This is a genomic window from Streptomyces sp. NPDC006197, assembly GCF_040613865.1.
In the GTDB taxonomy this organism is placed as follows: domain Bacteria; phylum Actinomycetota; class Actinomycetes; order Streptomycetales; family Streptomycetaceae; genus Streptomyces.
On the sequence record NZ_JBEXSZ010000038.1, the window covers coordinates 1 to 56,154 of the forward strand.

49 protein-coding genes and 7 pseudogenes are annotated in these 56,154 nt (G+C 71.3%); 29 read left to right on the forward strand and 27 right to left on the reverse strand.

Features of this window, described 5'->3' with window-relative positions; all coding sequences use genetic code 11:
* The first annotated feature begins 255 nt into the window (after positions 1-255).
* The 10 genes from ABZ318_RS14740 (at position 256) to ABZ318_RS14785 (ending at position 13,382) form a co-directional block, all read left to right on the forward strand.
* Positions 256-513: a MerR family transcriptional regulator gene (locus ABZ318_RS14740; protein ID WP_356902882.1), complete on the forward strand. Its 258-nt coding sequence runs from the start codon at positions 256-258 to the stop codon at positions 511-513.
* Positions 514-745: 232 nt separating this feature from the next.
* Positions 746-949, forward strand: a complete 204-nt coding sequence (locus tag ABZ318_RS14745; protein WP_048475199.1) for a cold-shock protein — start codon at positions 746-748, stop codon at positions 947-949.
* A 1,147-nt stretch (positions 950-2,096) separates the two neighbouring features.
* Positions 2,097-3,662, forward strand: coding sequence for a S8 family peptidase (locus ABZ318_RS14750; RefSeq protein WP_356902837.1), 1,566 nt, complete (start codon positions 2,097-2,099; stop codon positions 3,660-3,662).
* A 273-nt stretch (positions 3,663-3,935) separates the two neighbouring features.
* Entirely contained in the window at positions 3,936-5,594 is a 1,659-nt protein-coding gene (locus ABZ318_RS14755; protein WP_356902838.1) for a hypothetical protein, read from the forward strand.
* An 87-nt stretch (positions 5,595-5,681) separates the two neighbouring features.
* Positions 5,682-8,540 (forward strand): AAA family ATPase, encoded by a 2,859-nt coding sequence (locus ABZ318_RS14760; RefSeq protein ID WP_356902839.1) that lies wholly within the window; start codon positions 5,682-5,684, stop codon positions 8,538-8,540.
* Positions 8,541-8,596: 56 nt separating this feature from the next.
* Entirely contained in the window at positions 8,597-8,845 is a 249-nt protein-coding gene (locus ABZ318_RS14765; protein ID WP_356902840.1) for a hypothetical protein, read from the forward strand.
* On the forward strand, positions 8,842-8,931 hold the full coding sequence (gene kdpF / locus ABZ318_RS14770) for a K(+)-transporting ATPase subunit F (RefSeq protein ID WP_356902841.1): 90 nt from the start codon (positions 8,842-8,844) through the stop codon (positions 8,929-8,931). The genes ABZ318_RS14765 and kdpF overlap by 4 nt, the downstream gene beginning before the upstream one ends.
* Positions 8,932-8,939: 8 nt before the next feature.
* Positions 8,940-10,604 carry a potassium-transporting ATPase subunit KdpA gene (gene kdpA, locus ABZ318_RS14775; RefSeq protein ID WP_356902842.1) on the forward strand — a complete coding sequence of 555 codons (1,665 nt, stop codon included), beginning with the start codon at positions 8,940-8,942 and terminating at the stop codon, positions 10,602-10,604.
* A complete protein-coding gene (kdpB, locus tag ABZ318_RS14780; RefSeq protein WP_356902843.1) occupies positions 10,601-12,709 on the forward strand; it encodes a potassium-transporting ATPase subunit KdpB in 2,109 nt (702 codons plus the stop codon). Before kdpA ends, kdpB begins: the two co-directional genes overlap by 4 nt.
* Positions 12,710-12,731: 22 nt before the next feature.
* Positions 12,732-13,382, forward strand: coding sequence for a potassium-transporting ATPase subunit C (locus ABZ318_RS14785; protein WP_356902844.1), 651 nt, complete (start codon positions 12,732-12,734; stop codon positions 13,380-13,382).
* A 96-nt stretch (positions 13,383-13,478) separates the two neighbouring features.
* Here ABZ318_RS14785 and ABZ318_RS14790 read toward each other — a convergent pair whose 3' ends face one another.
* Positions 13,479-14,096 (reverse strand): TetR/AcrR family transcriptional regulator, encoded by a 618-nt coding sequence (locus tag ABZ318_RS14790; protein ID WP_356902845.1) that lies wholly within the window; start codon positions 14,094-14,096, stop codon positions 13,479-13,481.
* A 99-nt stretch (positions 14,097-14,195) separates the two neighbouring features.
* On the opposite strand from ABZ318_RS14790, the gene ABZ318_RS14795 reads away from it, so the two are divergent.
* Both ABZ318_RS14795 and ABZ318_RS14800 read left to right on the forward strand, forming a co-directional pair.
* Positions 14,196-14,495 carry a hypothetical protein gene (locus tag ABZ318_RS14795; protein ID WP_356902846.1) on the forward strand — a complete coding sequence of 100 codons (300 nt, stop codon included), beginning with the start codon at positions 14,196-14,198 and terminating at the stop codon, positions 14,493-14,495.
* Positions 14,496-14,547: 52 nt separating this feature from the next.
* Positions 14,548-14,718 carry a hypothetical protein gene (locus ABZ318_RS14800; protein ID WP_356902847.1) on the forward strand — a complete coding sequence of 57 codons (171 nt, stop codon included), beginning with the start codon at positions 14,548-14,550 and terminating at the stop codon, positions 14,716-14,718.
* A gap of 202 nt (positions 14,719-14,920) precedes the next feature.
* Here the strand turns inward: ABZ318_RS14800 and ABZ318_RS14805 are convergent, their stop codons facing one another.
* From ABZ318_RS14805 to ABZ318_RS14825, 5 genes and pseudogenes are all read right to left on the reverse strand, one after another.
* Positions 14,921-19,111 carry a WD40 repeat domain-containing protein gene (locus tag ABZ318_RS14805; protein ID WP_356902848.1) on the reverse strand — a complete coding sequence of 1,397 codons (4,191 nt, stop codon included), beginning with the start codon at positions 19,109-19,111 and terminating at the stop codon, positions 14,921-14,923.
* Positions 19,112-19,148: 37 nt separating this feature from the next.
* Positions 19,149-20,024: a hypothetical protein gene (locus ABZ318_RS14810; protein ID WP_356902849.1), complete on the reverse strand. Its 876-nt coding sequence runs from the start codon at positions 20,022-20,024 to the stop codon at positions 19,149-19,151.
* A gap of 355 nt (positions 20,025-20,379) precedes the next feature.
* A complete protein-coding gene (locus ABZ318_RS14815) occupies positions 20,380-22,287 on the reverse strand; it encodes a calcium-binding protein (protein WP_356902850.1) in 1,908 nt (635 codons plus the stop codon).
* Between the two features lie 296 nt (positions 22,288-22,583).
* On the reverse strand, positions 22,584-22,757 hold the full coding sequence (locus ABZ318_RS14820) for a hypothetical protein (RefSeq protein WP_356902851.1): 174 nt from the start codon (positions 22,755-22,757) through the stop codon (positions 22,584-22,586).
* Between the two features lie 105 nt (positions 22,758-22,862).
* Positions 22,863-23,066 (reverse strand): annotated as a pseudogene (locus tag ABZ318_RS14825) (IS5/IS1182 family transposase); the annotation flags it as partial.
* Here ABZ318_RS14825 and ABZ318_RS14830 point away from each other — a divergent pair.
* A pseudogene (locus ABZ318_RS14830) lies at positions 23,039-23,191 on the forward strand (IS110 family transposase); the annotation flags it as partial. The pseudogenes ABZ318_RS14825 and ABZ318_RS14830 overlap by 28 nt on opposite strands.
* A gap of 48 nt (positions 23,192-23,239) precedes the next feature.
* Here ABZ318_RS14830 and ABZ318_RS14835 read toward each other — a convergent pair.
* From ABZ318_RS14835 to ABZ318_RS14845, 3 genes and pseudogenes are all read right to left on the reverse strand, one after another.
* Positions 23,240-23,359: pseudogene (locus ABZ318_RS14835) on the reverse strand (IS5/IS1182 family transposase); the annotation flags it as partial.
* Positions 23,360-23,425: 66 nt separating this feature from the next.
* On the reverse strand, positions 23,426-24,100 hold the full coding sequence (locus ABZ318_RS14840) for a hypothetical protein (protein ID WP_356902852.1): 675 nt from the start codon (positions 24,098-24,100) through the stop codon (positions 23,426-23,428).
* 123 nt (positions 24,101-24,223) lie between these two features.
* Positions 24,224-25,006, reverse strand: a pseudogene (locus tag ABZ318_RS14845) (transposase); the annotation flags it as partial.
* Positions 25,007-25,524: 518 nt separating this feature from the next.
* On the opposite strand from ABZ318_RS14845, the pseudogene ABZ318_RS14850 reads away from it, so the two are divergent.
* Positions 25,525-25,632, forward strand: a pseudogene (locus ABZ318_RS14850) (IS5/IS1182 family transposase); the annotation flags it as partial.
* Between the two features lie 139 nt (positions 25,633-25,771).
* The gene (locus ABZ318_RS14855) at positions 25,772-26,224 is read left to right on the forward strand and encodes a peptidoglycan-binding domain-containing protein (RefSeq protein WP_356902853.1); all 453 of its coding nucleotides are present in this window, start codon (positions 25,772-25,774) and stop codon (positions 26,222-26,224) included.
* Between the two features lie 470 nt (positions 26,225-26,694).
* Here ABZ318_RS14855 and ABZ318_RS14860 read toward each other — a convergent pair whose 3' ends face one another.
* Positions 26,695-27,123, reverse strand: coding sequence for a TetR/AcrR family transcriptional regulator (locus ABZ318_RS14860; RefSeq protein ID WP_356902883.1), 429 nt, complete (start codon positions 27,121-27,123; stop codon positions 26,695-26,697).
* Positions 27,109-27,417, reverse strand: a pseudogene (locus ABZ318_RS14865) (MFS transporter); the annotation flags it as partial. The gene ABZ318_RS14860 and the pseudogene ABZ318_RS14865, both read right to left, overlap by 15 nt.
* A gap of 385 nt (positions 27,418-27,802) precedes the next feature.
* On the opposite strand from ABZ318_RS14865, the gene ABZ318_RS14870 reads away from it, so the two are divergent.
* The gene (locus tag ABZ318_RS14870; protein ID WP_356902854.1) at positions 27,803-29,524 is read left to right on the forward strand and encodes a PP2C family protein-serine/threonine phosphatase; all 1,722 of its coding nucleotides are present in this window, start codon (positions 27,803-27,805) and stop codon (positions 29,522-29,524) included.
* Between the two features lie 127 nt (positions 29,525-29,651).
* Positions 29,652-30,185 (forward strand): hypothetical protein, encoded by a 534-nt coding sequence (locus ABZ318_RS14875; protein WP_356902855.1) that lies wholly within the window; start codon positions 29,652-29,654, stop codon positions 30,183-30,185.
* Positions 30,186-30,217: 32 nt separating this feature from the next.
* Here the strand turns inward: ABZ318_RS14875 and ABZ318_RS14880 are convergent, their stop codons facing one another.
* A complete protein-coding gene (locus tag ABZ318_RS14880; protein WP_356902856.1) occupies positions 30,218-30,892 on the reverse strand; it encodes a hypothetical protein in 675 nt (224 codons plus the stop codon).
* Positions 30,893-30,897: 5 nt separating this feature from the next.
* Complete coding sequence (htpX, locus tag ABZ318_RS14885) at positions 30,898-31,815, reverse strand: zinc metalloprotease HtpX (RefSeq protein WP_356902857.1); 918 nt, start codon at positions 31,813-31,815, stop codon at positions 30,898-30,900.
* Positions 31,816-31,965: 150 nt separating this feature from the next.
* Between htpX and ABZ318_RS14890 the strand changes: the two genes are divergently transcribed.
* A complete protein-coding gene (locus ABZ318_RS14890; protein WP_356902858.1) occupies positions 31,966-32,289 on the forward strand; it encodes a GNAT family N-acetyltransferase in 324 nt (107 codons plus the stop codon).
* 15 nt (positions 32,290-32,304) lie between these two features.
* Here ABZ318_RS14890 and ABZ318_RS14895 read toward each other — a convergent pair whose 3' ends face one another.
* Complete coding sequence (locus ABZ318_RS14895; RefSeq protein ID WP_356902859.1) at positions 32,305-33,132, reverse strand: dienelactone hydrolase family protein; 828 nt, start codon at positions 33,130-33,132, stop codon at positions 32,305-32,307.
* Positions 33,133-33,230: 98 nt separating this feature from the next.
* Here ABZ318_RS14895 and ABZ318_RS14900 point away from each other — a divergent pair, with 98 nt between their 5' ends.
* Together ABZ318_RS14900 and ABZ318_RS14905 are read left to right on the forward strand one after the other, a co-directional pair.
* On the forward strand, positions 33,231-34,211 hold the full coding sequence (locus ABZ318_RS14900) for a helix-turn-helix domain-containing protein (RefSeq protein ID WP_356902860.1): 981 nt from the start codon (positions 33,231-33,233) through the stop codon (positions 34,209-34,211).
* Between the two features lie 64 nt (positions 34,212-34,275).
* On the forward strand, positions 34,276-35,061 hold the full coding sequence (locus ABZ318_RS14905) for an SAM-dependent methyltransferase (protein ID WP_356902861.1): 786 nt from the start codon (positions 34,276-34,278) through the stop codon (positions 35,059-35,061).
* 10 nt (positions 35,062-35,071) lie between these two features.
* On the opposite strand, the gene ABZ318_RS14910 is transcribed toward ABZ318_RS14905, so the two are convergent.
* The gene (locus tag ABZ318_RS14910; protein WP_356902862.1) at positions 35,072-35,644 is read right to left on the reverse strand and encodes an antibiotic biosynthesis monooxygenase; all 573 of its coding nucleotides are present in this window, start codon (positions 35,642-35,644) and stop codon (positions 35,072-35,074) included.
* A 255-nt stretch (positions 35,645-35,899) separates the two neighbouring features.
* On the opposite strand from ABZ318_RS14910, the gene ABZ318_RS14915 reads away from it, so the two are divergent.
* Positions 35,900-36,385: a VOC family protein gene (locus tag ABZ318_RS14915; protein ID WP_356902863.1), complete on the forward strand. Its 486-nt coding sequence runs from the start codon at positions 35,900-35,902 to the stop codon at positions 36,383-36,385.
* 28 nt (positions 36,386-36,413) lie between these two features.
* Here ABZ318_RS14915 and ABZ318_RS14920 read toward each other — a convergent pair whose 3' ends face one another.
* Entirely contained in the window at positions 36,414-37,883 is a 1,470-nt protein-coding gene (locus ABZ318_RS14920; RefSeq protein ID WP_356902864.1) for a multicopper oxidase domain-containing protein, read from the reverse strand.
* 665 nt (positions 37,884-38,548) lie between these two features.
* Between ABZ318_RS14920 and ABZ318_RS14925 the strand changes: the two genes are divergently transcribed.
* Complete coding sequence (locus ABZ318_RS14925) at positions 38,549-39,088, forward strand: response regulator transcription factor (RefSeq protein WP_356902865.1); 540 nt, start codon at positions 38,549-38,551, stop codon at positions 39,086-39,088.
* A 45-nt stretch (positions 39,089-39,133) separates the two neighbouring features.
* Here the strand turns inward: ABZ318_RS14925 and ABZ318_RS14930 are convergent, their stop codons facing one another.
* The 3 genes from ABZ318_RS14930 to ABZ318_RS14940 are packed head-to-tail and all read right to left on the reverse strand — an operon-like array spanning position 39,134 to position 41,182.
* Complete coding sequence (locus tag ABZ318_RS14930) at positions 39,134-39,493, reverse strand: DUF952 domain-containing protein (protein WP_356902866.1); 360 nt, start codon at positions 39,491-39,493, stop codon at positions 39,134-39,136.
* Between the two features lie 40 nt (positions 39,494-39,533).
* Positions 39,534-40,427 carry a LysR family transcriptional regulator gene (locus ABZ318_RS14935; protein ID WP_356902867.1) on the reverse strand — a complete coding sequence of 298 codons (894 nt, stop codon included), beginning with the start codon at positions 40,425-40,427 and terminating at the stop codon, positions 39,534-39,536.
* Between the two features lie 32 nt (positions 40,428-40,459).
* Positions 40,460-41,182, reverse strand: a complete 723-nt coding sequence (locus ABZ318_RS14940; RefSeq protein WP_356902884.1) for a helix-turn-helix domain-containing protein — start codon at positions 41,180-41,182, stop codon at positions 40,460-40,462.
* A gap of 36 nt (positions 41,183-41,218) precedes the next feature.
* On the opposite strand from ABZ318_RS14940, the pseudogene ABZ318_RS14945 reads away from it, so the two are divergent.
* From ABZ318_RS14945 to ABZ318_RS14955, 3 genes and pseudogenes are all read left to right on the forward strand, one after another.
* Positions 41,219-41,395 (forward strand): annotated as a pseudogene (locus ABZ318_RS14945) (MerR family transcriptional regulator); the annotation flags it as partial.
* A gap of 157 nt (positions 41,396-41,552) precedes the next feature.
* Positions 41,553-42,380 (forward strand): maleylpyruvate isomerase family mycothiol-dependent enzyme, encoded by an 828-nt coding sequence (locus tag ABZ318_RS14950; RefSeq protein WP_356902868.1) that lies wholly within the window; start codon positions 41,553-41,555, stop codon positions 42,378-42,380.
* 100 nt (positions 42,381-42,480) lie between these two features.
* A complete protein-coding gene (locus ABZ318_RS14955) occupies positions 42,481-42,780 on the forward strand; it encodes a DUF1876 domain-containing protein (protein ID WP_356902869.1) in 300 nt (99 codons plus the stop codon).
* 256 nt (positions 42,781-43,036) lie between these two features.
* Here the strand turns inward: ABZ318_RS14955 and ABZ318_RS14960 are convergent, their stop codons facing one another.
* The gene (locus ABZ318_RS14960) at positions 43,037-43,639 is read right to left on the reverse strand and encodes a CBS domain-containing protein (protein WP_356902870.1); all 603 of its coding nucleotides are present in this window, start codon (positions 43,637-43,639) and stop codon (positions 43,037-43,039) included.
* A gap of 185 nt (positions 43,640-43,824) precedes the next feature.
* Between ABZ318_RS14960 and ABZ318_RS14965 the strand changes: the two genes are divergently transcribed.
* Positions 43,825-45,096: a YncE family protein gene (locus ABZ318_RS14965; RefSeq protein ID WP_356902871.1), complete on the forward strand. Its 1,272-nt coding sequence runs from the start codon at positions 43,825-43,827 to the stop codon at positions 45,094-45,096.
* A 356-nt stretch (positions 45,097-45,452) separates the two neighbouring features.
* Here the strand turns inward: ABZ318_RS14965 and ABZ318_RS14970 are convergent, their stop codons facing one another.
* The 3 genes from ABZ318_RS14970 to ABZ318_RS14980 form a co-directional block, all read right to left on the reverse strand.
* Positions 45,453-47,522 (reverse strand): discoidin domain-containing protein, encoded by a 2,070-nt coding sequence (locus tag ABZ318_RS14970; RefSeq protein WP_356902872.1) that lies wholly within the window; start codon positions 47,520-47,522, stop codon positions 45,453-45,455.
* A gap of 123 nt (positions 47,523-47,645) precedes the next feature.
* Positions 47,646-48,236, reverse strand: coding sequence for a TetR/AcrR family transcriptional regulator (locus ABZ318_RS14975; RefSeq protein WP_356902873.1), 591 nt, complete (start codon positions 48,234-48,236; stop codon positions 47,646-47,648).
* Positions 48,173-48,742, reverse strand: a complete 570-nt coding sequence (locus tag ABZ318_RS14980) for an LLM class flavin-dependent oxidoreductase (protein ID WP_356902874.1) — start codon at positions 48,740-48,742, stop codon at positions 48,173-48,175. Before ABZ318_RS14980 ends, ABZ318_RS14975 begins: the two co-directional genes overlap by 64 nt.
* Before the next feature lie 2 nt (positions 48,743-48,744).
* Here ABZ318_RS14980 and ABZ318_RS14985 point away from each other — a divergent pair, with 2 nt between their 5' ends.
* The gene (locus ABZ318_RS14985; protein WP_356902875.1) at positions 48,745-50,181 is read left to right on the forward strand and encodes a hypothetical protein; all 1,437 of its coding nucleotides are present in this window, start codon (positions 48,745-48,747) and stop codon (positions 50,179-50,181) included.
* Positions 50,182-50,246: 65 nt separating this feature from the next.
* Here the strand turns inward: ABZ318_RS14985 and ABZ318_RS14990 are convergent, their stop codons facing one another.
* Together ABZ318_RS14990 and ABZ318_RS14995 are read right to left on the reverse strand one after the other, a co-directional pair.
* A complete protein-coding gene (locus tag ABZ318_RS14990) occupies positions 50,247-50,927 on the reverse strand; it encodes a GntR family transcriptional regulator (protein ID WP_356902876.1) in 681 nt (226 codons plus the stop codon).
* Positions 50,928-50,993: 66 nt separating this feature from the next.
* A complete protein-coding gene (locus tag ABZ318_RS14995) occupies positions 50,994-52,202 on the reverse strand; it encodes a CoA transferase (RefSeq protein WP_356902877.1) in 1,209 nt (402 codons plus the stop codon).
* 240 nt (positions 52,203-52,442) lie between these two features.
* Between ABZ318_RS14995 and ABZ318_RS15000 the strand changes: the two genes are divergently transcribed.
* Complete coding sequence (locus ABZ318_RS15000) at positions 52,443-53,624, forward strand: acyl-CoA dehydrogenase family protein (protein WP_356902878.1); 1,182 nt, start codon at positions 52,443-52,445, stop codon at positions 53,622-53,624.
* Between the two features lie 25 nt (positions 53,625-53,649).
* Here the strand turns inward: ABZ318_RS15000 and ABZ318_RS15005 are convergent, their stop codons facing one another.
* Both ABZ318_RS15005 and ABZ318_RS15010 read right to left on the reverse strand, forming a co-directional pair.
* The gene (locus ABZ318_RS15005) at positions 53,650-54,153 is read right to left on the reverse strand and encodes an FBP domain-containing protein (RefSeq protein WP_356902879.1); all 504 of its coding nucleotides are present in this window, start codon (positions 54,151-54,153) and stop codon (positions 53,650-53,652) included.
* Positions 54,154-54,253: 100 nt separating this feature from the next.
* Positions 54,254-55,723, reverse strand: coding sequence for a PLP-dependent aminotransferase family protein (locus ABZ318_RS15010; protein ID WP_356902880.1), 1,470 nt, complete (start codon positions 55,721-55,723; stop codon positions 54,254-54,256).
* Positions 55,724-55,812: 89 nt separating this feature from the next.
* Between ABZ318_RS15010 and ABZ318_RS15015 the strand changes: the two genes are divergently transcribed.
* A complete protein-coding gene (locus ABZ318_RS15015; RefSeq protein ID WP_356902881.1) occupies positions 55,813-55,941 on the forward strand; it encodes a hypothetical protein in 129 nt (42 codons plus the stop codon).
* The last annotated feature ends 213 nt before the right edge of the window (positions 55,942-56,154 follow it).

The following is a 56,154-nucleotide window of genomic DNA, read 5'->3' on the forward strand; positions in this document are numbered from 1 at the left end:
CGTGTGCCGGGTCGCCGCCGGGCTCGCGCCCCCGTCGACGACGAGCACGCGCGCGTGGACCGCCCGGAGGAGCCCGTCCGCGAGCGGCGCCTCGCAGGACGGTGCGGCGGCGGAGTTTCGAAGCCAGGGTTGTTGCAGGACGGCGACGGGGCCGGCGGCCGGACCGGGTGGCCCGCAGTGATCAGGGGCCGCCGATACGGGACCGCGGTCACGGCAGGTGCGGTTCCCGTGAGTGCAGTACGGCAGTGCTCCGCAGTGAAGTCAGCGCGCAGTACCCCTGGTGAAGGTGTCGGCTGCGGAATCGCCCCGCTGCGCTCCGAGGGCGGCCACCGCCGCTACTCCCGCTACCAGCTGCGCATCGCCGCCCGCGCCCGGGAACTTGTCGACCAGGGAACCCCCATCGAGGCCGCCTGCCGCATCATCGTCCTGGAAGACCAGCTCGAAGAAGCCCAGCGCATCAACGCCGAGTACCGCCGCGCAGCCGAGACGGCCGGGCCGTCGGCAGCAGCCTGATCCGATGCGTGCCCGTCGGACACCGGCGGGCCTCGCGCACGGATGTAGGCGTTTCCTGTGGTGACGGCGTGTGCGGACGTGTACCGTCCCCGTTAGCTGTCGTGGTTCGGAAGTTCCCCTTGCCCATGCCTTCGGCGTGGGCTTTTTGCTGTGCTGTGCCGCAGGGACCAGGGCGATCACCTCCGTCTTCCGCAGGGTGCGGGAGGCGTTCATCGACTGGAAGGCATGAGACATGGCTACGGGAACTGTGAAGTGGTTCAACGCGGAGAAGGGCTTCGGCTTCATCGCCCAGGACGGCGGCGGCCCCGACGTCTTCGCCCACTACTCGGCGATCAACTCCTCGGGCTTCCGTGAGCTCCAGGAGGGCCAGACCGTGACGTTCGACGTCACCCAGGGCCAGAAGGGCCCCCAGGCGGAGAACATCACCCCCGCCTGACCTCTCCCCACCCCGCCGGCGGAACCGGGGGCACCGAACTCAAGGCGTACTGCTGCTTCGCGCGCGCCGACCGAGTGCCCCCGGTTACGCGGCAGACGAGCGCTGTGTCGCCCCCTCGGCGACATGAGCAAGTCGTGCCGCCGTCGGGGCAGGGCATCGCGGCCCGGATCGAGGAGCCGTTCCCTGTGGCCCGCCGACCCGGCGGCGGATTCCGACGTCGGTGACGAGAACTGGGGTGTCGCCGGAGTAGGAGCCGGTCACGGGTTCGGTGTCCTCCACGCCGTCTTCAACGGCGCTCGCCCGGGCCGGGGCACGAGCCGGGCGATGCGGGCCGTCCCCATACGCGGGTCAGGCGCTCCGGCCACCTGCAACCGCCCTCGTGGGTCCGGCTCTTCACCGGGCGCGTTGCGCCGTTGATGGTGGCGGTCAGGGTGAGGACGGTGCCGGGCTGTTCATGCGCCCGAGCCACTCCAGGAACTTCTCGCCGGCCGCCTCGGGCGTGGACCACACGCCGAGGATGGTCGGTGCCGGCGCGGCTCTAACTCCACGAAGCCCACCGCCCCGACACTCCGGGCGCAGCACCGCACCGTCATCGCCGACCCCGGTCCGCCACCGACGGGCCCGCGTCGGCGGTACCGGGCACGAACGCCGTGCCGAAGCCCGTCGAGGCCCACCGTCGAGAACCATCCTGCTGATGGCCGGTCACCGCCCGTCCACAACACGGCTTCGCGTCCGAGGCGGTCGCATGTCTCAGCGGTCCGACCATCAGCAGCCGCTGTCCAGAGCCGCGAAACCTATAGGTGCTGTCACGCATTGCCGTGTTCCGCTTGTGGAGCCGATGCTCTGTGCAGTGCACGGGCGGTTTCAGCCCCACCAGCGATGCCTCCCCAGGCGTGGCAGGGGCTGCGGGCTTCCCCCAGAGCGAACCGTCCCGCACGAACGCCGCTGCGAAGTCCCTTCGCAGCGGTTTCACCCCCCATCCGCGGGGCGCGTCGCACAAGCGTGCGGTGCGCCTGCAGGTACCCGGCACAGGCAGCGAGGCGAAGGAGCCCCGTCTGCCTGTGTCAGGGCGCTTGCCCGCTTGCGGAGGGGTGCTCCATGGCCGCCGGGCCGGAGCGGTCCGGTCAGTTACCAAGGAGGAATCTGCATGGTGTCCCAAGCTGTGGCGTTACGGAGCCTTGCCGCCGCGTGCGCCGGCGTCGCCCTGCTGGGCGGGGCCGGAGCAGCCGTGAACGCGGCTCCCGCTTCCGCCGCCGAGTCGGTGGTCGTCGGCGCGGACCGCGCCGACGCGATCACGGGGTCGTACATCGTCACGCTGAACAAGTCCGTGGCACGCGCCGATGTCCCGCGCGTCGCTCGTGATCTGGCCGGCCGGCACGGCGGCACCCTGGGCCACACGTACACCTCGGCGCTGCGTGGGTTCTCCGTGCACATGCCGGAAGCCGCGGCCAGGCGCCTGGCAGCGGACCCGGCGGTGGCGCGGGTGGAAGCGGACGGCATCGCGCACGTCACCGGCACGCAGCCCAGTCCGACCTGGGGCCTGGACCGCGTCGACCAGCGGGACCTGCCGCTGGACAAGAACTACACCTACCCGAACACGGCCTCGAACGTCACCGCGTACGTGGTCGACACCGGGATCCGCACCAGTCACCAGGACTTCGGCGGCAGGGCGGTCAGCGGCTACGACTTCGTCGACGACGACTCCAACGCCGCCGACTGCCACGGACACGGCACGCACGTGTCGGGAACGATCGGCGGCAGCGCCTACGGGGTGGCCAAAGGGGCCAAGCTCGTGGCCGTGCGGGTCCTGAACTGCGGCGGTACCGCCCCGTGGTCGACCGTGATCAGCGGCATCGACTGGGTGACGCGGAACGCGGTGAAGCCGGCGGTCGCCAACATGAGCATCGGCGGGGACAAGAACCAGTCCCTCAACGAGGCCGTGGCCAACTCCATCGGCTCCGGCGTGACGTGGGCCGTGGCGGCCGGGAACAACGGCGGCGACGCCTGTTCCTACTCGCCCGGATCCGTGCCCGCCGCCATCACCGCGGGAGCGACCGACGGCAACGACACCCGTGCCTCCTTCTCCAACTACGGTTCCTGCCTGGACCTGTTCGCTCCGGGAGTCAACATCACGTCGGCGTCCCACTCCAGCGACACCGGCAGTGCCGTCATGAGCGGCACGTCGATGGCTTCCCCGCACGTGGCGGGAGCCGCCGCACTCGTGCTGTCGGCGAACCCGTCGTTCTCGCCCGCGCAGGTCCGCGACAAGCTGGTGGCCGACTCCACGCCGGGCAAGGTCGGCGACGCCAGGACCGGCTCGCCGAACCGGCTGCTGTACGTGGGCACCGGAAGCACCACGCCGCCGGACGGGCCGAAGTTCGAGAACACCACCGACCACCCGATCAACGACAACACGACCACCGACTCGCCGATCACGGTCAGCGGCGTGTCGGGCAACGCTCCCGCCGAGCTGCAGGTCGCCGTGGACATCCGCCACACCTACCGCGGTGACCTGCGGATCGACCTGATCGCCCCCGACGGCAGCGCCTACCGGCTGAAGAACTACGACGGCAACGACAGCGGGCAGAACGTCCAGGGCACCTTCACCGTCAACGCCTCCGCCGAGGTCGCCAACGGAACCTGGAAGTTGCGCGTCAGCGACAACGCCGACCAGGACACCGGCTACATCAACAGCTGGTCCCTGCAGTTCTGACCCGCTGCCGACGGGCAGAACGCACGTTCCGGCAGCGGGAGGTCAGCAGCCCCGAGTGGGACTCCGCGAACGGCGTCCCACTCTCCGTCGCCGGTACTTTTCGGACACACTCCGGCCGATGGACTGGCTATGCCCCTACAGACGAATGATCCGCACAATCAATGGCTGATTGATTGTGCAACCGAAGATTCAACGGCTATTAATAGTCAACCAAGCAGAATTTCCGGCCACGGTGTGGTCGGGTGATCCTGGTAACTGCTGAGGAGAAGCGCGATGGGCACCAGGCGGCGTAACCAGGAGCCGACACTGGACCGGCCGGTCAAGGGCCGGCACGGCAGAAAGCTCACCCGGGGGCGTCTGGCCGTCGGCTCGGCGGCGGGGCTCGTCGCGGTGGGCGCCGTCGTGTGGATGCAGAGCGGGGAACAGGCGGCGCAGGCCACGGCCCCGGCAGCGCAGGCGGCGTCGGTGTCCTTCACCGCCGGCCGTCTCACCTACACGCCGGACAAGCTGGGCAACAAGATCCCCGACTTCTCCTCCGCGGGCTACCGGGGCGGGCAGGCATCCATCCCGAACGCGCCGGTCGCCCTCCGGCTCGAGGCGCGGGCGAGCGGCGACGACACCGCCCGGATCCAGGCGGCCCTCGATCAGGCGGCGGCGCTCAAACCGACCGGCGGTGTCCGGGGCGCGGTACTGCTCGGGCCGGGCAGCTTCCGCGTCAAGGCATCGCTGAAGATCGCCGGCGGCGTCGTCCTGCGCGGCTCCGGCACGGCGGGCGACGGCACACTCCTGGTGGCCCAGGGCACGCCCGGTTCCCTCATCACCATGGGCTCCGACGCCTCCTACACCCGCGTCGGCCGACGCGCGGCCATCACCGACGCCTATGTGCCGGTCGGCGCGACGAAACTCACCGTGGATGACGCCTCCGCCTTCAGGGCCGGCGAGACGATCGTCGTGCAGAGGCCCACCACCCGGGCCTGGATCACCGCGATCGGCATGGACAAGATCCCCGGCGGCGAAGGGTGGCAGCCCAACTCCGGCATGCTCTCGGTGCGCACCGTCACCGCCGTCACCGGCAAGACCCTCACCCTCGACGCTCCGGTCACCACCGCGATCGAGAGCAGGTACGGCGGCGGCACCGCGTGGCATTACCGGCTCGACGGTCAGGTCGCCCACGCGGGCGTGGAGAACCTGGCCGCGGATGCCACCGCCTTCACCAAGGACCCGGACTACGGCCGCCCCGACGGCGGCAAGAACCGTGAGGCCGGCGCGTTCGCGTCCCGCCTGCTGACCGTGAACGCCGCACGCGACGTGTGGGCCAAGGACGTGAAGCTGACCCGCTTCGGCTCCGGCTTCTACGTCAACGACAACGCCAGCCGCGTCACCATCGAGCGGGCCGCCGACCTGAACATGGCCGTACCCGACGGCTTGGCCCCGCCGCCGGCCTTCATGATCGGCGGCCAGCAGGTCCTGGTCCGCGACACCACGGTCACCGGCGACCACGTCCACGCCTGGACCACCCGGGCCTTCGCCGCCGGCCCCAACGTCTTCACCCGCTCCACCGCCACCTCCCTCTCCGGCACCGGCCAGGTCGACGCCGGACCGCACATGCGCTGGGGCTCGGGCACGCTGTACGACCAGCTGACGATCAAGAGCAGCGACGGCGCGTTCATCGCCGCGAACGCCTTCGACGGCGGCACCGGCCACGGCTGGCAGGGCGCCAACAACGTCTTCTGGAACACCAAGGCCGCCACCTACACCATCCTGGCCCCGCCGACCGCGAACAACTGGGGTTTCGGCATCACCGGCAAGCAGGTACCCGGCAAGCACGACGCCGAGCTGCCCGCCAAGCCGTCCGTAGGCACCGTCGTCAGTCCGAACGTGCCGGTCGAGCCGGCCGGTCTCTTCGAGCAGCAAGTCCGCGAACGGCGCTGACCCCACTCGTCCGGGCAGGCTCTACGAGGGGGAGCCTGCCCGGACCCCTTCCGTGCGCACCACCACAACCGAGGGAGTCCACCCACCGTGCCCGCCCCACGGCTGACACCGCCCCCTTTCGTCGGCCGCAGCGTCGAACTCGAACAGCTCGTCCGGGCCGCAGCCGCCCCGCCGTCATGGAACGTCATCACCGGGGAGGCAGGCGTCGGCAAGACCCGCCTGGTCAGCGAGGTCCTTGACGCCGGCGCCCTGCAGCAGCCTGTCCGCCTGGTGGGCCGGTGCTTCCCGTCCGCCGAGCCGCAACCCCTTGCTCCGCTCATCGAAGCACTCGCCGGCCTGCCGCCCAGCGCGCTGACCAGCCTCCCCCCGCTCGCCGGTGCCCTCACGCCACTGCTGCCGGAACTGTCAGGTCTGCTCCCGCCACCCCTGCCGCCCCTGGGCGATGCCCGCGCCGAGCGGCACCGCCAGCTCCGCGCCGCGCTCGGCCTGCTCACCCACCTACGACAGGCCGTGCTCGTCCTGGAGGACCTGCACTGGGCGGACTCCGCGACCCGCGACTTCATCCGCCTGCTCACCGCCCGCCCTCCCCGGCACCTCAGCGTCATCCTCACTCACCGAGGGGACGGCGCAGCCTCGCTTCTGCCCGCCCAAACCGGTCTTCGCGTACGTGAGACACATCTGGAACCGCTGAACCCCGCCGAGACCGGCCGACTCGCCGCCCACCTCATCGGTGCGGAAGAGGTATCGGTGGACTTCGCCGAACGGCTTCACCAGCGCACCGCCGGCCTGCCGTTCGCCATCGAGGAGCTCCTGCGGCTGATCACCACCGACGACACCTCCCTGGAGAAGACGGCGATCGAGCAGACGAGCCTGCCCGCCCCCGTGCGACAGGTGATCAACCACCGCCTCGCACAACTGCCCGAAAGTGCGCGGTCCGTGGTCTTTGCCGCCGCCGTCGCCGGCCGCCCCGTCACGATCGACCTGATCAGCGACATCGCCGCGCTGCCCGAGCCCGACACGCGCCGCGCCCTCACCCTTGCCCTCGAACACGCCGTCCTGCAGCCCACGGCAACAGGCATGTTCGACTTCCGGCACACCCTCGCCCGCCAGGCCGCCTACGAGGCCATCTGCCTGCCCGAGCGGCGCACCCTGCACCTGCGCTGCGCCCGGGCCCTGCTTTCCCACACCGCACCGCTGCCCCTCGCGGACATCGCCCGCCACTACCAGCAGGCCGGACACACCGAGCAGTACCTGCGCTACAGGGAAGCCGCTGGGAACCGGGCGGAGGCGCAAGGCGACGCCGAAGCAGCGACCGAGCACTTCCGCACCGCCTTGCGCGACCACCCCTCCCCACGCGCCCGCATCCGCCTCGGCCTCAAACTCGGCCGCTCGGCGATCGCCGCCATGCCGCACGACGACACCGTCGAAGAACTGCGCGCCCTGCTCCAACAGGACGCCCTGACGCCGGTGGAACGCGGCGAACTACGCCTCTACCTGGGAACACTGCTGCGCAACCAGGCCGGCAACGGCCTGGAAGGATTGGAGGAAATCGCCCGCGCCGCCAACGAACTGACAGCCACCGCACCCCACCTCGCGGCACGGGCTCTGTCCGCCATCGCCATCCCCTCCCTCCAAGGATGGCCACTCCCACACCACCTCCAACACCTCCAACAGGCCGCCGCCCTCGCCCCCTACGTCGACGATCCGGTCCAGCGCACAGCCATCACCGTCAACCGGGCCACCGCGCTCATGTTCACCGCTGCCCCCGACGCCTGGAACGCCGTACGCGACCTCCCCGTCACCACGGCCAACCCCGCGGAGGAAGTACAGATCGCCCGGGGCTGGGCCAACCTCGCCCATGCCACCACCGCCCTGGGACACCACAAGGCGGCCACCCGGTACCTCGACCGAGCCGACGCGATCCTCGACCACAACGGCATCCCCTACCTGGAAGGACTCGCCGCAACCGCCCGCCTCCTGCACGCCTGGACCACCGGCCGCTGGGCAGGACTGGCCGAAGCGACCGAGCAGGCGGCCTCCCTCTACGCCGACATCCCCGACCTCGCCGCCGAAGCCCTCCTCGTCCGCGGCCTGCTCCACCTCCACGCCCTCGGCGACACCCATGAGGCCCGGCACGCCCTCGTGCGCGCCGCCCGCACCACCCAGCTGGACACCGGCATGGTGCTCACCGGCTCGGCGGCCGGCATCGCCCGCATCCACCTGGCCGCCGACCGCCCCGACCACGCCGGCGCAGCCGCCGAGCAAGCCCTTCAGCACATCAGGCGCACCGGCGGATGGATCTGGGCCACCGACATCGCCCCCACAGCCGTCGAAGCACTCCTCCGGTGCGGCCGCCGTGACGAAGCCCTCCACCTCGCCGAGGACCTCGCCCAAGGCGTCGCCGGCCTCGACGCCCCCGCCGCCACAGCGGCGGCGACCACCTGCCAGGCCCTTCTCACCCCGGCACACGATGCTCAAGCCACACAGCACGCCTACGAAGCGGTCGTGGCCGCCTGGCAGCGAGCCGGTCGGCCCTACGAAGAAGCCAGCGCCCGGGAAACCCACGCACGGCGCATCCTGGCCGACGCACCCGAAAAGGCCGAGACGCACCTGAAAGAAGCAGCCGCGATCTACCACCGCATCGGAGCCGCCTGGGACGTCAGCCGCTGCCACAAGCAGCTACGCCGCATCGGCGTCGTCATCACTCGACGCCGCGGCCCCATCGGATACGGCGATCAGCTCTCGCCCCGCGAGAAGGAGGTGACCGCACTCGTCGCCCAAGGCCACTCCAACCGCGAGATCGCCCACCGACTCAGCGTCTCCCACCGCACCGTCGAGCACCACATCAGCAAAGCCATGCGCAAGCTGGGCGTATCCCGCCGCATCGAACTCATCGCCGGAGCACACTCACCCGACATGGCGAACCCAGACTCACATACCGGGTAAACCAGCCACTGGCTTTGTTCACGAGAACGGGCTCTGGCACAACTTCCGTCCCCGGAGTGACCTGGCTCTCCACCTGCGCGGACGCGGGAGCAAGAAGGCGTAGGAGACGCGTCAAGAGCACGTCAGGGAGCGTAAGAGGGGCGTCAACGAACGCCGGATCGGCGCTGAAAGGCGGTTTCCTCATCTGGTCCGAGAATCCGTTCTTCACTCAGGAGCTCACGATGGCCGACACGGCCTTCGTCGTCACCACGATCGCGGTCTTCGCGCTGGTGGCCTTCATCGCCAAGGGGGTGGCCAAGCTGTGAACGCCGAGAACATCGTCGGTCTGCTGGTCGCGGCTGCCCTGCTGGTCTACCTCGTCCTCGCCCTCGTCAAGCCGGAGAGGTTCTGAGTACGGATATGAGTCCGGTTCTTGCTGGAGCCCTCCAGCTCCTCGCGCTGGTCGCCGCGCTCGGTCTGTCGTACCGCCCGCTGGGTGACCACATGGCGCGTGTCTACTCCTCGGAGAAGCACTACAAACCCGAGAAGTGGCTCTACAAGGCGATCGGTGCCAACCCGAACGTCGAGATGCGCTGGCCCGCGTACCTGCGCGGCGTACTGGCCTTCTCCGTGGTGAGCGTCCTCTTCCTCTATCTGCTCCAGCGCGTGCAGGGCTCGCTGCCCGGCTCGCTCGGCTTCGTGTCGATCGACCCGGACCAGGCGTTCAACACCGCCGCGTCGTTCGTGGCGAACACCAACTGGCAGTCGTACTACGGCGAGCAGGCCATGGGCCACGTCGTGCAGACCGGCGGCCTCGCGGTGCAGAACTTCGTGTCGGCGGCCGTCGGTATCGCCGTGGCGGTCGCACTGGTGCGGGGCTTCGCACGGTCCCGTACCGGCGAGCTGGGCAACTTCTGGGCCGACCTCGTGCGCGGAGTCGTCCGCATCCTGCTCCCGATCTCCGTGGTCGGCGCCCTGGTCCTCGTCGCCTGCGGCGCGATCCAGAACTTCTCCGGCATCCACGAGGTCGGGCAGTTCGCGGGCGGCTCGCAGCAGTGGAACGGCGGTGCGGTCGCCTCGCAGGAGGTCATCAAGGAGCTGGGCACGAACGGCGGCGGCTACTTCAACGCCAACAGCGCCCACCCCTTCGAGAACCCCAACGGGCTCTCCAACCTCTTCGAGATCTACCTGATCCTCGTCATCCCCTTCGCGCTGACGCGGACCTTCGGCCGCATGGTCGGCTCGATCAAGCAGGGGTACGCGATCCTCGCGACCATGGGTGTCATCTGGCTGGCCTTCGTCGGCCTGATGATGTGGACCGAGTTCGCCCACCCCGGCCCCGCGTTCGACCTCGCGGGCGGCGCCATGGAAGGCAAGGAGACCCGCTTCGGCATCGGCGGCTCGTCGATCTTCGCGGTCTCCACCACGCTGACCTCCACCGGCGCGGTCAACTCCTTCCACTCCTCCTTCACCGGCTTCGGCGGCGGGATCGCGATGCTGGGCATGCAGCTCGGCGAGATCGCGCCCGGCGGCGTCGGCTCCGGCCTGTACGGCATGCTGATCATGGCGGTCATCGCGGTGTTCATCGCCGGCCTGATGGTCGGCCGCACCCCGGAGTACCTGGGCAAGAAGATCGGCACCCGCGAGATCACGTACGCGGCCTGCTACATCCTCGTCACCCCGGCCCTCGTGCTCTGCTTCACGGCCGCGGCGATGGCGCTGGACACCCCGGCCGACTCGAGGACGAACACCGGAGCGCACGGCTTCTCCGAGATCCTCTACGCCTACACCTCCGGCGCCAACAACAACGGCTCCGCGTTCGCCGGCCTGAACGCCGACACCCAGTGGTTCAACACGACGATCGGCATCGCGATGCTGCTCGGCCGGTTCCTGCCCATGGTGTTCGTCCTGGCGCTGGCCGGCTCGCTCGCCGAGCAGACGCCCGTCCCCGAGACCGCGGGCACCCTGCGCACCGAGAAGCCGCTGTTCACGGGCCTCCTCGTCGGCACGATCATGATCATCGCCGGTCTCACCTACTTCCCGGCCCTCGCCCTTGGCCCGCTCGCCGAAGGACTCGCAGCATGAGCACCCTCACTCCCACCCGGGCACCGCACCCGGACGCACCCACCGGGCACAAGCCCGAAGGCGGCGGGCGGGTCGGCGGGGGCCTGTTCGACCCGAAGCAGCTGGTCAAGTCCTTCCCGGACGCGCTGCGCAAGCTCGACCCGCGCGTGATGATCAAGTCGCCGGTCATGTTCGTGGTGCTCGTCGGCTCGGTGGTCACCACCGTGCTCGCGGTGAAGAACCCGGGGGACTGGTTCGGTTGGGCGATCACCGTCTGGCTGTGGCTGACCACGGTCTTCGCCAACCTGGCGGAGGCCGTCGCCGAGGGCCGGGGCAAGGCCCAGGCCGACACCCTGCGCAGGGCCAAGACCGACACCGTCGCCCGAAGGCTCGCCGACGCGGGTGAGGAGCAGGTCCCCGGCACCGACCTGAAGATCGGTGACCTGGTGGTCTGCGAGGCCGGCGACATCATCCCCGGCGACGGTGACGTCGTCGAGGGCGTCGCGTCCGTCGACGAGTCCGCGATCACCGGCGAGTCCGCCCCCGTCATCCGTGAGTCCGGCGGCGACCGGTGCGCGGTGACCGGCGGTACGAAGGTGCTGTCCGACCGGATCGTCGTCAGGATCACGACGAAGCCCGGCGAGACGTTCATCGACCGGATGATCAACCTGGTCGAGGGCGCGGCCCGGCAGAAGACCCCCAACGAGATCGCCCTCAACATCCTCCTGGCGTCCCTCACCATCGTCTTCCTGCTCGCGGTCGTCACCCTGAAGCCCTTCGCGATCTACGCCGGGGCCGACCAGCAGACCTCGATGATCGTCCTCACGGCCCTCCTCGTCTGCCTGATCCCCACCACGATCGGCGCTCTGCTCTCCGCGATCGGCATCGCCGGCATGGACCGGCTGGTCCAGCGCAACGTCCTCGCGATGTCCGGCCGGGCCGTCGAGGCGGCGGGCGACGTGTCCACGCTGCTGCTCGACAAGACCGGCACGATCACGCTGGGCAATCGGCAGGCGTCGGAGTTCGTCCCGGTCGTCGGTACGACGGCAGCCGAGGTCGCCGACGCCGCCCAGCTGTCCTCCCTTGCCGACGAGACGCCCGAGGGCCGCTCGATCGTCGTCCTCGCCAAGGAGGAGTACGGGCTGCGCGAGCGTCACCAGGGCGAGCTGGCGCACGCCGCGTGGATCGAGTTCACCGCCCAGACCCGCATGTCGGGTGTGGACGTCGACGGTCGCCAGGTCCGCAAGGGCGCGACCGGCTCGGTCGTCGCCTGGGTGGAGGAGCAGGGTGGCACCGTCGCCGACGACGCCCAGGCGCTCACCGACACGATCTCCCAGGCCGGCGGCACCCCGCTGCTCGTCGCGGTCAAGGACGACAAGGGCGCCCGCGTCCTCGGCGTCATCCACCTGAAGGACGTCGTCAAGGAGGGCATGCGCGAGCGGTTCGACGAGCTGCGCCGCATGGGCATCAGGACGGTCATGATCACGGGTGACAACCCGCTGACCGCGAAGGCGATCGCGGAGGAGGCGGGTGTCGACGACTTCCTCGCCGAGGCCACCCCCGAGGACAAGATGGCCCTCATCAAGCGCGAGCAGGCGGGCGGGAAGCTGGTCGCGATGACCGGTGACGGTACGAACGACGCCCCCGCGCTGGCGCAGGCGGACGTCGGCGTGGCGATGAACACGGGCACGTCGGCCGCGAAGGAGGCCGGCAACATGGTCGACCTCGACTCCGATCCGACCAAGCTCATCGAGATCGTCGAGATCGGCAAGCAACTCCTGATCACGCGAGGGGCGTTGACGACCTTCTCGATCGCCAACGACGTGGCGAAGTACTTCGCGATCATCCCCGCGATGTTCGCCGTCGCTTATCCGTCCCTCGACAGGCTCAACATCATGGGCCTGTCCTCGCCCGAGTCCGCGATCCTCTCCGCCGTCATCTTCAACGCGCTGATCATCGTCGCGCTGGTCCCGCTCGCCCTGAAGGGCGTCCGCTACCGGCCGAGCAGCGCCGACTCGATGCTGAGGCGGAACCTCGGGGTCTACGGACTCGGCGGCCTGATCGCCCCGTTCATCGGCATCAAGATCATCGACCTGCTCCTCTCCCTCATCCCCGGGCTGCGTTAATCAGAAAGCGTGCTGACCGAACATGAACAACTCCGTAGGAAACGCAGGCCGGTTGCTCTGGGCCGGACTCCGGGCCCTCCTCTTCCTGACCGTCGTGTGCGGCGTGCTCTACCCGCTCGCCGTCACCGGCATCGCCCAACTCGCCTTCCCCGGCAAGGCCAACGGCTCCGAGATCAAGGACGCGAGCGGCAGGATCGTCGGCTCCGAACTCATCGGCCAGACCTACCTCACCGACGACAAGCCGGACCTGCGCTGGTTCCAGCCCCGTCCCTCCAACGGCCTGGGCGCCAACAGCGCCAACACCCAGTACAAGCTGATCCTCTCCGGCGCCACCAACCGCGCGGGCGACAACGCGGACTTGATCAAGTGGGTGACCGACGCCAAAGCGGCCGTCGTCAAGGACAACTCGACGGCCGACTACCAGGTGAAGCCCTCCGACGTCCCCGTCGACGCCGTCACCTCCTCCGGCTCGGGCCTCGACCCGCACATCTCCCCGGAGTACGCGAAGCTCCAGGTCCGCCGGGTCGCCGAGAAGAACCACCTCACCGTCGCCCGGGTCGACAAGCTCGTCGCCGACCACACCGACGACCGCATCCTCGGCTTCGTCGGCGAGCCCCGCGTCAACGTCCTGAAGCTGAACATCGCCCTCAAGGACCTGGTGTCCAAGGCCTGATGGGCTCGATAGAGACGGTCCTGCCTCGCGGGTCGGCGCCCGGATTTGCCCGGCAGCATGGTTCGGCAGCGAGTCGTCGTCTCGCCGGTGTGATCCTCAGGAGCACAAGGCGTGTTCGGCAGTGCTGACCAAGGTCGCGGTGACGCGGTCGGGTTGCAGCGCCCGGCCGGTATAGAGCAGGTCGAAGCTGTCGAAGCCGGTCAGCAGCCACAGCACGTCGGCGGCCTGGGCGGCGGTGAGGCCGTCGCGGAGCACGCCTTGCTCGGCCAGTCGGTCGGCGAGGCCGCTCATGCCTTCGGCGCGTCCGCGTTCCAGGCGTTGGACCGCGCCGCCGACCGCTTCGGCGTCGAGGTGGGCCATCGAGAACAACGCGCGCAGTACGTCCCGGTGCGCCGCGTACATCAGCACGTTGCCGCGGATGCCGCCGCGCAGGCCCTCTCGGGCATCGGAGTGGAGTACCGCGCGCACCATGTCGGTGAATCCGCCGCGTTGGAGCAGGTCCATGCCGAGCGCGTCGAACAAGCCCGCGCGTGAGCCGAAGACGGTGTAGACGGTGGAGCGCGACACCGCTGCGAGCTTGGCGACCTTGTCGACGCTGACCGGTTCGGCCGGCGCCTCACGCAGACGCTGGTAGACGGCGTCGAGGATGCGGCGCCTTGTCTCCTCCGCGGCCCGGGCGCGCAGGCGCTGCTCGTACTTCCGAGTGGGGGGCATGGCTCAGCACCCTAGCATTCGCTTGACAGTGTGTCTTTTGAAAGACAGGCTGTCCGACGAAATATGGGTCGGCCGATGCACCACAGAGAAGGGGACAGCATGCGCGTGATGATCCGGTACACGGTCAGGCCGGAACACGTGGAGCAGAGCGTGGCGTTGCTGCGCGCGGTCTACGCGGACCTTGAGCGGGTCCGTCCGAGCGGCCTGCGCTACGAGACCTTTCGGCTCGACGGCGGCGGCAGCTTTCTGGCCGTGATCGAGTCCGAGGGCGACCCGGTGGCGGCCCCGCACCACCGGCTGGCCTCGTTCCAGCGCTACCGCGCCGCCCTGAGCGAGATCTGCACGGAGTCGCCCACCGTGACCTACCTGGACCAGGTCGGCTCCTACCGATCCGAGTGACAACGGCCAACACGGCCACCAACGCACCACCTCGACCGAGGAGACAGAGCGCATGATCCGGATTGCCGTCATCATCGGCAGCACCCGTCCCGGACGCCGGGCCGAGGCCGTGGCCCGGTGGGCCGCCGACACCTCCGTCCGCCATCCCGCCGTCGCCGCCGGCTGGCTGGCGGAACGCAGGGCTCCGGTGCATTCGGGGCACGGTCCTACGCAACGTGACTGAGCCGTTTTCCAAAGACGGGCTAGGACGAGAAGCACCTTCTTGAAGCAACCGAGTCGTTTTTACACAGGCCGACGTCGACGACGAGTTCAACGATCACAGCCTCGACGCACCACCACCCACCATGCACGAGCTCGTGAGGCGCCGTCGGGCCGCTGGGCAGTGAAGGGCACCTGCCGCTCGTCGCGTCTTTCGGCGGCGGAACTCAGACCTCCGCGTCGATCTCGATGACAGAGACGCCTTCACCATCTGCAATTGCCAGTGTGCTGCCGGAAGCCGCCAGAGCACGGACCCGTGCTCGACGGCGCAGCGTGTGAGGCGTGTCCGATGAGGGAGTCCACCAGTGGACTGTCGTGCCCCCGGCGACCGCCAGCATCCAGACGCCGCCGTGGGCGGTAAGAGCGAGGCAACGAGTTGGAGCCCGTTTCCCGGCCAAGCGCTCCGTGAGCGCCTGGCCGCGACGGACGTCCCACACTCGGGCGACGCCCTGGTCGTCCCCGGTAGCGAGCAGCAGCCTCCCGTCCTCCCCGGAAGCCAGAGCACAGACCGTGGCTTCCTCGCCTGGGCCGGGCGTCCACAGCTCGCCCGGTGGCGCGCCACGCCTCCAGCGCCTCGCGGCTCCCCGCGCGTCCGCTGACGCCACCGAGAAGGTTCCGTCCGTTTCACGGCCGACGGACAAGGCCAGGACCGCCCTCTCGTGGCCCGGCAGTTCCGCTGATGAGTTGTCCATCCAGTCCCAGAGCCACAGTCCGCCGGTCTCCGTTCCGACGACCACCTTGCTGCGACTGTCTTCAGCGCCGACCGCCAGCGACCTCACCGCTGCCTCCAGCTCCACCTCGGCGATCTGCCGGCGGTCGGTGACGTCCCAGAGGCGGACCGTGCCCTCGCTGTCCGCGGATGCGAGCAGGGGCCGCCCTCCGATCCCGGTACCCAAGCCGACGGCCGTGACTTCGCTCCTGTGCTCGCCGAGCGTCTCCGGCCTGGAAGTGCGGTACCACAGCCGCACCTGGCCGTCGTCGCGGCCGAAAGCGAGCAAGAGGCGGTCTTCCTCGTCTCGGGCCAGTGCCACGCAGTGGGCGTTACCAGCGTGTGGAGCCACGGGCGAACTGGCCTGAGCGGCGGCGGGTTGCCAGACCCGTACGGTCCCGTCCTCGCTCGCGGAGGAGATCAGTACTTCGCCGGTCGCGGTGGTGCAGGCTATGTCCCGAAGGGCGCGGCCGTGTCCGGTCAGGGGCGGGCAGGCCGGTGTGCCTTCGGGCAGCCGCAGAACCTGCACGGCACCGACGGGCCGGGAATCAGCGATGAGGAGGAGCAGCCCCCCGTCGGGATCGTCGCACAGGGCGACGGAGCGGATCTCACCTCGAAACGCCGCTGCTTCAGGGGAAAGGAACAACGCCCCCGAGTCCGCGTGCCGGACCAGAACCGTTCCTTCGGCGTCGCCAGAGGCCACCAACAACTGGTCCCGGTCCCTGTGGAGTGCGACCGTCACGACTCTGCCGCGGTGCCCGTCGAACCGCCGGAGAAGTTCGTGCCGCTCGGCATCCCAGAGGTGGACCGTGCCGTCGTCTCCGCCGGAGGCCAGCATGAGGTGTCCGTCGGGCGTCTTGGCGAATGCCAGGCAATGGAAACTTCCCGTAGGAGAGGTCAAGGGCGATCGGATCAGACGCCCACTCAAGGGATTCCAGAGACAGATGTTCCCGTCGTCGCCCGCCGATGCCAGGACGAGGCGTCCCCTGGCTGTCATGCCGAAGGCGGCCGCTCTGACTTTGCCGCTGTGGGCAGGTATGGCTCTGATCTGGCTTCTCCTGACCGGGTCCCAGACACGGACGAACCGGGACCCGGCGGAAGCCAGCAGCAGGCGCTTCCGTCGCGTCACACCGAAGGCGAGCGTGTTCAACTTGCCTTTGTGCTTCTTGGGCAGCTTTTTCAGCCGCGTGTGGGTGAGAATGTTCCAGATCCGGATCTCCCCGTCGTCCCCCGCGGCAGCGGTCAGGAGCCGACCGTGGGTCTCACCGAAGGCGACGGCATGGACGGGACCGCTGGGGCCGGTGAGCGTCCATCGGCTCATGTCCGGGCGTACGGTGGTCAGGCGGGTTCGGTAGCGCGGGCGAAGCAGGCTGCTGGGACGCATGACGTCCTCGGCATTGAGCGCCAGGGTCGCCTCTTGCAGGTAGGCGGCGTTGGCCGTGACATCGCTGCCCAGGAGGGGCCGAGCCCGCTCGTACACCTGGGCGGCGCGGGCGGATCGACGATCCATGTCCGGCAACCCGATGATCGCGGGGCTGAGAGTGAGGCGGTCGGCGACCGCCAGGTAGTCCAGGTCTGTGACGAGCCGGGCGAAGGCGTCCTTTCCCGCTGCGGCGGCGTGTTGGGCGAGGTACGTGCGAATGTACGGATGAGCCGTCGTCCAGTCGGTTCGCCCGGTCTCGTCTTCCGCGACAGTCGACAGGAGCGCCTGCGTGACCGCCGCCTCGTCCAGCGCCTCCTCGTTCTTCGGTCCGCGCAGGTGCTCGGCCAGAGCACGATGGAGCAGGCGGAAGACGGAACGGCCGCCTGGGCCGTCGTCTTCGATGATGAAGGATCCCATGTGGGACAGCACCCAGCGAACGTCGGACGGGCTGATCGGTCCCCATCCCGTCAGGCCGCGACGGTCGGCCACGGCCTGTGCCACCGGCGCCCAGATGTTCTCCCAGGGCAGGCCAGCCCCGCGCGACAGAGCCAGGGCACCAAGCAGGGAGCGGACGAGAGGAACACGCTCGCCGATCACCTCCAGGTCCTGATCGAACGCCTCTCCCATGTCAGCGGGAAGTCTGTCCTGCCAGCCGGGAACCGTCGTGTCCAACCGGGGCTTCCCACGGATCGACCGCGCCATGAGCTGTCCGACGAGGAACGACTCGGCCACGGTGTCACCGCGTACGGCCGTGGCGCGCCGGGCTATCTCGCCGGCGACAGCCAGGCAGCCGTCTTGCGCGATGCCGGGCGCGTCGGTGCCGGACTGGTACGACGTGGTCACCTGAGGCTCGCGGGAGGCCGTGAGCAGATTGCGCACGTAGTCGACCAAGGCCTCGGGATCCCGGTAGCCGGGGGCTCCGAGATCGATCAGCAGGTCCACCGGGCCCAGAGACGGGACCTTGTTGCTGCGACATCCGACGGCTACCTTCCATCGCCTGGCCAGCGGTTGCAGCAGGAGTTCGACGACCACATCCATCTGCAGCGCTTCGTCGATCGAGTCGATGAGCAGTCCGGTGATGTTTCTGTCCGCCAGGACTGCCGCACGGTCAGGGTCTCTGATGCCGCCCAGAAGCTCGGCAACGGTCTGATCGGTCCAGCCCAGGGCATACGAGACCGCACGCGCCAACTGATCGGCGTTGAGCCCGCGCGCCTGACAACTCACGAAGGACGAGCCGGCCGGCAACAGACCGGCGGCGCGGGTGACGAGGGGATCAGGAGTCTCCCCGAGCCGCTCCGGCCGTCCCGCCGCGTCACACAGGTAGACCGGCAGGGACAGCAAAGCCGACTTTCCGGTCCCGGCATGACCGGTGACAACGGCCGGCCCCTGGGGGTGCGAGGGCGCCGTGAACCACTCGATCAGGTCCACGGCCGCCGCGATGCGGCCGGTGCGCCCCGTGAGGTAGAGGCCGGCGGTCGCATCGGGGGCTCCCTTGAGCGCGGCCAGTTGCTGATCGGCCGTGGTCAGACCGGCCACGCCCTCCTGGTAGTCGGGATTCGGGAAGAAGTGGGGATCGCTGCCGAAACCGCGAGCCGGCCCGAACTGAAGGACTTCCTTCCCCGCGGGGTAGGCCTTGTTGATGGCTCGTCTGACGGTGTCGACGGGAATCCAGCGCGTGGAGGGGCCGACCTCAAGGGGATGTTCGAGAGCGGCGGCCAGCGCGGCGGGGAACACCCCTTGATACGCCTCCTGCGTCGCACCCGCACTCGTCAGCACGTAGACGTTGTCGTTGCCTTTCCCGGCGAGAGCGTCACGGAGGAGCTCCATCCCACCAGAACCCGAGTAGCAGCAGTCCAGGATCAGCAGCACGGCCGGCTGTTCGGCCTCGCGCATTCCCTCGGTCTGGCGCAGGAACAACTGCGGTAGGTACGAGGCCTCCAGACCTGTGCCCAGCCGCTGCCACGTGGTCTGCGGCAACACGAGATGGAACCCGCCGTTGTCACTCTTGGCTCCATGGCCCGCGTAATAGACGATGACGTTCGGCGCCGCTCGAGCTGCCTCTTGCAGGAGGTCGCACAGGGTGTCGCGATCTGGGTCTTCGTGGACAGGTGAATTCGCGTCCACCGGGGTGACGCCCAGATGCCGGAGCGTGGCAAGAACCGTCTCCAGGCCCCGAGTTACTTTCAGCAGGTCGGGAAACTCATCCGTGTAATGAGCGGTACCCACCGCGAGGAGTTTTGGGAGGGCTTGCGGATCCCGCCCGTCACTCAAGAGCCCCATGGAGAACGCCGCCCGTCAATCGCGCGTTCAAATACGGCCGGATGGCATGCGGCTCGCCACCGTTGTCGACGAGGCCGTCCTCCACCACCGCCCCGGATGGTCCGGTGAACAGCCCTGCGAGATCCTTGCGCAGCGCGACGATGTCGTCCTTGTCGGCGATGTTCGCCCATCGGGTCACGTGGCGCGGCCACGTGCCCACGCCCGACGCGGGCCGTGGAGTGAGCCGATCGAAGATCAGGTTGGGAATGCCCAAGGGGGAGCCGACGGTGACGAACGTGCGTACTTGGGTGGGCTGGTACTTGCACAGGTATTCATAGGCGACGACAGAGCCGAGCGAATGCCCGATCAGCGCCCGCGTATCCTCACCGACCTGCTGATCCAATCGCTTCAGCACGGTCTCCTTGAGATCCTCTTCGGTCAGGAACCGCGAGACCTGTTTCACATTGCCGATGAGCAGCCGCTGAGCCACATTGACGAAGGTGGGAGATTGGGCGAGACGGCTCAGAATCAGCTGCTTCGTCGTCCCCCTCAGGGACATGGCGCCCGCTTGCGCAGCCAGGTGTGGGCTCTGCTCCAGGGCTGCGGAGTGGAACGCCTTCAGTAGTTCCAGCTCAAGGCCGGAGTCGGGAATGTCGTCAGCCGTATAAGGAGGCATGCCTCCGCTCATCGCGTCATCGGACGGTCTGAACAGATCGCCGAAGAAAGCGACTCTGACATCCTCGCTGGTCAACGCGGAGGCCTCAGAATCATGCCCTGCCGCCACGAGACCGTCTCTCAACGAGTCGAACCACATGGACGCGAGCTCGAACCCACCCCTGTACTGTTGCCCGATTCCATGAACACCAACGAAAACGGCCATACCACCAGCATGGACCTTCTGCGCGCCCTCCGCACCTGTGCACAGGTGCGGAGGGCGCCCGTGAGAGATCTGGCTCCCGAACGCGAAACGGGCGATGCCGGGCACCGTCGCCGGCGCGAAGCCGAGTCCGCCGCACCTCCACCGTTTCATGCCGCGTAGTCAGCAACCACCCGACACCGGTGAGGGGGCTGACGTGGGCCTGCGGCAGTCGAAGGCGGACAAGCACGGGTGCCGCCCTTCAAGCTGCTCGGCGAGGCCGCGACGCAAGGCCATGACGGCTGGCCGTAATCCGCGCAGACTTCTGGTGTTCCTCACGTGGGGAGGCCGTCGAGCCTTCGTTGCCGGGACGCCTTTCCTACGGGCAGCTGATGACGGTGTCGCCAGGGTTCCCGGAGCAGGTGTCGGTTCCGGAGCCGCCGTTGAGCGTGTCGGTTCCGTTACCGCCGACGAGGGTGTCGGCGCCGGCTTCTCCGTGGAGGGCGTCGTTGCCGTTCCCGCCGCTGATCACGTCGTTGCCGGTGCCTCCGCGAACGGTGTCGTTGCCGTTCCCGGCGCTGATCACGTCGTTGCCGGAGCCGGCGTAGAAGATGTCGTTGCCGTTGCCGCCAGTGACGTTGTCGTTGCCGCCGAAGGAGCAGATCACGTCGTTGCCGGACGTGCCGGCGAGGTTGTTGGCGCCGCTGGTGCCGAGGATCGTGCAGCCGTGGGCGTTGTTCACGACGGTGCTCGCGGTGGCGGTGTCGTTGCCCGGTGTGGGATCGGTTTCCGCAGCGTCGACCGTGGCCGTGTCGGAGAGCGTGCCGGTCATGGTGGGTTCGGCCACGAGGGTCACAGTGGTGCTCGTACCAGGAGCGAGGGTGCCAAGGGCGCAGGAGGCGCTGGCCGCGGTGGTGGTGCAGGTGCCCTGGCTGGGCGCGGCCGACACCAGCGGGCCGGGGCCGGTGAGGGTGTCGGTCAGCGTGACGCCGGTGGCCGGCGTGGTAGTGCTGGTGTTGGTGACCGTGACGGTGTACGAGGCCTGATCTCCCAGGCTGACGGTGGCCGGACCGGTCTTGGTGACCGACAGGTCCGCTCCCGTCGTCCCGTTCTGATAGCGGGCCAGCGCGAAGTCGGTGCCGCTGAAGCCGGCGACGACGATCTTCCCGTCGGTCTGCAGCGCCGTCGCGAGCCCCTCGTCATTGGCGGTGCCGAAGTCGGTGGTCACTTTGCCGTCGGTGCTGAAGGAGTTGTCCAGGCTGCCATCGCCGTTATAGCGGGCCAGTGCGAAGTCGCCGTTGCCCGCCCCGACGGCGACGATCTTTCCGTCGGCCTGTACCGCCATGCCGTCGACCCGGTCGTTGACACCAGTGACGGAGGTGGTCACCTTGCCGTCGGTGTCGAAGGAGGGATCCAGGGCACCGCCGGTGGTGTAGCGGGCCAACGCGAAGCGCCCGTCCGAGAAGCCGGCGGCGACGATCTTCCCGTCGGCCTGCACCGCCACACCGTTGGCGCGTTCGCCGGTCCCGCTGATGAACTCGGTGGTGACCTCGCCGTCGGTGCCGAAGGCGAGGTCCGGGCTGCCGTCCGAGTTGTAGCGGGCCAGCCCGAAGTCCGGATTGTCCGGCGCCCCGCCCAGCGCCTCTCCCGCGGCGACGATCTTCCCGTCGGCCTGCACCGCCAGTGCACGGGCTGCGGAACCCGCGCCGAAGTCAGGGGTCACCTTGCCGTCGGTGTCGAAAGTGGTGTCGAGGCTGCCGTCGCTGTCGTAGCGGGCCAGCGCGAAGGTGGCGCCCGTACGGCCGGCCGCGATGATCTTCCCGTCGGCCTGCGTCTTCACCGCATACGCTTCGTCGAGGTCGCCGAAGTCGGTGATCACCTTGCCGTCGGTGTCGAAAGTGCTGTCGAGGCTGCCGTCGGTGTTGTAGCGGGCCAGCGCGAAGGCAGCGCCTGGAGCGGTGGTGCCTGCGGCGATGATCTTTCCGTCGGTCTGTACCGTCACCGCGAACGCCTGGGCTCCACCGCCACCGAAGTCGGTGGTGACCTTGCCGTCGGTGTCGAAGGTGGGGTCGAGGCTGCCGTCGCCGTTGTATCGGGACAGGACGAAGGTGGCGCCGCTGCGGCCTGCTGTGACGATCTTCCCGTCGGGTTGCACTGCCACCGCGAAGGCGATGTCGCTGCCGCCGAAGTCGGTGGTGACCTTGCCGTCGGTGTCGAAGGTGGGGTCGAGGTCGCCCGGCGCTGCCAGAGCGACTGCGGGGCAGCACCACACGAGCGCCGCGGACACGATAGCGACCGCTACCGCCCCGGCTCGGCCGTTCCTGGGCCGATGCCGGCCCGCGCTGCGTTCAGTGGGCCGTCTGCACGGGATGAGCGGATCAGGAAAACGCTGGGCCGTCACCATTTACGCCGCCTTTCGCCTTCGCCGGCCGGGTCATCCCGACGGCTGCCTGTGTCGCAGGCCCCTCACGCACCCGATCGAGGGACCGACTCCGAAGAGCCGACGGGGCGGCAGGGCCACGACCACAGCATTTCCTCGGCGTGACGGCGGCGCTTCACGGGTTCGGCCAAGTGGCAGTGGCCTCAGTCGGCAGGTCTCCGGCTTCTTGCCGAACTCCCCTTGGGGCGGGTCTCGCAGCGGTAGTACCCGAACCGTCCGCGGTTGGAGTGGGGGAGGTCCTTGTTCCGCCGGTGCTCGAAGGTGTCGCGCCAGGAGCCGGCCTTCTGGTTGGACTCCAGCTCGGCGGTGTTGAGCATCTGGGTGATGGCCAGGAGCCGCGAGCCGGCTAGGACCGAGCACGGCCCCTGGCGATCGGGGACCGTCTATTTCCACCTGCCTGAGGACGGGACTGAGTCCGGCCCTCACGAGCGGAGCCAGCTGACGAGGGCTGCGGCAGTCATGGTCCTAAGGAGGACATAGCCGCGCTTGTCGTACCGGGCGGCGACGGCCCGATGGCGCTTGAGGCGGTTGATTCCGCGTTCGACCGCGTGCCGCTGCTTGTAGCCGTCCTTGTCGAACTTCGGCGGGCGGCCGCCTCGCCTCGCTGTCCCAGCCCGAATCACGCGCCTCCTACGACCGCGAACGCCGCGAGGGGAAACACCATGTCGCCGCTCTCATCGCGCTCGCCCGACGCCGCATCGACATCCTCTTCGCCATGCTCCGCGACGGCACGTTCCACCAACCACCAACCACCTACACCCGCTACGGCTTGACGAAAACCATGGAGGCACCTTTTCACTGCCCCGGCGGCGTGCCGGTGGGCCCGGCAGACGGTGGAGTCGACATGGACGTCCCAGGTGATCAGGCCCTTCGCGTCGGCCTGGGCCTGGAGCCGGGTCAGGATCCGGGCCCAGTGCCCCTTCGTCAAATTCCCACGTCCCACAGGACGTGATCATCAACGAACAAGATCCCTTCGCAACAGACCCTAGCCGAGCGGCAGGCCCAGGAACTTTGCCGGAGCCAGCTCAAGGAACTTCGACATCGCGGTGGCGAGCCGCGCCGCCTCGGACCCACCGGGCTCGCCCGCCAAGCTACGGAACGTCAGTTCCAGAGCCCGGTCGCCATCGCGCACCAGAAGGGTGGTGATCTGCGCCTGCTGCCCGACCGGACCGGCGAGCATCGTGCGCATCAAGGCTTCGTCGCCGAACCTCTGCTCCACCTTGAGCGGCTCGCTCGGATCTTCGGCCGGATCCACCACCTGGACGGTGATCTCCTGATCGCCGATGTTCATCGTCCAGGCGGCGCACTGGGCGTACACCTGCCGCATGTCGGCCATCCAGGCCACGGCAGCCCCTGCTGCCCGCTCCGAGACTCCCTCGTCGACGACTATCGAGGAGTCGGCGTTCATGAACGACGTCCTGACCTCGCGCGCGGCCTTGTCGCTGAACGCCCTGTTCAGCAGGGCCGTGAGTTCCGGGGTCGGACCGGTCATCGGCGGCGGGTCCTCGTCGGACGAGGGTGACGCCAGCTCGGTGAAGTCGTCGAGGCCGGCGTCGGCCAGATCCGCTGTCGTGACCAGTAGCCGCTCAAGGTCCCCGGGCCGCGCGGTCGGCGCCGGCTGCGAACTGTCAGATGTGCTCACGAAGTTGCCTTTCTTCAAGAGGTGGATGACAGGTGGCAGGCGTCACCGTAACCCGCCGTGGCGCCAAGATGATCAAGAATTCTGCGCAATGCTGAAAGTTGCGGTGCGGGCGCTAGCATGACGGCGGTTCGCTCGTTCCGCGGGGTGGAGCCGGTCCCACGAGTGTGCTCGGATGGTGCCGTAGAGGCGCGTGTCGGTGATGGTTTCGGCGTCTGGGGTGTCCCCAGGTGTCGGGCTGTCCGAAGACGAGCTCGTCTCCGTGCCGGGGCGGCCGGCCCGTGGTGTGGGGCTGCCACGGCGGGACAGCCCGACGTAGTACTCGGTCTGAACGCATCCGGGCCAGGACCCGGACCGGCAGGTCCCGCAGAAGGGGGGGCAGGCGGGGCGCGTCGTATCCGGCGTCCGCGATGACGAGGACGTCCGGGTCACTCGTCTGCCACTGGCCCGCGGCGATCAGCCGCTCGACCAGGTCGCGCAGCTGCCGGGCGGTGTCGTCTCCGGGTGCCAGACGCCGGGCGTCCAGCGGGGCGGTCCACGAGCTGCGGCCCGGCTCCAGCGCGCAGACGATCGAGTACGGCCACCCGGGGACGGGGATGTGCCGGTCCTTGCCCCGGCCGTAGGTGTGGCACAGGATCCGCTCTGGTGAGGTGTGGGCGTCGGGCCGCAGCCGACACGTGACATCGACGGTCAGGACCAGACGGCCGTCGACTGCCGCGGCAGCGGCACCGAGGCCAGGGCCTGCCGCGTCCGGGCCGCGTCGATCCGCCGCGTCGATCCGGCCCTTTGAGACGGCGGCGTAGAGTCCTCCGTGGCCTCGGCGGTGTTCGCCCACCAGCGACAGCTCGGCCAGCGACCTCAGTCGAACGCCTTCTTGTCGGCCGGGGTGACGGCGGTGGGGTGGGGTTCGCCTTTGCCGACGTCCAGGCCGAGGAAGACGTCGTTACGGAGAGCTTTTCCGGCTCGGGTGAAGCCGGTGCGCAAGCCCCTCGTCAGCGGTCCGTCGGATGGTCCACACGGACTACACCGGCCTCCGTGACCCGATGGACGGCTTCGGTGGAGTGGGCATCCGGATCGCCCCCTCGCCATCCGGCGACGCAGGTCCGTCTGACATCCCTCCCGCTGCCTGTTGTCTCTGGCCGGCGGGCAGCGCCCCCGCTCCTACGAGGTCACCGCCGGCGTCACTCGCTACGGGCCTTCCTCCCTGCGCTTCGTCCGCGACTCCCACGACCTGGAGCTGCTGCTTCTGGCAGCGCCCACGTCCATCGGGACGGTGTCTGCTCTTTCACGCCGGCCAACAACGAACCGGAACAGCGAACCGGCACGGCTTGCGAAGGCCGTCCTGCTGGTTCGTCAGTGCGGTGATCAGGATCTGGAGCGGGCGACTGCCACCAAGCTGCGAAACCGTGGTGAGGAACCGGTGGCCCGTCGCCCCGATCACCTGCAAGGCGTGGAAGATCCTCCGTGACTGCCGCCTCAAGGACGAAGGCGTTCACCACGCCGTGCTCGGCATCGCCCGCCTCCACGACTTCACCCTCGCAGGATGCGGGTAACGTTGCTGGTCAACCGGCATGCCGTAGATCATTTACGGGACAGCCCCTAGGCTTCTCGGAGTTGGACGGCAACTCGCCGGTTGCCACCATCCGCATTGCATTGCATTGCACCGCACTGCACCAGGGGGACGCACCACCTATGAACCTCAAGCGCACGCTCGCCACGCTCGGCTCCACCGCCGCGATGACCGCCGGCCTGATCGGCTTCAGCCCGTCCGCAGACGCAGCCATCGCCGGCTGCACCGACTACGCGATCTACTACAGCGGCTCCACCAACGCCTGGTACACGAAGGTCCCCACCATCGGTCCCCAGGGCACCAACTTCTGCACCCTGCGCGCCGGCGCCAGCGGTATGCAGGTGTACCACCTCCAGGACACCCTGAACTACTGCTACGGCCAGGACGTAGGCGGCCTGGACGGCATCTTCGGCACGAAGACGACGGCCGCCCTCAAGCGCGTCCAGGCGAGCCTCGGCCTCGACGCCGACGGCGTCTACGGCCCCCAGACCCGCGACAGGCTGAAGTGGCACTGGAGGAACCAGGAAGGGGCCTACAACACCTGCACCACCCTGTACGACGCCGGCGCACACTGACGATCGGGAGAGCGGGCCAACTGCCGCCGGGGGGCGCCGGTTGGCCCACCGGTTTCGGAAGTGCTCCGGGCCGGCTGGTGTGAGTGCGCGGGGGCGGAGTCGTCGATGGGGCGGACCGGTCGAGTCGAAGGCTGTGGTCCGGCCTGGCAGTGGCGGGTGCCCGAGCGGCTCGGTGGCTGAGTTCGGTGCCTGGATCGCTGAGCGATCGGCGGTGGAGCCGGCCGAACCGTTCACCTTCGTGGTCGGCGCGGACGGTGTGCTCCGGCTGGCGCCGCGGCGAAGCGGACGCGTGGCCCGTGCCGGCGGAGACGTGGAACGTGGATCCCGCCACGTGACGACCAAGGGCCGCAGCCACGCGTTGATGGTCGCGGCGAGCACGGTCGCCTCGATGACGACCTCGCTCCCGAGGTTTCGCACCTCGATCGGGGATGGGCCGGTTCCGGAAGACATGGAACTCATGAAGAGACGCCTCAGGCCCTGGCCGAGCCGGTCAGTGTCCGCGGTGGCCAGAGGCCGTCGATCATGACCGGCAGGACCCGCTCGGCTTCGTCGGGGGCGTGCTCGCGGGTCCAGGCCGCCGCGGCGATCAGTGCGAACAGCTCGGTCGCCGAGATGTCGTCCCGCACCTCGCCGGTCCGCTGCGCCCGCTCCAGGAGCTGCTGGCCGGACGACTGCATCGACGTACAGGCGTTGTTGAGCTCGGAGGTCTCGTCCTTGAGGCCGTCCATCAGCAGGGTCACGAGTCCCCGGTACGTGGTGGCGTGCGCCACCGTCGCCCGGGCCCAGGTCGCGAGGGCCGCACCGGGCGGCTCTGTGGTCAGCAACTCCCGGGCTGTGCCGTCGAGTTCAGAGATGCTGTCCCGGAGTATCGTCTCGAGCGGCGCGACGCCGATCGGCACGTTGATGAAGAGCACCCAGCGCCAGGACAGCCAGTCCGTCAGCAGGCCGCCGCCGATGAGGCCGATGGCCGAGCCGGAGCCGGAGACCGCCGCGTACGTGCCGAGGGCCTTGGCCCGGGCCTTCTCGTCGGTGAAGTGGGTCGCGATCAGGGCGAGCACGGTGGGCACGGCGAAGGCGGCGCCGACGCCCTGCAGGGCGCGCGCGGCGAGCAGCATCGCGGCCGAGTCGGACAGACCGCCGAGCAGCGAGGCCACGGTGAAGACCGTGACGCCGACGAGCAGTCCACGGCGGCCGGCCGCCTCCGCCGCCTCCGCCTCGCCGCCCTCCACTCGAGGCGCCGCACGCGGCCTGCGTACGTGCCGGGGCCCGGGTCCCCGTCGCCTCCAGTTGCCGAGCCGCCTTCGAGGGGCTTCGCCCGGCGCCGTATCGAACGTGCGGAGACAGCCCGGCCGAGGACGGGGGTGCGGATCGAGCGGCGCGGGCTCGGTCGATGCGGGTGTCGCCGCTGCGAGGGCCACGTGGGCAAGGCCGGTTCCGGGCGAGTGCCTTCTCGTCGGCAGCCGTCCGGTTCCGTGCATGCTCCCGGGACGAGCGGGCAATGGCCGGGAGAACGAGTCGGTGGTGGCAGGGCCGGGGCCGCCGGCCCTGCGGCGTGCCCACCGGCCCCGGGAGGTGATCATGGGTTTTCCGCTGCCCGACACCGTCGAAGAGCTCAAGGACCTCATCGGGGGCGAGGTCTCCGCCCTGCGCTCCGCCGTCCGTCGCAACGCGGACCGGCCTGCCGTCCCCACCCCCGGGGACGAGGTCACCGCCCCCGTCCAGACGCTCGCCCAGAGCCCCGCCCTGCCGGCGCGCAACGACACCGGGACGGGCTGCCTCTGCAGCACCCACGACCCGGGCGCCACCGGCACCTGCTCCGTCCTCGGCGCGATCCCCGCCTCCGCCGTCCTCCTCGAACCGGTCCACGACGAGACCGGGGCGGTACGGGACTTCCGCATCGTCGCCGGCAACCGCATCCGCTCCGCCGAATGGCTGGAGGCCCCCGACCGCCAGGTCGGACAGCGGTTCCTGGAGGCCCGGCCCGGAGCGGCCACGAGCGGCCTCCTCGCGGCCCTCACCGACGTCGTCGCCGGCGGCGGCCCGCTCGAAGGCAGGGTCGTCGACTACACCGAGCAGCGCCTGGGCCGGCTCCACCGAGCCCCGCTCCTCTACTCGGCGGCGCTCTGCGGCGAACAGGTCCTCGCGACCTGGCGGCCCGTGCAGAGCCAGACCGAACTCCTGACGATCGACGCCCAGTACCTCGCCTCCCTCGGCTGGGGCAACTGGGACCTGCTGTCGGGGAAGGTGACCTGGTCGGAGGGGTTGAGCCGGATCTTCCACGCCGATGTCCGGATGCCCTGGCCGCTGGAGCAGCTCTGTGACGCGCTGCTTCCCGACGACCTCACCGCGTTCGCCGAGTTCCTCACCTCCGTCCTGGCCGGGGAGGAACCCGCCTGGACCCGGATCCGCTTCCTGGTCCTCGGGGAGGTGCGGACGCTCGATCTGCTCGGGCGGCCGGTCGTCGGCACCGACGGGCGGCCGTGGGCGGTGAACCTCGTGGCCCGTGACCTCACCCCGCAGATCCGCAGCCGCCGCAGGCTCGCCGAGACGGAGCGCGAGTCCGACCGGCTCCGGCGCCAGACACGGGCGGAGCGACGGGTGGCCGACGCGCTGCGCGAGGCACTGCTGCCGACCCACTCCGAGGCACTGGCGGCGGTCGGTCTGACCGTGGCCGCCTCGTACGGACCGGTCGAACCGGACGCGGCCGTCGGAGGCGACTGGTACAAGTGCCGCCTCCTGCCCGACGGTCGCGTCCTGGTCGCCATCGGCGACGCCGCCGGCCACGGCCTGGACGCGGTGGCCCGCATGTCCCAGCAGCGCCACGCCCTGGCGGGTCTCGCCCAGACCGGAGCGTCCGCCGGCGAGATCATGACCTGGCTCAACGAGCTGGTCTGCAGCGACCCCTCGGAACAGACCGCCACCGTCGTCGCCGGCCACATCGACGACGCCCGCAACCTCCACTGGGCCGACGCCGGCCACCCCGCGCCCCTCCTCCTCCGCGACGGACACGCCCGCCCCCTCCACACGGGCAAACGCGGCCCTCTGCTCGGAGCGCTGCCCGGCTACGCGTACGAGACCACCACGACCCCCCTGCGCCCGGGCGACCTCCTGCTCCTCTACACCGACGGGATGGTCGAGCGCAGGGGAGAGGACGTCACCAAGGGCATCGACCGCCTCGCCGACCTCATCGGCCGTTCGCCGGACGCGGCACCCCAGGCCCTGATCGACACCATCCTCGCCGACCCCGGCCAGGCCGGCCACGAGGACGACGCCTGCATGCTCGCCATCCGCCTCGACTGACCGACGAGGCGAGTTCCTGCTCCCGGTCCCGGGGTTGGTCCGACCGGTCGGATCTCCCGGTGGGTCGCGCCGGGACGCTCCGGGCGGCGGCAGAGCCCAAGGTTATGAATGCGTCACAGCACCATCCGTGAGCATCGACCTCAGGAGTCACATGATGCGCCCCATCAGAGCGGCCTGTCTCGGCACGGCCACCGCCCTGGTCACCCTTCTCGCCTGCGCCCCCGTCGCGGGCGCCGCGGCGGGCACCGGTCCCGCCCACGACAAGGGCAAGGCCCGGATCATCACCCTCATCGGCCGGCTGGCGGAGCAGAAGCGCTTCCCCGTCAACCGCCTCGGTCCCGCCTCCCAGGGCGACCGGACCGCCTTCCGCTCGGACCTCTACGACCTGCAAGGCCACAAGGTCGGCGAGACCGGCGGCACCTGCACCACCACCCGGACCATCGACGGTGGAGCGGAGGAGTGCATCGTGACCTACACCCTCCCGGGCGGCCAGCTCTCCGTGCAGGGGATGGTCTTCGGCATCCTCAACCCGGGCCCTCCGCCCGCGTTCGACAACGCGATCACCGGCGGCACCGGTGAATTCGACCGGGCCCGTGGCTCGGTCCACGCCGAGACGATCGGCAGGGGCGTCCGGCGCTTCACGATCAACCTTCAGCACTGATCGGCCCCCGGCACTGACCGACCCCGCCCCCGTCAGGCCCCGCCGAGCCCCGGAGCGCCCCAGACCGGGAACCACCGCTCCAGGTCGGGCTCCATCGGGAGGTCGCCCGCGAGCAGCCCTCTGACCTGCAACTCAAAGGCGTTGTCACGGGTCTCGGCACGCTCCGCGCGCGGCGCGAAGGGATAGAACGTGCCGCGTTTGTAGAGGTACACGAGCGCGAGGTCCCGGGTCCGGTACGGGCCGGACGCCGGGGCCTCCGCCCGCCCGTCCTCCGTCCCCGGAGGACGGAAGGCGGTCAGCGAGCAGAGCAGGTTCGGGCCGAAGCCGGCCTCCTCCAAGAGCGCGTTGACCGCGTGCAGGTCGTTGACCAGCGCGATCAGGTCCTCGGCGGGACGCCGGACGGCAAGCCAGGTGTAGCCGTACGCGTCCGAGGTGTACGTCACGGGGTGCGCGCCCGGCCCGGCGCCCTCCGCCCCGCCCCGATCGGCCGCGGCCGCCACCTCGATGTCGAGGAGGTCCCGTACCTCCTCCTTCAGACGCGCGAACGCGCCGCCCTCCACCGCCGCGAAGCACACCGATCCCGCGCCGGCCGGCACGAAGCCCGTGCCCGCCTGGAGGGTGAGCGCGGCGGCCGGCAGCCCGAAGAGACGGTCCAGGTCCGGCCGCACCGGCCGATCGCGCCCGAGGATGCCGTCGAGGAACCCCACCGCCGTCACGCCTCACCGAGCCGCGCCGAGATCCGCGCGAGCTGTTCGAGCCGCTGCTCCAGGGTGGGGTGGGTGGAGAGCAGCCGGCTCAGGCTCTCCCGGGAGGAGAAGGCGGGCGCGAACCAGAAGGCGTTGTACGGCTCCGCCTTGCGCAGGTCCTTCGTCGGGATCCGGGCCATCTCGCCGCTCACCTTGGTCAGCGCGGAGGCCAGCGCCGAGGGGCGGCCGGTGAGGAGCGCGGCGGCACGGTCGGCGGCCAGCTCCCGGTAGCGGGAGAGCACCCGGGTCAGCAGGAAGCTGACGACGTAGACGGCGGCGCTGACCACGGGCACGAGGATCAGGGCGATGCCCGCGGTGCTGTCCCGGCTGCGGCCGAGACCGCTGTAGAGCGCGACCCGCGTCATCATCCCGGCGAGGACGCCGAGGAAGGACGCGACGGTCATGACCGCGACGTCCCGGTGCGCCACGTGCGACATCTCGTGCGCGAGGACCCCCTCCAGCTCCTCCGGCTCCAGGCGCCGCAGCAGGCCGGTCGTGACGCAGACGAGCGCGGTCCTCTCGCCGCGACCGGTGGCGAACGCGTTCGGCACGTCGCTCTCGGCGATCGCCACCTTCGGCTTCGGCATGTCGGCCAGCGCGCAGATCCGGTCCACGGTGCCGTGCAGCTCGGGCGCCTGCTCGCGGGTCACCTCGCGGGCCCCCATCCCCAGAGCGGCGATCCGGTCGCTGAACCAGAACTGCCCGACGAACAGCGCGCCCGTGATCAGCAGGATGACGGGCCAGGACCCGCGCAGCAGCACCAGCAGGACGCCGACGAAGACCACGTACAACAGGCCGATCAGGAACATCGTCGTCGCCATGCGGGTCGCGAGCCCCCGGTCGGGGGCATAGCGCGAGCGGGACGATGACCGGGTTCCGGACATCCGCGCACCCTCTTCCACGAGTGGGCGGGACCGGCCGGACCCGGGCTGGGGCAGGCCTTCCGCCCCCTCCTGCCAGTGTGCTCCCGCGCACGCCGGAACGGGGCGGAGAGGGCGCCGCCGGGTACGATCCCGGGGTTCCGGCGGCCGCGCGTGCGCGCCGAGGACGCGTTCAGACTGATCTACGCCGAAGCCTTCGCCGGGCCTCCCCACCACGAGGCCGAGGACGGGCGCCGCACCTTCGGGCTCATGGAGCTCGCGGTGTGCGGGCCGTGGCGCGGACAGGGCGTCGCACGGGGCCTGCACACGGCGCTGCTCGACGGGATCGGTGCCGAACGGGTGCTGCTGAACGTCCACTCGGCGAACCGGGCGGCGACCGCCGCCTACCGGGCGTGGGGCTACCGCAAGGTCGGCGAAGTGCGGCCCGGAGGCGCGGCCGCGGACCGCTATGACGTGATGCTGCTCGATCTGCGCTGAAGGCCGGCCCGTCCCTCATCGGCGAGCCGCGGCCCCGGGGCGCAGACGGTCGCTCAGGAAGGCCAGGATCTCGTCCCGGGCCCGGACGGTGGGGTGGCCGGCCTCGTCGACGAGGTGGGCGGTGACGACGCTGTGCGGCGTACCGACCTGTTCGGCGAAGAACGGCGGGGGAGCGGGGTTCGCCGCGCCGTCCGGGAGGACACGGCCGTCGAAGGCGTCCCCGAGCAGCGCGCGGTACGCGGCGAAGCGGCGGCCCGTGCACCAGCGGTCGCCCTCGAAGCGGTAGGAGAGGACGGTCAGTCCGTCGCGGGCCACCCGCTCCCGGATCGCGCGCGCGTCCGCCTCGTCGAGTTCGAGGCCGCCGGGGTCGTCGAGGGGCAGGGAGGGGTGGTTGACCACGGGCGCGATCACGGCCGGCTCCAGGGCCATGGTGAGGGCGAAGTTGCCGGTGAAGCAGAGGCCGATCGCGCCGACGCCCGGGCCGCCGCACTCGGCGTGCGCCCGGCGCGCCAGACCGCGCAGCCACGCCGTGACCGGGCTCGTACCGCCTCCGGCGAACGCCCGGAACTCCGCGCTGACACACGCCCGCCGGACCACCTCCCGGCCCCCTTCGAGCGTGGGGAAGGCGCCGTCGGTCCCGAAGAGGGAGGGCACGTGGACGGTGAAGCCGGCGTCCCGCACCCAGCGGGCGAGGCGCAGCACGTCGGGGCTGATGCCGGGCATCTCGGGCAGGACGACGACGGCGGGCCCGGCACCGGCCGTGTGGACCGTCTTCACCACGCCGTCCACGTCGACGAGGCGGTGGTCGAAGTCGTCGATCGGATCGTCGGCAGGCGGAGTCACGGGAGGAGTCACAGGAGGAGTCATGGGCACAGCGTGGCCCGCCGGCCGGGCGCCGGGTGAGGGGCGAGATCGCCAAGTCCGCCGGTAATCTCGCCACCATGAGTGCGCTGCGCGTCGGTGTCCTGGCCTATCCGGGCTGCTTCGCTTCCGAAGTCTTCGGCGTGCCAGACCTGTTGACGATGGCCGGGCACGTCGCGGGGCCCGACGGGCCCGGCTACCGGGTGTCGATCGTCTCGCCGCGCCGCCGGGTCACCGCCTCCGGCGGCGCGCGGCTCGACGCCGGTCCGCTGCGCGAGGTCGACGTCCTCGTCGTACCGGGCTTCGAACTGCTCCTCGACGCGGACCTCGACGAGCGGCTCGGCGCCCTCGCACCCGAGATCGCGGCGATCCGCGCGCACTTCGCCGCCGGCACCGCCGTCGTCTCCCTCTGCGTCGGCGCGTTCCTGCTGGCTGACGCCGGGCTGCTCGACGGGCGCCGTGCCACGACCTCCTGGCTCCACGCGGACACCCTGGCCCGCCGCCGCCCGGCCGCCGACGTCCGGCCCGCAGAGCTCGTCGTCACCGACACGGGGGTGACGACCACGGCCGCCTTCAGCGCCATGTACGACTTCGCGCTGGACCTGATCCGCCGACACGGCGGACCCCGCGTGGCCCGCGCCACCGCCCGCCTCGCCCTCGTCGACGACGCGCGCACCTCGCAGACCCCGTACGTGGACGCCGGGCTCCTTCCGCAGCCCGGCCACGGGTTCTCCGAGCGGGTCATGCGCCACCTCGACCAGCACCTCGCCGCCCGCTACGACCTCGCGGCCCTCGCCGCCGCCTTCGGCGTCAGCACCCGGACCCTGCTGCGCCGCTTCGCCGCCGAGACCGGCCGCACCCCCCTCGCCCACCTCCAGTCCTCCCGCGTCCGCCGCGCCCGCCACCTCCTGGAGACCACCGACCGCACCGTCGCGGCCATCGCCGCCTCCGTCGGCTACCGCGACCCCGGCACCTTCACCACCCTCTTCACCCGCCACACGGGCCACCCGCCGAGCGCCCACCGCGCGGCCTTCCGCTCCCGCCGGAAAGCGGCGACGTGAACAACAGAGGTCAAAGGGGCAGCCAGGCAAGGGAGTTGCCGGAGCTCTGCGATACGTTGACCGCGTGACCGACATCGAATCGCGCATCGACACCTCCCGGCCGCACACCGCCCGGATATGGAACTACTGGACCGGCGGCAAGGACAACTACCCGGTCGACCGGGAGGCCGGCGACCGGATCCGCGAGCTGCACCCCGGGATCGGGGAGTACGCGAAGGCGGACCGGCTGTTCCTGGGGCGGGCGGTGCGGCACCTGGCCGAGCAGGAGGGCATCCGGCAGTTCCTGGACATCGGCACGGGGCTGCCGAGCGCCGACAACACGCACGAGGTCGCCCAGCGCGTCGCCCCCGACGCGCGGGTCGTGTACGTCGACAACGACCCGCTCGTGCTCGCGCACGCCCGCGCCCTGCTGGTCGGCACGCCCGAGGGCCGCACCGACTACCTGGACGCCGATCTGCGGGACGTCGACACGATCCTGGCCGCCGCGGCGAAGACCCTGGACCTCTCGCAGCCGGTCGCGCTGATGCTGCTCGGGGTCGTCATCTTCGTCGAGGACGACGAGGAGTCGTACGGAGTCGTCCGCCGCCTGATGGACGCGCTCGCCCCCGGCAGCCACCTCGTCCTGTCCCACACGGTCACGCACCCCGACATGCCGGACGTCGACGCGGCGGTGGCGTTCTGGAACGAGCACGGCACCCCGAAGCTCACCCAGCGCACCCCCGAGGCGATCGCCCGCTACTTCGACGGCTTGGAGCTGCTGGAGCCCGGAGTGGTGTCCTGCTCCGCCTGGCGGCCGCGGACGCCGACGCCGGACGTCGCGATGTACGCGGGCGTCGGCCGCAAGGGGTGAGGGCGCGGGGCTACGGGGTCAGCCAGCCGCGCAGGAGCCTGCTCACGGCGGGCATCGCCACGTAGGTCATCAGCACGTTGAAGACGCAGGCCATGACCGCGCTGCTCAGCAGGAGGGGGAGCGCGGTGAGGCGGGGGACGAGGAAGAGGCTGCCGAGCACGGAGATCGGGTAGATCGCCAGGGTCGCGCTGATCGCCATCTTCCACCGGGGCGGCGCGGGCCGGGTCGATCCCGGCTTGGCGAACCAGGTCTCCATACCGGTGAGCTCGCGCCGGGCGATCTCGGTGTGGTGGTGGCCCTTGCAGTCGGCGAACCACGCGGCCCGCTCGGGGGAATCCTGCCAGGCCCGGCAGGCCTCCGCGTCCCGGAAGCGGTGGACGAGGAACCAGGGGGCGTCGCCGCCGGAGGAGCGGAAGAGCCCGTATCCGAGGTGGCCGGGGAAGCCGGCCGCCGTGTCGAGGATGCCCTTCGCCCACAGCTCGAAGGCGGCTTCGTGACCGGGCTCCACCCGGCGGGCTATCAGCAGGGTCACCTCGCCGGTGTCGGCGGGGACGGTGGTGTGTTCAAGGCCGGCCACGGTCATGGGTGCTCCTCATGATCACGCCGCGCCCGTGCCCACTCTACGCCGAGCTGTCAAGCAGTCGGGCCGACGGGCCACCAGGCCGCCAGGCCGCCAGGCCGTCGAGCCGTCGGGAGCGGTGCGGAGGGGCGGTCGCTCCTTCAGAGCATTCGGTGCCGGGCCGCCGCGCGGCGTCGGAGCGGGCCGACGGGTTCGGGATATCAGTGGTCGCAGGCGGCGGTCGGCGGTGACCGCCCTGTCCGGAAAGGCGGGAGCTCCGTGACCGTCAAGGCCATCCCCGAGGGATATCCGCGTGTCACGCCGTACCTCTGCGTCGACGGGGCCGCGGCGGCGATCGACTTCTACGTCTCCGTGCTCGGAGCGACCGAGCGGATGAGGATGCCGGCGCCCGACGGCACGATCGGCCATGCCGAGCTGGAGCTCGGGAACGCGCTCATCATGCTCGCGGACGAGTTCCCGAGCATGGGCTTCCGCTCGCCGAGGACGGTGGGCGGCACGCCCGTCACCCTGCACGTGTACGTCGAGGACGTCGACGCGGTCTTCGCCGAGGCCCTCGCCCGGGGCGCCACGGAGCTGTCACCGGTGAAGAACGAGTTCTACGGCGACCGCACCGGACAGTTCGAGGACCCCTTCGGACACCGCTGGAACCTCTCCACGCACGTCGAGGACGTCTCCCCGGAGGAGATGGAGAAGCGGGCCGGGGAGGCCATGCGGGCCATGGAGTTCCCCCGAGAGGCCGACTGAGGCGCCCGCCCCGCGTCCCCGCTCCGGCTCACCGGACCCGGAAGGTGGCCATCATGCCCATGGCCGAGTGGTCGAGCATGTGGCAGTGGTACACGTAGTCGCCGCGGAAGCCGTCGAACGTCATGTGCAGCTTCACCGTCTCGCCCGGCATGACCCGCACCGTGTCCTTCAGGCCCGCCTCGGTCGGGCCCGCGGGCCGTCCGCCGCGTTCGAGGACCCGGAACTGGACCAGGTGCACATGGAAGTTGTGCGGGGCACGCTTGTTGGCGTTGGTGACGTTCCAGATCTCGGAGGACCCGAACGCCACGGTGGTGTCGACGCGATCGGGGTCGAACATCCGCCCGTTGACGAACCCCCGGGGGTCGGGGCGCCCGTCCTCGTCCATGCTGAGCTCGATGTGGCGGGTGACGGCGGCCTCGGGCAGCGCGGCGGCGGGCGGCAGCGTCCGCAGGACCTCGGGGACGCGGCTGGGGTCGTCGGCGGTGCGCACGACGTCGAAGCGGAGCACCTTGCCGACCTGCTCGGGCCGGCCGGGGCCGGTATTGGCGAGGACCAGCCGGGTGCCGACGGGGTGGCGGGAGAAGTCGATGACCACGTCGGCGCGTTCCCCGGGCGAGAGCGCGAGGACGGGCACGGCGACGGGGCGTTCGAGCAGGCCGCCGTCCGAGCCGATCTGGGTGAGCGGAGTGCCGTCGGACAGGCGCAGCGCGAAGAGCCGCAGGTTGGAGCCGTTGAGCAGCCGGAAGCGGTACTTGCGGGCCGCGACCTGGAAGTACGGGGCGGGCTTGCCGTTGGCGAGGATGGTGGTGCGGTTCCGGTCGCCCATCGTGTACGCCAGCTGCCCGCGCTCGTCGAAGCGGGCGTCGCGGATCGTGACGGGCACGTCGTACCGGCCCTTGGGCAGCGGAAGGCTCTGTTCGAGGTCGTCCGTGAGCAGATAGCCGCCGGACAGGCCGCGGTAGACGTGCTCGGCCTCCATGTGGTGGGCGTGGTCGTGGAACCAGAGCGAGGCGTGGGGCTGCCGGTTGGTGTACACGTACGTCCGCGCGCTGCCGGGGGCGAAGACGTCCATCGGGTTGCCGTCGGAGGCGGGCGGGACGCTCCCGCCGTGCAGGTGGACGGTGACGGGCATGTGGAGGCCGTTGTGGTGGCGGACGAGGACGCGTCGCCCGGAGCGGGCGTGGATGACGGGGCCGGGGAAGTGCCCGTCGTAGGTCAGGACATCGGTGGCGACGCCCGGGAGGATCTGGGCCTTGGCCTCGCGGATGGTCAGCTCGTAGACGTCCACGCCGCCCGTCGAGGTGAGGGGACGCAGTACGGGCGGGACCGGCATGGCCGTGGTGAAGGCGGGTGGCACGGGGGCGGGCGCACGGCGCGGGCCGGCCGGCGGCAGAGCCTCCGCCGCGTACGCCTCGCCCCCGGCGGGAGTGCCGGGGGCGAGGAGCGGCAGGCCTGCGGCGGCGAGGGCCCCGCCGAGCACGCTACGACGGGTGATCATCGGCTTCCTCCCGGGAGGTGGGCGGCACGTGACGCCGGACGAGTGGCTTCCGGCGGGCCGGCCGACACCCTGTGATCCAGGTCTAACCGAGAGCGGGGAGAACCGCACACGGCGCCGGTGACGGCGCGGCCCGCAACACGCCGTCACGGGACGGCCCGGACGGCGTGGTGTCTGGGGCGAGGGCCGTTCGGCCCCGCGCCGGACCAGGTACTCCGTGCGGGGAGGGCGCGAGGCGCGCCGGGGACGAGGAGGTCTGAACGGGGGAACGCGGTGCGCAGGGCGGAGCCGCGGGTGAGGAACGCGAGACGGACCACGGGCAGCATGCAGACGGTCTGCAGGGCGGCGTACCACGGCGGGCAGCAGGACGGCCCGTACCCACATGAAGGTGTTCACCGGATGGCCGCCGCCCGCCACCGCGACGACGGTGAGGAGGGAGAGGGCGCCGAGCGCGCCGTAGACCTTGACGCTCGTCCTCGCCATGGCGAAGGCCCGGCGGGGCCGGTGTCCGTCCGGGCCCACGAGGGGGTGGGGCCAGACCCACTCCTGGGCCGACCGGGGCGGCGAAGGACACTCCCCGGTGAACAGCGGACGCACCGAACGGCAGCAGAGCGGAAGACGAAGGCGGAGGCACGGGACAGCCGGGTACGTGGCCGGCGCGCGTCGGCGTGGGGCTCTCGCGCGTGGGCGTGGGGTTCTTACGGACGTGCGCCGTGGTGGTCGTCAGCATGCCGCCGAGCCGTACGGACGAGGGCCTGCGGGCGGTGATCGCCGCCCGCGCCGGACTGCCGGTCCTGATCCTGTCCCAGTACGTCGAGCAGCTCTACGCCCGGGAGCTCCTGGCCGACGGCTCCGGCGGCATCGGCTACTTCCTCAAGGACAGCGTGTTCGACGCCGACCAGTTCATCGACGCGCTGGAGCGCGTCGCGGCGGGCGGCACCGCGATGGACCCCGCCGTCATCGCCAAGCTGCTTGGCGGCGGGGCCTCGAACCGGCGCCTGGAGAAGCTCACCGAACGCGAGCACTCCGTGCTCGGCCTCATGGCCGAGGGACTGTCCAACCAGGTCATCGCCCAGCGCCTCTTCCTGAGCGAGAGCGCGATCGGCACGTACACGACCTCGCTCTTCGGCAAGCTCGGCATCGTCGACGACGGCACCGACAACCGCCGTGTCCTCGCCGTCCTGGCCCATCTGGACAAGGAGGGCTGAGGGGAGGACCGGCCGGTCTTCGCGAGCCGGTCCGGGAGGTCCGGGTCAGCCGGTCTTCGCCAGGCCCGTCGCCCGGCCGTCCGCGTCCCGGACGACCTCCAGGACCTCGGCGACGGCGGCGCGGTCGATCGGCCCGAACACGTGGGGAAAGAGGGTCCCCTCGGGGACACCGGGCGGCGGGGTCGGCGCGGCGGCCTCCCACTCCGTCCTGGCGGTGAGCCGGCTCTCGTCGAGGAGGAGCACCAGGAGGGGACCGGAGCCCCGGAAGTAGGCGTCGACGACGGCGAGCGTGGTCGGCTCGTCGGGGGAGCAGTGGACGAAACCCTCCTCCGCGAGGGAGGCGGGGGCGTACGGCTCCTCCGGTCGGGCGGACCATTCGGCGGGCGTCACCACGTGGTAGATCATGTTCCGGTTATAGCAGGAGCGCTCGGCCCCCAGACGTCGGTCACCAGGTGGGCCCGGCCTCGATCAGCAGGTCCCGGACCCGGGTGACGTCGGGGTTGTCGGGGCGCCCCGGGCGCTGGACGAGATAGCCGGTGTTGATGGGCGGGTCCTCCGGTTCGTGCAGGGACACCAGGGCGCCGGAGGCCAGTTCGGCGTGGCAGAGGTAGCGCGGCAGGATGCTGAAGCCCGCTCCGGCGACGAGGGCGGCGAGCACCCCGCGCAGATCGGGGACGGTCACGGCGGCGGGGCGGGACAGCCGCGCCCCGAACACATGACGCCAGTAGCGGCGGGCGATGGGCAGATCCTCGGCGTACGCGACCAGGGGGACAGGGTACAGCGCCGCCGGCCCCTCCAGGTCCAGTCGCTCCCTGACGCGGTCGGCCCACACGGGGGCCGCGACGAGGACGAACTCCTCGTCGGTGAGCGGTACGGCGGTCAGCGCCCGCCCGCGCGGCCGGAAGGTGGCGATCACCAGATCGTGCCGGCCCGCGCGCAGCTCGTCGAGGAGCGGCTCGGTCAGACCCGGGCTCACCCTCAGCCGTACGCCTTCGGCCGCCAGCGGGGCGAGGGCGGGCAGGACGCGTGCGCAGAGCAGTTCGGCGGGGCCCGCCAGATGGACGGGAGCGGCCCGCTCGTGGGGCGCGGCCTCGTGCCCGGTCACCGCGGCCAGCGCGTCGAGGGGCCCGGCGACCCGGGCGGCGAGGTCGTCGGCGACGGCGGTCGGGGCGACACCGCGCGGCAGCCGCTCGAAGAGCTCGCGGCCCGTCTGCCGCTCCAGGGCGCGGATCTGGGTGGTCACCGTCGGCTGCGACAGACCGAGCAGCCCCGCGGCGGCGGTGAACGAACCGGAGCGGTGGACGGCGAGGAACGTCCGCAGCAGGTTCAGATCGGTCACCGGGTGCACCGCGCCATCGGAATCCCTATGTCTCACCGCCTCAGCCTATCGACCGGGCTATGAGGAGGCGGCTTCTCCCGGAACGTGCGCCGGTACGCGAGCGGGGAGACGCCGATCGCCGCGTGGAGGTGCCGGCGCGGCGAGGTGCCGGTCGTGAAGCCCGCCTGGCTCGCGACGTCGTCCACGGCGAGGTCCGTGGACTCCAGCAACTGCCGGGCCCGGGCCGCCCGCTGCCGGATCAGCCAGCGGCCGGGGCTCATGCCGATCTCCTCGTTGAACCGGCGGGCGAAGGTCCGCAGACTCATCCGGGCGTGGCCGGCGAGCTCGCCGAGCGTGAGCGGCTCGTACAGGTTCTCCAGCGCCCACTGCCGGGTCGCCGAGGTCCCGTTGGCGGTGGTCTCCGGCACGGGCTGCTCGATGTACTGGGCCTGCCCGCCGTCCCGCCAGGGCGGCACGACGCACACGCGCGCCACGTGGTTGGCCACGGCGGTGCCGTGGTCCTTCCGCACGAGGTGCAGGCAGACGTCCACACCGGACGCGGCACCCGCCGAGGTCAGCACGGAGCCGTCGTCGACGAACAGCACGTCCGGGTCGAGCGCCACCCGCGGGAACCACTGGCGGAAGACGGCGGCGAGCGCCCAGTGCGTGGTGGCGGGGCGGCCGTCCACCGAGCAGGTCAGGACCTCGTAGTGCTCGGCCGCCGCGTCGGACACACGGCTCGGGATGCCCAACTCGAAGGGGTAGACCCCGTCCAGGGCGAGGACGGCGACACGCCTTCGACGCCTTCGACGATGAGCATCGGCGAACTCGCGGGCCGGTTCGGACTCGCCCCCCACGTGCTGCGGCACTGGGAGTCCGCCGGGCTCCTCGAACCCGCCCGCGACCCCCACGGCCGCCGCCGCTACGACGACGGCCGCGTCACCCGCGTCGCCGTCGTCCTCCGGGCCGGGCGGGCGGGCCTCGCCCTCGCCGACTGGCCCCGGTTCCAGGGCCTCGTGGCCGCCGCGGCCGGTGGCCGAGACCTTCCCGGCGCGACCGGTGCCGAAAGGCCTACTCGCTGGTACGGTCCCTGACCTACCGGTGGTGCTCCACGGGGAGCCGCCGGAGCCGAGGAGGGGCGGAGCCATGACGCGACGAACGGACGGGGTGCTCCCCGAAGGGCTGGCCGAGGCGATACGGGGCACCGCCGACGACATCGCGGCGGTCCTGCGCACCGAGGTGCCGGCCGGTGCGGGGGACGCCGCGCGGCTTCCCGTCCCCCGCTCCACCTGGACGGTCGGCGAGGCCGCCGCCCACCTGGCCCAGGCCAACGCCCTCATGGCCGATCTGGCCGCCGGGCACGAGCGCCCCTATGGCGACGGCACCCCCGGCAGCCTGGCCGAGGCCAACGAACGCGCCCTCGCCGGATTCGTCGAGCGGTCGCCCGGCCCGCTCGCCGGGATGATCACGGCGCAGGCCGCCGCGTTCCTCGCGAGCGTCGAGGAGCGCGACCCGGACGAGCGGCTCTCCACGCCGCTCGGCCCCATGGGCCCGGCCGTCCTCGGCTCGTACCTGCTGACCCACATGCTCGGCCACGGCCACGACCTCGCCCTGGCCATGAACCGGCCCCACATGCTGGACGCCCGCCGGGTCGAGCTCACCCTGCCGTTCATGATCGAGGCGATGCCCCGGGTCGCCGACCCGGCCGCCGTCGCGGGCCTGACCGCGAGCTTCGCCGTACGGCTCCGGAGCGGCCCGGGCTTCGGCGTCACCGTCACGGACGGCGCGGTCCGGGCCGACCGCGAGCCACCGGCCCGCCCCGACTGCACGATCCTCACGGAGCCGGTCGCCTTCCTCCTCCTCGGCCTCGGGCGGGTCGACCCCTGGCCGGTGATCGCGCGCGGCAAGGCGCTCGGCTGGGGCCGCAAGCCGTGGCTGGCGCCCCGCTTCCCCCGCCTCTTCCGCGCGCCCTGACCCGTCCCCGCGCGTTCCCGTCCCGGCCGATGGATCCTGGAGGTGTCGGAAGGGGCCGCACCTCGATTCCGCGCGGCCCGGCGATGCGAGGAGGCGGGCCATGAGCCGCACGCTGGAATGGACGGTCGGCCTGGAACTGACCGAGGACAGTGGCATGACGAGGGCCGAGGCCCGGCTGAGCACCGGCACCTCGACCCTCACGGGCCACGGCTCCGCGCGGTGCAACCCGGCGGACGTGGACGTGCCGGCGATCGGCGACGAACTCGCCGCGAGCCGGGCGATGAAGGACCTGGCGGGCAAGCTCATGCGGGAGGCCAACCGGGAGATGGAGGCGGTGGGGGCCGGCACCGTGCCGCAGCACACCGGCCCCGGGTACGGCTGGCCGGAGGCGGTCTCCTGACGGAGCCGCCGCCCGCACCGGGAGCCCGGCGGTCCGGAACGGCCCCGCCGGGCTCCCCGCCCGTGCCCGAGACACGGCCACCGGGGAAAACCCGCCGACCCAAAGCGTCTGACGGGCCCGGGGTCGCCAGGAGCGCCTGACGGGCCCGGGGTCGCCAGGAGCGTCTGACGGCCCGGGGTCGCCAGGAGCGTCCGACGGCCCGGGCCGCCCGGAGCGTCCGACGGCCCCGGGCCCGGAGCGTCCGCCCACCCCGTTCCTAAGGCGTGCCCTCGCCCTCCTCGTACGTCATCCTGTCCACGACCTCCACCACCCCGTCGACCGTCTCGCACAGGCGGACCAGGATCGGGCCGAGGTTCGGGCGTTCCAGGGTGCCGCTGAGCGTCACCCGGCCCTCGTCGACGTCGATGTGCACGGCCGAGGGGGAGAGGCGCAGGATGCGGACGATCACGTCCTCGCGGATCTCCTCCTGGATCGAGCGGTCCCTCCGCAGGAACAGCTGGAGCAGGTCGCTGCGGCTGAGCACCCCGATCAGCCGGCCGTCCGCGTCCACGACGGGGAGCCGCTTCACCCGGTGCCGTTCCATCAGGCGGGCGGCCTCGACCGCCGTCCAGGAGGGCCGGGCCGTCACGGCCGGGCTCGACATCATGGCCTCGGCCGTGCTCGGTCCGTCCTTGGCCGCGTGCCGCCGCAGCAGGTCCGCCTCGGAGACGACGCCCAGCGGCCGGTTCTCCTCGTCGACCACCGGGACCGCGGTGATGCCGTACTCGTCGAGGAGCCGCGCGATCTCCTTGAACGACGTCCCGGGCTGCACCGCGACCGCGGTGGGCGTCATCAGGTCCGCGACACTGCGGTGCCTCATCGTCCGTTCCGTCCCTTCTGTCTTCCGGATTCCATGATCCCGCACCGCGGGTCGTCCCGGCGCGAGGGGGTCCGAGGGGTGGCGGGAAACGCGGCGGGAAACGGGGTGCGACAGGGGCTTGTGAGCATGGCACGACCGTGGTTACCTCCGGTAAGTCGTCGTCGCGCCACGGAAGAAGGACCCCCATGCCCTCTCCCCGCACGTCCGGGACCCGCCGCTTCCTCGGAGCCCTCGCGGCCTCCCTCACCCTCGTCGCCGCGTCCGCGGGCGCCGGATCCGCATCCGTCCCGGGACCGGCCGCCGCCCCCGCCGGGCTCCAGGAGGTGATGTTCGTCGGCAACAACTGGGACGGCACCGCCGACGTCATCGCCTCCCACGGCGACTTCCACCGCGTCGGCCGCGTGAACGTGATCCCCGACAAGGAGGAACGCCTCCGCGAGATCTACCTGAACCCCGTCAAGCTCGCCTTCTTCCTCGGCGTCCGCAGCGGACCGGGCGAGGGGCACGACCAGTTCGTCGACGACATGTACGCGACCCCCGACGGCTCCGCCATGGTCGTCTCCCGTCCCAGCTTCGCCGACGTCGTCTCCCTAGACCTGCGCACCGGACGGATCAACTGGCGCTTCCCCGTGGCCGGATACCGCGCCGACCACATGGCCGTCTCACCCGACGGCACCCGCGTCGCGGTCTCCGCCTCCACCGCGAACACCGTGCACGTCCTGGACATCGGGACAGGGCGCCAACTCGGCTCCTTCAAGACCGGCGACAAGCCCCACGAGAACGTCTTCACCTCCGACGGCCTCCTCTGGAACATGTCCATCGGCGAGGTCACCACCGCGCTCGACGCCCCCTGGCTCGACTGGAGCAAGGGCGACCGGAAGATTACCGTCGTCGACGCCGACACCTTCGAGACCGTCCGCGTCATCGACATGCGCGCCCGCCTGGACGCCTTCGGGCGCGGCGACCTCTCCGACGCCGTCCGCCCGCTCGTCTTCACGCCGGACGAGAAGAAGATCTACTTCCAGGTCTCCTTCTTCAACGGCTTCCTCGAGTACGACGTCGACTCCGACCGCATCACCCGCCTCAAGAACCTCCCCGGCAACCCGGCCACCGACCCCGACCGCACCACCTGGGTCAACGACTCGCGCCACCACGGCCTCTCGATCAGCCCGGACGGCGGCAAGCTCTGCGTCGCCGGGACGATGGACGACTACGCCACCGTGGTCGACCGCGACACCCTCCGGGAAGGGCCGCTCGTCCCGGCCTCCAAGCCCTACTGGGCGACCGTGAGCGGCGACGGCCGGTCCTGCGTCGTCTCCGAGAGCGGCGCCGACCGGGTCACCGCCATCGACTTCGCCACCGGGCAGCGGGTGGCGAGCGTGGAGGTCGGCGACCACCCCCAGCGCGTACGCCTCGCCCGCGTCCCCGCCGACTGGACCGGCCCCACCGCCGGCTGAGCGCCCGCCGAAACCCCCACCCCGCGAAGGGCGTCGTGAAGAGAACACTCCGGGGGGCCGCGCTCGCCGCGGCCCCCCTGGCTGCCGGAACACCGGCGGCACCCGCTTTTGCGACCGAACCCGCCCCGGTGGGGCCCGCCCTCGCCGACAGCCGGCAGCCCCCGTTCCGTACCCGGAGCCGCTGCGTCGTCGACGCGGACGACACCGACTTCACCTGCTGGTCGCCCGTCGCCTTCACCGGCGCCTGGGTCGGGGGGAGCCCCCGACGCCCTGCTCTGCCGCGCTCCGCAGGGGGCCCGGGCAGGCGAGAGGGGGCCTGCCGGATCCGATCCGGCAGGCCCCCTCCTCACGTACGCTCAGGACCTGTTGACGGCCACCTCGTAGAGCGAGTAGCCCCAGTCCGTGGCCCGCTTCAACCCGTGGACCCGCACGTAACGGGCCGGTTGCGAGGCGAACTCCGCCGTGTCGTAGCCGCCGTCACCCGCGTCCGTGGACCACGCGTTCCGCCAGGTCGTGCCGTCGTCCGACAGTTCGATCCGGTACGCGCGCGCGTAGGCCCGCTCCCAGTCGAGCGTGACCCGCCCGACCCGGCGCACCGAGCCCAGGTCCACCTGGAGCCACTGGTCGTCCGACCACTCGCTGGCCCAGCGGGTCCCCGTGTCGCCGTCGACCGTGAGCCCCGGCGAGAAGTTCACGAAGGGGTTCCACCACTGGGTGGTGCTGGCCGACACCGGCTGTCCGGCCGCGAGGTTCACGCCCGGCTCGTGGTCCTCGGTCCGCTTCCAGGTGGTCAGGTACGACTCCGCTCCCCGCGACAGCTCGTCCACGACGCCCTGGCCGCCGGGGGTGAGCCGGATCTGCTCGATCCAGTCCGGCACGAGACCGTTGTGCGCGGCACCGTCGGTGTTGAGGTCCCAGGTGCGCTCACCGGTGACCTGACGGTCCAGGACCGAGCCGCCGTCGAAGCTGCGGAAGGGGTACTTCACCGCGTTCGGCGCGCCCGCCCCGACCGGGCCCGGCCAGCCGCCGACCCCGTTCATGTCCGTGCCGTAGCCGAACCCGACCCCGTACTTCTTCCGCAGCTCCGCCTTCTGCGACGCCTCGCCGACGAAGCCCTCGGCGCCGTGCATGTACGAGGCGGCGAAACCGCCGAGACGGTAGAGCCGCTCGGTCCAGTCCAGGTCCATCCAGCTGTGGCTGGACAGGACACCGGGGTACTCCTCGGCCTCCAGGATGTCCAGGGCGCGCCCGGCGGCCTTGACGCTCATGTGGTCGAGCTCCAGCATCATGCCGCGCTGCATCATGCCCTTCAGGGCGTACTCCCCGAGCCGGGTGAGCCCGCGGGTGTTGCACCTGGCGTCCGAGGCGTACGAGGGGACGCTCACCCCGGCCGGCAGCTTCTCGGCCATCGCGGCCGGCGCGGCGGCGAGACCGATCGGGTTGTCGTGCTGGGGACCCGCGCACTTCTCGGTGGCCCAGAAGGTGCCCGTGGACAGGAACTGGCCGATGTTGACCGCCACCCCCGTCGTCCCGCTGTCGAAGCGGACGCCGCAGAGCGCGTTGTCGAACTTGTGACAGAGGAACATGCTGCGCACGCCGAGCGCGTACAGCTCGTCGAGCCCCTTGTCGATGTCCGCCTGGCCGCACTGGGCGACGTCGAGGATCTGCTTGCAGCCGAAGGGCTCCGAGGTCTCCACGCCGAGGACGACGGCGAGCTTGCCCTGCTCGATCACCGAGCGGGCCTGATCGGCGCTGGTGACGATCCGGAACCAGCCCTTGCCGGGGCCGCCGTACATCCCGTCGATGTAGTCCTGCAGTTCGTACGTCCTGCGGGCCTCCAGGCGGATCGCGGTCATCTCGTCGCAGGTGCGGTCCCGGGGCAGGAGCGAGCAGATCAGCCCGTTGGTCACCAGGTCGTTGACGAGGACCCGCTGCCCGCCGCGCCAGGCGCGCTCGACCCAGGCGTAGTAGTTCTGCTGGTGGCTCAGCGAGTCGTGGGCGGGCCAGTCCTTGAACGTGGGCCAGCCGACCGGGTCGTGCTTCCCGTTGTCACCGCCCGTGAGGTGCTCGAAGAGCGCCCCCGAGCCGTCCGGGTAGTGCTCGGGGCAGTCCTTGAGGGCGTCGGCGACACCCGCCTGCGAGAACGTCGCCCCGCAGATCATCCGGCCGCCGAAGCCCTCGTTGGACATCAGGTGGTTGTGCGCGTCGACGAACCCGCGCACCTTCCCCTGGGCGTCCGTTCCCTTGAACGGCTCACCGGTGACGTTGATCTGCGAGTCGGGCGCGGGCCGGGACGTGGCTTCCCACCACGTGCCGCCGGCGGCGGCGGGGACCGGAGCGGAGCCGAACAGCACCGCGGCGAGGGCGAGGAACAGCGCCAGGAGGGCGGATCTCCCGCCGGCCTTGCGCGAGAAGGGTCGAGTCATGTTCTGCGATGCCTCCGGACGGTGGGGGTGTACCGGGCGCCCCGAGGATCGCGTTACCGAGGGTACGAGTCAAGAGTCCGGGTCAGATGACCTGATGAAGAGGCGCGGAAACCCGCACGCCGCTCAACCCGCGATCAAGGACACGAGTTGATCGGCGGTCAGCTCCAGTTGATCGGCGGCCGCGCGCGGGTCGCCGAGGACGAGGAACTGCAGGGTCAGCCCGTCGATCGCCGCCGCCAGATACCGCGCGAACACTTCCACGGGCACCCGCGGCTCCCGGCCCCGCGCCCCGACCTGCTCGATCAGCGCCGCCGCCGAGGCCACGTACTGCTCGTACTGGGCGCGTGCCAGATGCTCGAACCCGGGCTCCCGCAGGGCGTACTGGGTGAGGTCGTACGTCAGCATGTGCTCGCCCGGATGGGCCGTGACGTGGTCCCAGTACGTCTGCAGGGCACCCCGGACGGTCTCGCGCAGCGTCGCACCGGGCTCGACCGCCGACATCACGCGCGCCACGTAATTGCCGGTGATCGTCTCGATCGCGGCTTCGAGGAGCGCCTGCTTGGAGTCGAAGCAGTAGTGGAAGACGCTCAGCGAGACCCCCGCCTCGGCACAGATCGACCGGGTCGTCGTCTTGGCGACACCGTCCCTGGTCATCGCCCTGATCGCCGCCTCGACCAGCTGTCTGCGTCGTTCGGCCGACGGCATCCGCGCCATGGTTCCTCCTCGCGTCCGGCGCAAGGGTAACCGCAGCCCCGCGGGCCCACGATCACCGGCGGGCGCCGACCCGGGAACCGCCACGCCGCCGCGGGCTCCGCCCGCGGGGCGGCGAAAGCCGGGTGGCCGCGCAGAGAGGCCACGTCCGTGCCCGCCTCGCGGGGGAGGGACACCGTCACCTCGGCGTGGCGTGGCGTGGCGTGCCGCGACGCTCTCGGTCCCGGGGAGGCGCCGCCGAGGTACAGGGGCACGGGGGTCTCGACGGAGGGTGCCTTAGAGCGGACCTCCCGCACCCGCACCTGACGACCGTCCAGCGTGACGGCCGCGCCGTCGAGCAGCTCGCGGACCACGCCCATGAGCTCGCCCGTCCTGACGTACCGCTCGTCCTGCGGACGGTGCCGTCTCGCGTGTCGGAAAGCCGTCCGGCCTGCGCACACCCCCGGGCCGATGGCGCACGGTTGGCGATAATGAGGCCTCCTGTTCTCATGAGCCACCCGAAGAGTCACCTGTGATCGACAGCACCACTCCGCTCCAAGCCGCCGCTCCGGCCGAGATACGCGCCGAGCGACGACGGCTCGTCGAGTCGGTCGGCGCCCATCGCCGACTCCTGGCGGAACGCCGCCCGTTCGAGCTCGCGGACCGGCGGCGACTGAACCGCGAGGCCGGGGAACGAGCCCGCGCCCAGGCGCGACACGGCAAGGCCCTGCAGCGCGTCCACGAGAAGCAGGCCAGGAGCGAGCGGTCCCTCACCGGCCGTCTGAACGGCCTGGACGACAAGCGCGCCGGCCAGGAGCGCCGGGCGCTCGCGGTCCTGCGCCGCGAATCGATCGAACGGTCGCTGCACGGCACGCGCCTGACGGCGAGCGAGGTGAACGGCATCGGCAGCGGACTCGTCCGCGACCTCGCCGCGCAGGGAATCAGGACGGCCGCCGACTTCAACCGGGTCAGCTGGGGCAAGGCCCCCAACGGACGCGGCGGCGAGGTGCTCTACATCCACCGCACCCAGGGCCGCAAGGTCCACATCAACGGCATCGGAGAGCACCGTGGCAGGCCGTTGACGGAGTGGCGGCGGAGCGCCGTCGCCAGGGCGGAGGCCCGTGCGCCGAAGGAACTGCCCCCGGACGAGCGGCACCGCATCGAGGAGATCATCGAGAACGAGCGGGTACGCCTCCAGGCGGAACTCGCCGAGGCACCCAAGGCCGCCGGGACCGCCCGCGCCGAAGCCGAACAGCTCCACGCGGAGCGCCTGGCGGCGCTCACCGATGCCCAGCGCGAGGCGGGAGAAGAGGCCGCGCGGCGCAGGGCCGAGTTCGACGAGACGGCGGAGCGGCTGATCGCGCTCCGGGCCGAACTGGCCGCTCACGTCGACCTGTACGGCGATCTCGGGTTCCGCGACCGCCGGGCGCGCTCCCGCGCCCTACGCCCGGTCCCGGACGTGCCGCCGGCGATCCCGGCCCCTCGCTCCCCGGAGCCGAAGCCGGGTACGGGGTCGGATGCGGATGCGGATGTGAAGGTATGGGAGGGCGGCGAGGAGCGCGAAGGTGCGGAGACCTCCGAGTTCCCGTCGACGCCCGGCATCCGGGCGAGCCTCGGCTGGCTCGTGCCGGTCGTCTTCTTCGGCGTGACGGCGGTGCTCGGCGCGGGCGAGACGGACGGGACACCCCTGTGGTGCGCCGTCGCGACCCGCCTGGTGTCCCTTGCAGTGACCGTGGAGCTGCTGCGGCTGTGGATCCCGCGCAGGAACTGGCGGACCGCGGACGCCATGCCGGGCGGCACCGGGTTCCTCGCGGCGGGCGCGTTCCTGGGACTCGTGGCCGCCAGCATGTTCACGGACCCGCTGTACGCGGCCGACAGCGCCCCCTGGGCCCTGGCCGTCGTGGCCACGCTCCTCGTCGTCGCCGGAGCGGTCCGGCGCACGGGAGCCGGACCCGGCGCCTCCGGATGAGCCCTGAGGTCCCGAGGCCCTGAGGTCCCGAGGTCCTGAAGCCCTGAGGTCCCGAGGCCCTGAGGTCAGTCCCCTTCCGGGGCTCTCACGTCGAGGACCTTGCGCAGCGCGGCCACCGCGTGGGACCGGTGCTCGTCGAGCCAGCGGACGGCGGCCTCCTCGTCGCCGTGGCGGAGCGCGGAGATCACGGCCCGGTGCTCCCGTATGGCCTGCTTCCGGTGCGGCGACTCGGTGTAGTACAGCGAGCGGTACGCGTCGGTGGCGTCCCACAGGGTCGCGATGAGGCGGACGAGGCGCGGCATCCCGGACGCCTCGATCAGGGTGAAGTGGAAGAGCCGGTTCGCCGCCGCCATCGCGGCCACGTCCCCTTCCTCGGCGGCCCGCTCCACCTTCCGCTGGATCCGTTCGAGCGCGGCGACCGTGCCGTCCGGCATCCAGTGGACGGCCATCCGGACCGCCTCGGTCTCCAGGAGCTGCCGGATCCGGTAGATCTCCTCCAGGTCGTCCAGGGAGAGCTCCGCGACGAAGTAGCCCCGGTGGACGTGATGGACCACCAGGCCCTCCGCCTCCAGGGCCTTCAGGGCCTCCCGGAGGGGCACCCGGCTCACCTCGAACCGCGCCGCCAGGGCCTCCTGGCGGATCGGCCCGCCGGGCCTGAGCTCCCCGGTGGTGATGGCGCGCCGCAGTTCCTCCAGGACGAACTGCTGGGCGGTCTGCGGCCGCCGCTTCTGCACCGCGCTGCTCATCGCCTGTGACCCTCCGTTCCCTCACGTCGCCGCCGGTGGCCCCCGCCACCTGCGGCGACCATCTTCCTACGCGCCGCCGTCCGCCGCCGACGCCCTGTGGACAACTCGTCCCAGCTCCGACAGCACGTCGTCCGTGTGCTCGCCCAGGCGCGGGGGAGCGGTGCGGTAGGAGGGCGGGGTGGCGTCGAGCCGGATCGGGTGGGCGACCTGACCGGGGCCGGCCGCGGACTCGGGGACGCGCGGCGCGAGCCCGAGCCGGTCGGCGAAGTCGAAGGCGGCCGCCAGGTCGTTGATCGGCCCGCAGGGCACGCCGGCCGCGGTGAGCTCCTCGAACCAGGCGTCGGCGGTACGGGTGCCGAGCGGGCCGGCCAGGGCCTTGACCAGCTCCTCCCGGTGGGCGACCCGGACCGTGTTCGTCGCGAAACGGGGGTCCCCGGCGAGCTCCGGCAGGCCGAGCCGCTCGCACAGCGCCCCGAACTGCCGGTCGTTGCCCACGGCGAGGACCAGCGGCCGGTCCCCCGCCTCGAACACCTCGTACGGGGCGATGCTCGGGTGCCTGTTGCCCATCGCGCGCGGCACGACGCCGGCCCCGAGGTGGGCGGCGGCCTGGTTGGTGAGCGCCGAGAGGAGAGAGCCGAGCAGGGAGACCTCGACCCGCTGGCCCTCGCCGGTGCGGTCCCGGTGGCGCAGGGCGGCGAGCACGCCGAGGCCCGCGTGGAGGCCGGTGATGACGTCGACCAGGGCGACCCCCGCCTTCGTGCCCTGCCCGTCCGGTTCTCCCGTCACGCTCATGAGGCCGCCCATGGCCTGGACGAGCAGGTCGTAGCCCGGCAGCCGGGCGCCCTCGGCGGTGCCGAAGCCGGTCACCGAGCAGTAGACGAGACCCGGGTTGCCCGCGCGCAGCTCCTCGTACCCGAGGCCGAGCTTCTCCATCGTGCCGGGGCGGAAGTTCTCGACGAGGACGTCCGCGCGGTCCACGATCGCGCGCGCCGCGGCCAGGTCCTCGGGGTCCGTGAGGTCGAGCGACACGGAACGCTTGTTGCGGTTGACGCCGAGGAAGTACGTGGCCTCTCCCGCGGCGAACGGCGGGCCCCACGCGCGCGTGTCGTCCCCGGAGCCAGGCCGCTCGATCTTGATCACGTCCGCGCCCAGGTCGGCGAGGAGCATCGTCATGTACGGGCCGGCGAGCACCCGGCCGAAATCGGCGACGACGATTCCGGACAGGGCTCCGTCCGCCTGTGGCGTCCCTGGTGTGTCCGGCTGGTCTGCGCGCATGCAGTTTCCCTCGCTCCCGCTGGAGAAACCGGAGACTGGAGGTTGGATCCAGGCAACCGGAGGTTGGATCCATGCGACTGGAGCTTGGATCCAACAACTGGAGATCGGATCCAGGCGATTGGAGATTGGATCCAATCGGACCGTACGGCTCGGATGCTGGATTTTCAATACTGGATCCAATATCCGATCGGGGGCTACGCTTCGGCTCGCCGAGTTGCCACAGTCGCCAGGAGGCCGTCCGTGAAGTCGCCGTCCACCCCCGTCCACCCCTTCGACCTGCTCGCCGTCGACGGACTCCTGACCGACGAGGAGCGGGAGATCCGGAAGACCGTCCGCGCCGTGGCCGACCGCGAGCTGCGGCCGCACGTCGCCGGCTGGTTCGAGAAGGGCGAGATCCCCGCCCGTGAGCTCGCCCGCACCCTCGGCGGCATCGGCGTGCTCGGCATGCACCTGGAGGGCTACGGCTGCGCGGGCACCAACTCCGTCGCGTACGGCCTCGCCTGTCTGGAGCTGGAGGCCGTCGACTCCGGACTGCGCTCCCTCGTCTCCGTGCAGGGCTCCCTCGCCATGTACGCGATCTGGAAGTACGGCTCCGAGGAGCAGAAGCAGCGCTGGCTGCCGAAGATGGCGGCCGGCGAGTACATCGGCTGCTTCGGACTCACCGAGCCGGACGCCGGATCCGACCCCGGCGCCATGCGGACCAACGCCAAGCGGGACGGCTCCGACTGGGTGCTGAACGGCACCAAGATGTGGATCACCAACGGTTCGGTGGCCGACGTCGCCGTCGTCTGGGCGCGCACCGAGGACGGCGTCCGCGGCTTCCTCGTCCCGGCCGGCACCCCCGGCTTCAGCGCCCCCGAGATCAAGATGAAGCTCTCGCTGCGCGCGAGCGTCACCAGCGAACTCGTCTTCGAGGACGTGCGGCTGCCCGCCGACGCCGTGCTGCCGGAGGCCCGCGGCCTCTCCGGCCCACTCGGCTGCCTCAACGAGGCCCGCTTCGGCATCGTCTTCGGCGCGCTCGGCGCCGCCCGCGACTGCCTGGAGACGGCGATCTCCTACGCCAGGGACCGGGTGGTCTTCGCCCGCTCCCTCGCCTCCTACCAGTTGACGCAGCAGAAGCTCGCCGACATGTCGGTCGAGCTCGGCAAGGGCATGCTCCTCGCCCTCCACCTCGGCCGCCTCAAGGACGCGGGCGCGCTCACCCCCGAGCAGGTCAGCGTGGGCAAGCTGAACAACGTCCGCGAGGCGATCGCGATCGCCCGCGAGTGCCGCACGATCCTGGGCGCCAACGGCATCACCCTCGAATACCCGGTGCTGCGCCACGCCAACAACCTGGAGTCGGTGCTCACCTACGAGGGCACGAGCGAGGTCCACTCGCTGGTCATCGGCAAGGCGCTGACCGGCGAGCAGGCCTTCCGCTGAGCCACCGGGACACCGTCCCGGCTCCTCAGCCCGTCGTCACCCGGTCCAGGAACGCGTCCAGGTTGCCCGTCAGACGGGCGACCTGCTCGTCGAGGTCGAGGGACTCCTCGTGGCGCCGGTGGCGCAGCTTCGGCTGCCGCCGACCCCGGACGTAGAGGGAGCAGGCGAGGTCGGCGCAGAGGTAGATGCCGACGGTGTTCCCCTCGCGGCCGCGGCTGCCGGCCAGCGGCGCCACCAGGAGCGTGACGCCCGAGGACGCGTGCGCGGTCAGACAGACCTGGCACATGCTCGACTTCACGGCGCTGGTCCGGCCGACGGCGGGGACCCGCAGGGTCACGCCGAGCGGCCCGTCCTCGCGCGGCACGACCAGGTGCGCCCGCAGGGGCGCGCCCGGGTCGACCCAGCCGAGGAAGTCCAGGTCGTCCCAGGGGAGTTCGGCGAAGTCGAGGGGGAGCTTGAGTCGCGCCGCCTCGCCCTTGGTGCAGTTCACGAAGGACGAGCGGATCTGTTTCTCGGTCAGTGGTTCCACTCGGTGGACCGTACACGGACCGCCCGGAACGGGCATCCGAATATGCGGCCCGGTGCGGGGGTCCAGCGCGAGGGCCGCCGGTACGCGGTCCGCCCGGCCCTCAGGCCACCCAGTCCGGCAGCGCCGGATCGGCGAAGCGCCCCGGGGTCCCGTCCAGGGCCGCCGCGAGCCGCTCCGCCGCCGGTTCGTACACCTCCACGGGCAGCGTGAACGGGATCCGCAGCCGGTGCTCGTGCGTGCCCGGATCCACCCCGAACCGAGCCCCGCCCTCCACCCGCACCCCGTGCCGCAGGGCCCGGGACGCGAGGGAGGACGCGACCGGTCGGCCCAGGTCGATCCAGAGGCACATCCCGCCCGGCGGCACCGTCCACTGCCACTCCGGCACGTGGCGGGCCAGCGCGTCGGTCAGCGCGGCCCGGCGCAGCCGCAGCTCGTCGAGGCGCCGGGGCAGGATCACGTCGAGGCGGTCCATCAGGGCGACGGCCACCAGTTGGTCCAGCACGGAACCGGCCAGGTCGGCCGTGATCCGCACCCGGGCCAGCTCGGTCACGACACGGGACGCGGCCCGCACCCAGCCGACCCGCAGCCCGCCCCAGCAGCTCTTGCTCAGCGAGCCGACGGACACGATCTGCTCGCCGTCGCCGCTGCCGGCCGCCGCCGCGAACGGCGGCGGCGCGGGCACGTCCAGCGCCATGTCCCTCAGCGTCTCGTCGACCACCAGCCAGGTCCCGGTGGCACGCGCGGACCGCGCGAGCTCCCGGCGCTGCTCCGCCGGCATGAGCCGGCCGGTCGGGTTGTGGAAGTCCGGGATCAGATAGGCCAGACGCGGCGCGGTCTGCCGGAGCGCCGCGTCGACGAGCCCGGTGTCCCAGCCGGCCTCGGTCACCGGGACCGGCGTGACACGGAGCATGCGCCCCCGCATCGCGTCGAGGGCGTTGGCGTACGAGGGGTTCTCGGCGAGCACCCGGTCACCGGCCCGGCCGAGCAGCGCGAGCACCAGAGAGACGGCCTGCTGGGCGCCCGTGGTGACGAGGATCTGGTCCGGGAGGGTCGGCAGACCCCGGGCCGTGTAGCGCTCGGCGATCGCGGCGCGCAGCGCGGGCAGTCCGTACGGGTGGTAGCCCTGCGATCCGGCGTAGCGGGGCAGCTCGGCGGCGGCCTCCGCCAGCGCGGCGGACAGCTCGGCCTCCGGGGCGGGCGGCGCGGCGAGGGCGAGGTCGATGGTCGCGCCGGCGTCGTCCTGGAAGGTCCCGAGGACGGTGGGCGCCTGACCGTCCGGCAGTGCGGTCCACGTACCGGCGCCGCGCCGGCTGTGCGCGTAACCGCTCTCCCGCAGCAGGTCGTACGCCCCCGTCACGGTGGTCCGGCTCACCATGAGCACCGCGGCGAGCTCGCGCTCGGCCGGCAGCCGCAGGCGCAGCGCCACCCGGCCGTCGAGCAGCGCCTCCCGCACGGCCCGCGCGAGCTCCCGGTACCCGAACCGGCCCTCCGGGGGAGGGGTGAGGAGCGACGCGAGCTGGCGGCCCGTCAGGGTTCGGTCCGCAGTGTGGACCACACGTGCCACTGCCATGCCAATCACTCCTCATTGGCTCTGCTGCCCGGGCCAATAAGGTTACAGACTCCCTTTCAGTGGTCCAGTGGCCTGGAAGGAGACGACCGATGTCCGGATGCTTCACCGACCGAGACGAGCGGATGTGGCAGCAGCGCGCGGAGGAGCGGGTGGCCCGCCCGCTGCGGCTCGGAGCCTGGCTCCGCCGCCTGCGCACCCCCGCCTACGACCCCACCTGACCCCCGCCGGGCGGTGCCCCCGCCCATGTGGGCGCGCCCACGGGGCGCTGCCCCCCCCACCCCCCGTTGTGGGCAGTCGTTCCGCTGGGGCGGAACGGGTGGGCGCAACGGACGGCGCCCCTTGCCGGTGCCCGAGGCTCCCGCGCCCTGACCCGCACCGGGTTGTGCGCCGCCGCTGGGGTGCGGGTCAAGGCCCGGAACGCGGAGGCGCCG

Coding starts and splice junctions, on each gene's coding strand:
- ABZ318_RS14870 (WP_356902854.1), top strand. CDS start 27,803: ATGGGTTTTCCGCTGCCCGACACCGTCGAAGAGCTCAAGGACCTCATC.
- kdpB (WP_356902843.1), top strand. CDS start 10,601: ATGAGCACCCTCACTCCCACCCGGGCACCGCACCCGGACGCACCCACC.
- kdpA (WP_356902842.1), top strand. CDS start 8,940: ATGAGTCCGGTTCTTGCTGGAGCCCTCCAGCTCCTCGCGCTGGTCGCC.
- ABZ318_RS14930 (WP_356902866.1), bottom strand. CDS start 39,493: ATGATCTACCACGTGGTGACGCCCGCCGAATGGTCCGCCCGACCGGAG.
- ABZ318_RS14995 (WP_356902877.1), bottom strand. CDS start 52,202: ATGCGCGCAGACCAGCCGGACACACCAGGGACGCCACAGGCGGACGGA.
- ABZ318_RS14785 (WP_356902844.1), top strand. CDS start 12,732: ATGAACAACTCCGTAGGAAACGCAGGCCGGTTGCTCTGGGCCGGACTC.
- ABZ318_RS14900 (WP_356902860.1), top strand. CDS start 33,231: ATGAGTGCGCTGCGCGTCGGTGTCCTGGCCTATCCGGGCTGCTTCGCT.
- ABZ318_RS14990 (WP_356902876.1), bottom strand. CDS start 50,927: ATGAGCAGCGCGGTGCAGAAGCGGCGGCCGCAGACCGCCCAGCAGTTC.
- ABZ318_RS14810 (WP_356902849.1), bottom strand. CDS start 20,024: ATGGCCGTTTTCGTTGGTGTTCATGGAATCGGGCAACAGTACAGGGGT.
- ABZ318_RS14745 (WP_048475199.1), top strand. CDS start 746: ATGGCTACGGGAACTGTGAAGTGGTTCAACGCGGAGAAGGGCTTCGGC.
- ABZ318_RS15010 (WP_356902880.1), bottom strand. CDS start 55,723: ATGGCAGTGGCACGTGTGGTCCACACTGCGGACCGAACCCTGACGGGC.
- ABZ318_RS14750 (WP_356902837.1), top strand. CDS start 2,097: ATGGTGTCCCAAGCTGTGGCGTTACGGAGCCTTGCCGCCGCGTGCGCC.
- ABZ318_RS14755 (WP_356902838.1), top strand. CDS start 3,936: ATGGGCACCAGGCGGCGTAACCAGGAGCCGACACTGGACCGGCCGGTC.
- ABZ318_RS14975 (WP_356902873.1), bottom strand. CDS start 48,236: ATGGCGCGGATGCCGTCGGCCGAACGACGCAGACAGCTGGTCGAGGCG.
- ABZ318_RS14950 (WP_356902868.1), top strand. CDS start 41,553: ATGACGCGACGAACGGACGGGGTGCTCCCCGAAGGGCTGGCCGAGGCG.
- ABZ318_RS14790 (WP_356902845.1), bottom strand. CDS start 14,096: ATGCCCCCCACTCGGAAGTACGAGCAGCGCCTGCGCGCCCGGGCCGCG.
- ABZ318_RS14820 (WP_356902851.1), bottom strand. CDS start 22,757: ATGCTCAACACCGCCGAGCTGGAGTCCAACCAGAAGGCCGGCTCCTGG.
- ABZ318_RS14855 (WP_356902853.1), top strand. CDS start 25,772: ATGAACCTCAAGCGCACGCTCGCCACGCTCGGCTCCACCGCCGCGATG.
- ABZ318_RS14910 (WP_356902862.1), bottom strand. CDS start 35,644: ATGACCGTGGCCGGCCTTGAACACACCACCGTCCCCGCCGACACCGGC.
- ABZ318_RS14960 (WP_356902870.1), bottom strand. CDS start 43,639: ATGAGGCACCGCAGTGTCGCGGACCTGATGACGCCCACCGCGGTCGCG.
- ABZ318_RS14795 (WP_356902846.1), top strand. CDS start 14,196: ATGCGCGTGATGATCCGGTACACGGTCAGGCCGGAACACGTGGAGCAG.
- htpX (WP_356902857.1), bottom strand. CDS start 31,815: ATGTCCGGAACCCGGTCATCGTCCCGCTCGCGCTATGCCCCCGACCGG.
- ABZ318_RS14920 (WP_356902864.1), bottom strand. CDS start 37,883: ATGATCACCCGTCGTAGCGTGCTCGGCGGGGCCCTCGCCGCCGCAGGC.
- ABZ318_RS15015 (WP_356902881.1), top strand. CDS start 55,813: ATGTCCGGATGCTTCACCGACCGAGACGAGCGGATGTGGCAGCAGCGC.
- ABZ318_RS14970 (WP_356902872.1), bottom strand. CDS start 47,522: ATGACTCGACCCTTCTCGCGCAAGGCCGGCGGGAGATCCGCCCTCCTG.
- ABZ318_RS14965 (WP_356902871.1), top strand. CDS start 43,825: ATGCCCTCTCCCCGCACGTCCGGGACCCGCCGCTTCCTCGGAGCCCTC.
- ABZ318_RS14955 (WP_356902869.1), top strand. CDS start 42,481: ATGAGCCGCACGCTGGAATGGACGGTCGGCCTGGAACTGACCGAGGAC.
- ABZ318_RS14800 (WP_356902847.1), top strand. CDS start 14,548: ATGATCCGGATTGCCGTCATCATCGGCAGCACCCGTCCCGGACGCCGG.